Raw genomic sequence first — 57671 nt, 5'->3', positions numbered from 1 at the left:
CCGGCGGTACCATGCTTTTTCCAGAGCTTTTCCTTCTTTAACAAGATCGCGAAGATATTTGCATGTCTTTGCTAAACGGGTAATCTCGCGAAAACCCAAATAGCGAACAATCATAGATTTTTGTTCGTCGGGCAAACAGAAGAATAAAGATTCATTTTGGTGATAGACACTAACGTCCCTGCCTGCACTGACAGTCGTCGACGTTCCTTCCATTGGAGGTTGCTCAGGTATTGACGAGAATGGACCGTCATTGCTGGAATTGTTTTTCAAAGGGTTCATATCGGGTTACTCCAAAGCTCCACAGCCAGAATTTATGCTCGCTTGAAGAAGGCATTCAAGCTTGATTAGATTCTGTTGTAGTTAGAGTCGATTTTGTAATGGAAGTTCATAACATTAAGGTCAGTGAAACAATCAATCACCAATCATTCTTCTGTAGTTCAGTGATTCTTGCTTTGTTATCTCTGGAAACGGTCATCACAGTTCGGGCATCGGCGCTGAAGCTGGCTGAGACAACCTCCCCGTTGTGAGGAATGATGGTTTTTTCCCGCCATGATCCAGCAACCTGCAGGCCGCTGATTTTCGCCGTGTTATCATCGCTGGTGGTTACTACATGAAGGCAATCGGCGCTGAAGTTGGCAGAGTTGACCGCCCCGTTGTGGTGAATGCAGGCTTTTTCTTCCCATGATGCATTGAGCTTGTGGCTATAGATTTTCGCCGTGTTATCAGCACTGGCGGTCACCAGATGGCGGCCATCAGCGCTGAAGTTGGCTGCCCAGACCGCACCATCATGATGAATACTGGTTATTTCTTGCCATGATCCATCGGCTTGCAGGTCACAGATTTTTGCCGTGCTATCTAAACTGGCGGTCACCAGATGGCAGCTATCGGTGCTGAAGTTGACACAGGTGATTGTGCTCTTGTGTTGAAGCGGGGCTTTTTTTACCCATGATCCAGCGGCCCCCCGGGCATAAATTTTTAAAGTGTAATCTACACCGAGGATCACCAGGTGTCGGCCATCGGGACTGAGCCTGGCCGAAGTGACATAACGTTCATGAACAGTGTCCTCCAGTTTCCATGAGCTATCGTCCCACTGACTATGGGTCTTCACCGTTCTATCCCCACTGACGGTCACCACATGGCGGCCATCGGCACTGAAGTTGGCCAAATGAATCAATTTATCATGGGAAATGGTGGCTTTTACTTTCCATGATCCATCGTCCTCCAGACCATAGATCTTTGCTGTTTTATTGTGACTGGCGGTTAAGAGATGGCGGCCATCGGCGCTGAAGGTGGCTGAAATGACCCAATTATTATGGGTAATGGTGGTTTTTAATTCCCATGATCCATCGTTCTCCTGAACATATACTTTGACTGTTTTATCGGCACTGGCGGTCATCAGGTGGCGGCCATCGGCGCTGAAGTTGGCTGAAATGAGCAAATCTTCATGGGTAATGGTGGTTTTTGATTGCCATGATCCATCGTCTTGCTGAGCATAAATTTTCGCTGTTTTATCGGCACTGGCAGTCACCAGATGGCGGTCATCGGGGCTGAAGGTGGCCGTCTTGACTTTTCCAGCGTGGGTAATTTCGGTTTTATCCACAAACTTAAATTTTTCACACTGAGACATCAGTTTACTGTTAGTGAAAATTAACTGAGCAGGAAAATAAATACTCTTTTGTTGTTTTAAAAGTGACTCGACAGTGGCCCTGTCGGCAAACGGCTTTAACCAATTACGGAGTTGCTGCTCATCTTTTGTCCTGACAATGGTCTTTGGCTGATATTGGTAGGGTGAAGGAAACTGGCGATACCAGGCTCTTTCCAGAGCTTTATTGTTTTCAACAAGATCGCGAAGATATTTGCATACCTTTTTTAAACGGGTAATCTCGCGAAAGCCCAAATAGCGAATAATTATACGCTGTGTTAATTCGGGTAAATTCAGGAATGAACTTTGACTTTCCTCGTAGACAGTCACTTCCTTACCTGCACTGAAACCTGTTGGTGCTTCCTCCGGCTGAGGTTGCCCAGGTGTTGGTGAGAGTGAATTGTCAATGCAGGCATTGCTGTTTACTGGGTCCATGCCTGATTTCTCTTAAACTCCAAAGTCACAACTTATCCCTGCCTGGAAAGGACATTCGAAATTGATTCGATCTGTTTGACCCGGTTTTATAATGGAAGTTCAATAGGCTCATTCGATCATCAATCGTTCTTCCATAGTTCAGTGATTCTCACCTTGTCATCGTCACTAACGGTCACCACATGTCGGCTATCGGCGCTGAAGTTTGCTGAGGTGACTGCATAATCGTGTTGAATGATGGCTTTTTCCAGCCATGATCCACCCGGTTGCAGGCCACTGATTTTCGCTGTGTCATCATCACTGGCGGTCACAACATGGAGGCCATCGGTGCTGAATGTGGCTGAGTTGAGAATATCGTCATGAACAATTGTGGCTATTTCTTGCCATGATCCATCGGCCTGCAGGTTACAGATTTTCGCCGTGTTATCATGACTGGCGGTGACCAGATGGCGGCTATCGGCGCTGAAGGTGGCTGAGATAACAGATCGGTCATGATCAATTGTGACTATTTTCTTCCATGATCCATCGTCTTGCAGGCTAAAGATTTTTACTTTGCCATCCCCGCCGGCGGTCGCCAGGTGGCAGCTGTCGGCACTGAATTTGGCAGAGGCGGTGGTACTGTACACAAGGGAGTTTTTTTCTACCCATGACCCAGCAGCCCCCTGAACATAGATTTTTTGAACTGTATCTTCACCGAAGATCACCAGATGGCGGCCATTGGGGCTGAGATTGGCCGATCTGATAAATCTTTGATGAATAGTGTCCTCTACTTCCCATGATCCATCGTCCCCCTGGCTAAGGATTTTCACCTCATCACTTCCGGTGATCACCGCATGACGGCTATCAGCACTGAAGGAGGCTGAAAGGACCGGGATAGTATGGGTAATGGTGGTTTTTATTTCCCATGATCCATCCTCCTCCAGACCATAGATTTTCGCTGTTTTATCGTTACTGGCGGTGACCAGAAGACGGCCATCGTCGCTGAAGGTGGCTGTATTGATCTTGCAAGTGTGGGTAATGGTGGCTGTTATTTTCGATGTTTCATCGTCTTCCAGACCATAGATTCTTGCTGTTCTATCGACATTGACGGTCACCAGATGGTGGCCATCGTGGCTGACGTTGGCAGAGAGGACACTAGGATCATGGGAAATGGCGACTTTTGGTTCCCATGATCCATCGTCTTTCTGAACATAGATTTTCACTGTTCTATCGCGACGGTTCATCTGGTAGAAGTGATCGTGACCGGTGGTCACCAGATGGCGGTCATCGGGGCTGAAGGTGGCCGACTTGACTCTGTCTCTATAGGGGATTTCGGCTTTATCCACTAACTTGAATTTTTTACATTGAGACATCAGTTTACTGTTGATGAAAAGTAACTGAGCAGGAAAATAAAGACTCTTTTGTTGTTTTATGAGTGACTCGACAGTGCCCCTGTCCGCAAACGGCTGCAACCAATTACGGAGTTGTTGCTCATCTTTTGCCCTGAGGATGGACTTTAGTTGAAATTGGTACGGCGAAGGAATCTGGCGATACCAGGCTCTTTCCTGAGCTTTATCGTTTTCAACCAGATCGCGAAGCTGTTTGCACACCTGTTTTAAACGGGTAATCTCGCGAAAGCCCAGATAGCGAATAATTATACGCTGTGTTATTTCCGGTAAATTCAGGAATGAACTTTGATTTTCCTCGTAGACAGTCACTTCCTTACCTGCACTGAAACCTGTTGGTGCTTCCTCCGGCTGAGGTTGCCCAGGTGTTGGTGAGAGTGAATTGTCAATGCTGGCATTGCTGTTTACTGGGTCCATGCCTGATTTCTCTTAAACTCCAAAGTCACAACTTATCCCTGCCTGGAAAGGACATTCGAAATTGATTCGATCTGTTTGACCCGGTTTTATAATAGAAGTTCAAAAGAGTGAGCTATAAGTACCTAACCAGTTGGTTTCGCATATTCTGGACGGCGGCTTTTTCCATCCTTCTGCGTTCCAACTCTGGTTGCGTAGCTAAGGCTACGCGCGTTCTTCCATAGTTCAGTGATTCTCATTTTGCGATCGTTAGTGACGGTCACCACATGTCGGCTATCGGCGCTGAAGATGGCTGAGATGACTTCAATATTGTGTTGAATGATGGCCTTTACCCGCCATGATCCACCCCGTTGCAGGCCACTGATTTTTGCCGTTTTATCACAGCTGGTGGTCACAACATGGAGACCATCGTTGCTGAATGTGGCTGAGCGGACAGAGTCGTCATGAACAATTGTGGCTGTTTCTTTCCATGATCCATCGGCCTGCAGGTTACAGATTTTCGCCGTGTTATCATTGCTGGCGGTGATCAGATGGTGGCTATCGGCGCTGAATCTGGCTGAGCGGACAGAATCGTCATGAACCAATGTGGTTATTTCTTGCCATGATCCATCGTCCTGCAGGTTACAGATTTTCACTGTGCGATCAAAACTGGCGGTTGCCAGGTGACAGCTATCGGCACTGAAAATGCAACAAGTGATGCTACATCCGTGTTTGAGGCTGAGTTTTTCTACCCATGATCCAGCAGCCCCCTGACCATAGATTTTTAGAACAAAATTTACATATAAGATCATCAGATGACGGCCATCGGGGCTGAGCTTGGCCGTAATGATAGATATTGCATGACTTCGACGACCTGCATGAATAGTGTCCTCTAGTTCCCATGATCCATCGTTAACCTGACTTAGGATCTTTATCTTATTATCCCAGCCGATGGCCACCAGATGACGGCCATCAGCACTGAAGGTGGCTGAAAGGACATAGTGAGTATGAGGAATGGTGGCTTTTATTTCCCATGATCCATCCTCCTTCAGACCATAGATTTTCGCTGTTTTATCCTTACTGGCGGTGACCAGATGACGGCCATCGGCACTGAAGGTGGCTGTATTGATCTGGCGAGTATTGGTAAAGGTGGCTTTTACATTCGATGTTCCATCGTCCTCCAGACCATAGATTGTTAAAGTTTTATCGACATTAACGGTCACCAGATGGCGGCCATCGGGGCTGACCCTGGCCAAGAGGAAGCTGTGATCATGGGAAATGGCGACTTTGGGTTGCCATGATCCATCGTCTTTTTGAACGTAGATTTTCACTGTTTTATCGAAACTGGCAGTCACCAGATGGCGGCCATCGGGGCTGAAGGTGGGCATCATGACTTGGGATCTATGGGAGATTTCGGCTTTTTCCACTAACTTGAATCTCTCACATTGAGACATCAGTTTACTGTTGATGAAAACTAACTGAGCAGGAAAATAAAGACTCTTTTGTTGTTTTATGAGTGACTCGACAGTGCCTCTGTCCGCAAACGTTTGCAACCAATTACGGAGTTGTTGTTCATCCTTTGCCCTGATGAGAGTCTTCAGTGGATTTTGGTATGCTGAAGGAATCTGGCGATACCAGGCTCTTTCCTGAGCTTTATCATCTTCAACAAGGTCGCGAAGCTGTTTGCACACCTGTTTTAAACGGGTAATCTCGCGAAAGCCCAGATAGCGAATAATTATACGCTGTGTTATTTCCGGTAAATTCAGGAATGAACTTTGACTTTCCTCGTAGACAGTCACTTCCTTACCTGCACTGAAACCTGTTGGTGCTTGCTCCTGCTGAGGTTGCCCAGGTGTTGGCAAGAGTGAATTGTCAATGCTGGCGTTGCTGTTTACTGGGTCCATGTCTGATTTCTCTTTAGCTCCAAAGTCAGTAGTTATCCCTGCCTTGAAAGGACATTCGAAATTGATTCGATCTGTTTGACCCGGTTTTATAATGGAAGTTCAAAAGAGTGAGCTATAGGCTCATTCGATCATCAATCGTTCTTCCATAGTTCAGTGATTCTCACCTTGTCATCGTCACTAACGGTCACCACATGTCGGCTATCGGCGCTGAAGATGGCTGAGGCGACTGCATTATTATGTTGAATGATGGCTTTTACCCGCCATGATCCACCTGCTTGCAGGCCACTGATTTTCGCAGTGTTATCATTGCTGGTGGTGATCAGATGGAGACCATCGTTGCTGAATGTGGCCGAGCGGACAGAGTCGTCATGAACAATTGTGGCTGTTTCTTTCCATGATCCATTGGCCTGCAGGTTACAGATTTTCGCCGTGTTATCATCGCTGGCGGTGATTAGATGGTGGCTATCGGCGCTGAATGTGGCTGAGCGGACAGAGTCGGCATGAACCATTGTGGTTATTTCTTGCCATGATCCATCGTCCTGCAGGTTACAGATTTTCACTGTGCCATCAGAACTGGCGGTTACCAGGTGACAGCTATCGGGACTGAATTCGTAGCAAGTGAGGCGACTTCTGTGTTTAAGGCTGAGTTTTTCTACCCATGATCCAGCAGCCCCCTGACCATAGATTTTTAGAACAAAATTTACATATAAGATCATCAGATGACGGCCATCGGGGCTGAGCTTGGCCGTAATGATATATGTTGCATGACTTGGACGACCTACATGAATAGTGTCCTCTAGTTCCCATGATCCATCGTTAACCTGACTAAGGATTTTTATCCTATTATCCCAGCCGATGGCCACCAGATGTCGGCCATCAGCACTGAAGGTGGCTGAATGGACCCAGTCAGTATGGGGAATGGTGGCTTTTATTGCCCATGATCCATCCTCCTCCAGACCATAGATTTTCGCTGTTTTATCGTTGCTGGCGGTGACCAGATGACGGCCATCGGCACTGAAGGTGGCTGTTTTGATCTTGCGAGTATTGGTAAAGGTGGCTTTTACATTCGATGTTCCATCGTCTTCCAGACCATAGATTGTTAAAGTTTTATCGACACTGACGGTCACCAGATGGCGACCATCGCGGCTGACGTTGGCAAAGAGGACACTACGATCATGGGAAATGGCGACTTTGGGTTGCCATGATCCATCGTCCTTCTGAACATAGATTTTCACTGTTTTATCATAACTGGCAGTCACCAGATGGCGGCCATCGGGGCTGAAGGTGGGCATCATGAGTTGGAATCTATGGGAGATTTCGGCTTTATCCACTAACTTGAATCTCTCACATTGAGACATCAGTTTACTGTTGATGAAAAGTAACTGAGCAGGAAAATAAAGACTCTTTTGTTGTTTTATGAGTGACTCGACAGAGCCCCTGTCCGCAAACGGTTCCAACCAATTACGGAGTTGTTGCTCGTCTTTTGCCCTGAGGATGGCCTTTAGTTGAAATTGGAACGGCGAAGGAATCTGGCGATACCAGGCTCTTTCCTGAGCTTTATCATTTTCAACCAGATCGCGAAAATGTTTGCACACCTGTTTTAAACGGGTAATCTCGCGAAAGCCCAGATAGCGAATAATTATACGCTGTGTTATTTCCGGTAAATTCAGGAATGAACTTTGACTTTCCTCGCAGACAGTCACTTCCTTACCTGCACTGAAACCTGTTGGTGCTTGCTCCGTCTGAGGTTGCCCAAGTGTTGGCAAGAGTGAATTGTCAATGCTGGCATTGCTGTCTATTGGGTCCATGCCTGATTTCTCCTAAGCTCCAAAGTCAGCACTTATCCCTGTCTGGAAAGGACATTCGAAATTGATTTGATCTGTTTGACCCAGTTTCATGATGGTAGTTCAAAATAGCAAGGTCAGCGGAATGATTCGGTCATCAATCTTTCTTCCATATTTCAGTGATTCTCACCTTGTGATCGTCACTGACGGTCACCACATGTCGGTTATCCGCGCTGAAGATGGCTGAGGTGACTGGATTATTATGTTGAATGATGGCTTTTACCCGCCATGATCCACCCCGTTGCAGGCCACTGATTTTTGCCGTTTTATCACAGCTGGTGGTCACAACATGGAGACCATCGTTGCTGAATGTGGCTGAGCGGACAGAGTCGTCATGAACAATTGTGGCTGTTTCTTTCCATGATCCATCGGCCTGCAGGTTACAGATTTTCGCCGTATTATCATTGCTGGCGGTGATCAGACGGTGGCTATCGGCGCTGAATCTGGCTGAGCGGACAGAATCGTCATGAACCAATGTGGTTATTTCTTGCCATGATCCATCGTCCTGCAGGTTACAGATTTTCACTGTGCGATCAAAACTGGCGGTTGCCAGGTGACAGCTATCGGCACTGAAAATGCAACAAGTGATGCTACATCCGTGTTTGAGGCTGAGTTTTTCTACCCATGATCCAGCAGCCCCCTGACCATAGATTTTTAGAACAAATTGTTCATATAAGATCATCAGATGACGGCCATCGGGGCTGAGCTTGGCCGTAATGATAGATATTGCATGACTTGGACGACCTGCATGAATAGTGTCCTCTAGTTCCCATGATCCATCGTTAACCTGACTAAGGATTTTTATCTTATTATCCCAGCCGATGGCCACCAGATGACGGCCATCAGCACTGAAGGTGGCTGAAAGGACATAGTGAGTATGGGGAAAGGTGGCTTTTATTGCCCATGGTCCATCCTCCTCCAGACCGTAGATTTTCGCTGTTTTGTCCTTACTGGCGGTGACCAGATGACGGCCATCGGCACTGAAGGTGGCTGTATTGATCTGGCGAGTATTGGTAAAGGTGGCTTTTACATTCGATGTTCCATCGTCCTCCAGACCATAGATTGTTAAAGTTTTATCGACATTGACGGTCACCAGATGGCGGCCATCGGGGCTGACCCTGGCCAAGAGGAAGCTGTGATCATGGGAAATGGCGACTTTGGGTTGCCATGATCCATCGTCTTTTTGAACGTAGATTTTCACTGTTTTATCGAAACTGGCAGTCACCAGATGGCGGCCATCGGGGCTGAAGGTGGACATCATGACCTGGGATCTATGGGAGATTTCGGCTTTTTCCACTAACTTGAATCTCTCACATTGAGACATCAGTTTACTGTTGATGAAAACTAACTGAGCAGGAAAATAAAGACTCTTTTGTTGTTTTATGAGTGACTCGATAGTGCCCCTGTCCGCAAACGTTTGCAACCAATTACGGAGTTGTCGTTCATCCTTTGCCCTGAGGATCGCCTTTAGTTGAAATTGCCAGGGTGAAGGAATCTGGCGATACCAGGCTCTTTCCTGAGTTTTATCGTTTTCAACAAGATCGCGAAGCTGTTTGCACACCTGTTTTAAACGGGTAATCTCGCGAAAGCCCAGATAGCGAATAATTATACGCTGTGTTAATTCGGGCATATTCAGGAATGAACTTTGACTTTTCTCGTAGACAGTCACTTCCTTACCGGCACTGAAACCTGTTGCTGCTTCCTCCGGCTGAGGTTGCCCAAGTGTTGGCAAGAGTGAATTGTCAACGCTGGCATTGCTGTCTATTGGGTCCATGCCTGATTTCTCCTAAGCTTCAAAGTCAGTACTTATCCCTGCCTGGAAAGGACATTCGAAATTGATTTGATCTGTTAGACCCGGTTTTGTAATGGAAGTTCAAAAGAGTGTGGTCAGTGGAATGATTCGGTCATCAATCGTTCTTCCACAGTTCAGTGATTCTCACCTTGTAATCGCCACTGACGGTCACCACATGTCGGCTATCGGCGCTGAATATGGCTGAGGTGACTGGATTATCATGTTGAATGATGGCTTTTACCCGCCATGATCCACCCGCTTGCAGGCCACTGATTTTCGCCGTGTTATCAGCACTGGCGGTCACCACATGGAGGCTATCGGGGCTGAAGTTGGCTGAGTGGACAGAATCGTCATGAACAATTGTGGTCATTTCTTTCCATGATCCATCAGCCTGCAGGTTACAGATTTTCGCCGTGTTATCATCGCTGGCGGTGACCAGATGACGGCCATCGGCGCTGAAGGTGGCTAAACAAACGAGATCGTCATGAACCATTGTGGCTATTTCTTGCCATGATCCATCGTCCTGCAGGTTACAGATTTTCACTTTTCCGTCCCGGCCGGCGGTTGCCAGGTGGCGGCTATCGGCACTGAATTTGACTGAGGCAAAGCCCTCGTATTGAAGGGTGTTTTTTTCTACCCATGATCCGTTAGCCCCCTGACCATAGATTTTTAGAACAAAATGTTTAACGAAGATTACCAGATGAAGGCCATCGGGGCTGAGCTTGGCCAAAATGATAGAACTTTCACGAATAGTGTCCTCTACTTCCCATGATCCATCTTCCCCCTGACTAAGGATTTTCGCTTTATGATCCATACTAACGGTCACCAGATGGCGGCCATCAGCAGTGAAGTTGGCTGGAAGGACCCAGCAAGTATGGGTAACGGTGGTTTTTATTTCCCATGATCCATCCTCCTCCAGACCATAGATTTTCGCTGTTCTATCGTTACTGTTGGTTACCAGATGACGGCCGTCGGCGCTGAAGGCGGCTGAATTGACTCGGCGAGCATGGGTAATGGTGGCTTTTATTTTCGATGATCCATCGTCCTCCAGACCATAGATTCTTGCTGTTCTATCGACATTGGCGGTCACCAGATGGCGGCCATCGCGGCTGACGTTGGCGAAGAGGACACTGTGATCATGGGAAATGGCGACTTTTGGTTGCCATGATCCATCGTCCTCCTGAACATAGATTTTCACTGTTTTATCGAAACTGGCAGTTATCAGATGGCGGTCATCGGGGCTGAAGGTGGCCGTTTTGACTCTGTCTCTATGGGGGATTTCGGCTTTATCCACTAACTTGAATTTTTTACATTGAGACATCAGTTTACTGTTGATGAAAAGTAACTGAGCAGGAAAGTAAATACTTTTTTGTTGTTTTATGAGTGACTCGACAGTGCCCCTGTCCGCAAACGGTTCCAACCAATTACGGAGTTGCTGCTCGTCTTTTGCCCTGAGGATGGCCTTTAGTTGAAATTGGTAGGGTGAAGGAATCTGGCGATACCAGGCTCTTTCCTGAGCTTTATCGTTTTCAACAAGATCGCGAAGATATTTGCATACCTTTTTTAAACGGGTAATCTCGCGAAAGCCCAGATAGCGGATAATTATACGCTGTGTTAATTCGGGTAAATTCAGGAATGAACTTTGACTTTTCTCGTAGACAGCCACTTCTTTACCTGCACTGAAACCTGAGGCTGCTTCCTCTAGCTGAGGTTGCTCAGGTTTTGGCGAGAGTGAATTGTCAGTGCTGGCATTGCTGTTTATTGGGTCCATGCCTGAGTTCTCTTAAGCTCCAGAGTCACTACTTATCCCTGCCTGGAAAGGACATTCGAAATTAATTTGATCTGTTTGACCCGGTTTTATAATGGAAGTTCAAAAGAGTGGGGTCAGTGGAATGATTCGGTCATCAATCGTTCTTCCATAGTTCGGTGATTCTCACCTTGTGATCGTTACTGACGGTCACCACATGTCGGCTATCGGTGCTGAAGATGGCTGAGGTGACTGCACAATCATGTTGAACAATGACTTTTTCCAGCCAGAATCCACCGGCCTGCAGGCCAATGATTTTGGCCGTGTTATCTTCACTGGCAGTCACCACATGGAGACTATCGGGGCTGAATGTGGCTGAGTGGACAGAATCATCGTGAACAATTGTGGTCATTTCTTTCCATGATCCATCAGCCTGCAGGTTACAGATTTTCGCCGTGTTATCATCGCTTGCGGTGACCAGATGGCGGCCATCGGCGCTGAAAGTGGCTAAATAGACGGGATCGTCATGAACCATTGTGGCTATTTCTTGCCATGATCCATCGTCCTGCAGGTTACAGATTTTCACTTTGCCGTCCCAACCGGCGGTTGCCAGGTGGCGGCTATCGGCACTGAATTTGATAGAGGCAAAGCTCTCGTATCGAAGGGTGCTTTTTTCTACCCATGGTCCAGCAGCCCCCTGACCATAGATTTTTAGAACAAAATCTTTAACGAAGATCACCAGATGACGGCCATCGGGGCTGAGCCTGGCCAAAATGATAGAACTTTCACGAATAGTGTCCTCTACTTTCCATGATCCATCGTCCCCCTGACTAAGGATTTTCACCTTATGATCCCTACTGACGGTCACCAGATGGCGGCAATCAGCAGTGAAGTTGGCTGGAAGGACCCAGCAAGTATGGGTAATGGTGGTTTTTATTTCCCATGATCCATCCTCCTCCAGACCATAGATTTTCGCTGTTCTATCGTTACTGGTGGTGACCAGGTGTCGGCCATCGAGGCTGAAGATGGCTGAATTGACTCGGCGAGCATGGGTAATGGTGGCTTTTATTTTCGATGATCCATCGTCCTCCAGACCATAGATTCTTGCTGTTCTATCGACATTGGCGGTCACCAGATGACGGCCATCGCGGCTGACGTTGGTGAAGAGGACACTATGATCATGGGAAATGGCGACTTTCGGTTGCCATGATCCATCGTCCTTCTGAACATAGATTTTCACTGTTTTATCAAAACTGGCAGTTATCAGATGGCGACCATCGAGGCTGAAGGTGGCCGTTTTGACTCTGTCTCTGTGGAGGATTTCGGCTTTATCCACTAACTTGAATTTTTTACATTGAGACATCAGTTTACTGTTGATGAAAAGTAACTGAGCAGGAAAGTAAATACTTTTTTGTTGTTTCAGGAGTGACTCGACAGTGTCCCTGTCCACAAACGGCTTCAACCAATTACGGAGTTGTTGCTCATCTTTTGTCCTTACGATGGTCTTTGGCTGATATTGGTAGGGTGAAGGAAACTGGCGATACCAGGCTCTTTCCTGAGCTTTATCATTTTCAACAAGATCGCGAAGATATTTGCATACCTTTTTTAAATGGGTAATCTCGCGAAAGCCCAGATAGCGAATAATTATACGCTGTGTTAATTCGGGTAAATTCAGGAATGAACTTTGACTTTTCTCGTAGACAGTCACTTCCTTACCTGCACTGAAACCTGATGCTGCTTCCTCTAGCTGAGGTTGCTCAGGTTTTGGCGAGAGTGAATTGTCAATGCTGGCATTGCTGTTTATTGGGTCCATGCCTGATTTCTCTTAAGCTCCAGAGTCGCTATTTATCTCTGCCTGGAAAGGGCATTTAAAATTGATTCGATCTGTTTGACCCGGTTTTATAATGGAAGTTCAAAAGAGTGAGGTCAGTGGAATGATTCGATCATCAATCCTTCTTCCGCAGTTCAGTGATTCTCGCGATGCAATCTTCAGTGACGGTCACCACATGTCGGCTATCGGCGCTGAAGATGGCTGAGGTGACTGCACAATCATGTTGAACAATGACTTTTTCCAGCCAGAATCCACCGGCCTGCAGGCCAATGATTTTGGCCGTGTTATCTTCACTGGCGGTGACCACATGGAGGTCATCGGCGCTGAAGTTGGCTGAGTTGACCGCCCCCCTGTGGGTAATACAGGCTCGTTCTTTCCATGATCCATCGTCCTGCAGGCTGTAGATTTTGGCCGTGTTATCTTTACTGGCGGTCACAACATGGCGGCAATCGGCGCTGAAGTTGGCTGAGAAGACCCGATCGTCATGACAAATCTTGGTTATTTCTTTCCATGATCCATCGTCCTGCAGGTGACAGATTTTTACCGTGCGATCTAAACCGACGGTTACCAGATGGCAGCTGTCGGTGCTGAAGTCGGCAAAGTTGACTAGTCTCTTGTGCCGGAGAGTGCCTTTTTTTACCCATGATCCAGCGGACCCCTTACCATAGATTTTCACAACTTCATCTACATCGGAGATCACCAGATGATGGCCATCGGAGCTGAGCTTGGCCGAAGTGATTTTTCCATCATAAACACTGTCTTTTACTACCCATGAGCCATCATCCATCTGACTGGAGATTTTCACACTAGCCCCATCGAAGGTCACCAGATTGTATCCATCAGCGCTGAAGGTGGCTGAAAAGATCATCCAATCATGGGAAATGGTGTTTTTTATTTCCCATTGTCCGTCTCCGTTCAGACCATAGATTTTTGCTGTGTCACAATCACTCATGGTTATCAGATGTTGGCCATCGGGGCTGAAGTTGATTGCATTGCCAAAGCCAAAATGGGGAATGATGGTTTTTTCTTCCCATGACCCGTCGTCGGCCAGGCAACAGATTACCGCTATGTTGTTGTAACTCATGGTTACCAGATGGCGGCCATCGGGACTGAATTTGGCTGCAAGGACCTTGTCCCTGTGGAAAATGGTGGCTACTGGTTCCCATGATCCATTGTCTTGCTGAGCATAAATTTTCGCTGTTCTATCGTTACTGGCGGTTGCCAGATGGCGATCATCGGGGCTGAAATTGAGCATTCTGACTTCTCCGTAATGGATAATTTCGAGTTTTTCCACTAACTCGAATTTTTCGCATTGAGAGATCAGTTTACTGTTGATAAAAAGTAACTGAGCAGGAAAGTAAATACTTTTTTGTTGTTTTAAGAGTGACTCGACAGTGTCCCTGTCCACAAACGGCTTCAACCAATTACGGAGTTGTTGCTCATCTTTTGTCCTTACGATGGTCTTTGGCTGATATTGGTAGGGTGAAGGAAACTGGCGATACCAGGCTCTTTCCTGAGCTTTATCATTTTCAACAAGATCGCGAAGATATTTGCATACCTTTTTTAAATGGGTAATCTCGCGAAAGCCCAGATAGCGAATAATTATACGCTGTGTTAATTCGGGTAAATTCAGGAATGAACTTTGACTTTTCTCGTAGACAGTCACTTCCTTACCTGCACTGAAACCTGTGGGTACTTCCTCCTGCTGAGGTTGCCCAGGTGTTGGCGAGAGTGAATTGTCAATGCTGGCATTGCTGTTTATTGGGTCCATGCCTGATTTCTCTTAAGCTCCAGAGTCGCTATTTATCTCTGCCTGGAAAGGGCATTTAAAATTGATTCGATCTGTTTGACCCGGTTTTATAATGGAAGTTCAAAAGAGTGAGGTCAGTGGAATGATTCGATCATCAATCCTTCTTTCGCAGTTCAGTGATTCTCACCTTGTTATCTTTAGTGACGGTCACCAGATTTCGGCTATCGGTGCTGAAACTGGCTGAGGTAACTTTATTGTTGTGTTGAATGGTGGCTTTTTCCCGCCATGATCCATCGAGTTGCAGGCCACTGATTTTCACCATGTTGTCATCACTGGCAGTCACCACATGGAGGCAATCGGCACTGAAGTTAGATGAGTTGACCGCCCCTTTGTGGGTAATACAGGCTTGCTCTTTCCATGACCCATCGTCCTGCAGGCTATAGATTTTCGCCGTGTTATCTTTACTGGCGGTCACCACATGGCGGCAATCGGCGCTGAAGTTGGCTGCGAAGACCTCACTATCATGATGAATACTGGTTATTTCTTGCCATGATCCATCGTCCTGCAGGTGACAGATTTTCGCCGTGCGATCACTACTGGCGGTTACCAGATGGCAGCTGTCGGCGCTGAAGCTGGTAGAGTTGATCAGGCCCCTGTGACTAAAAGTGGCTTTTTTTACCCATGATCCAGCGGCCCCCTGACCATAGATTTTTACACCTGCAGCTAAACCGGAGATCACCAGATGACGGCCATCGGAGCTGAGCCTGGCCGAAGCGATATATCTTTCATGAATAGCGCCCTCTACTGCCCATGAGCCATCGTCCAACTGACTACTGACTTTCACGCTATCCACACTGACGGTCACCAGATTGCACCCATCAGCGCTGAAGGTGGCTGAAGTGATCATTCCTTCATGGGAAATAGTGTTTTTTACTCCCCATTGTTCATCTTCGTCCAGGCCATAGATTGTCGCTGTGTTATCGTCACTGGCGGTTACCAGATGTTGGCCATCGGGACTGAAGTTGACTGAATAGCTCCAGCCATAATGGCCAACGGTGGTTTTTTGTTGCCAGGATCCATCGTCTCCCAGACGATAGATTTTCGCTGTTTTATCGTAACTGACGGTTACCATATGGCGGTCATCGGGGCTGAATTTGGTTGAGGCGACAACACCCTTATGGGAAATGACGGCTTTTGGTTCCCATGATCCATCGGTTTTCTGGTGGTAGATTTTCGCTGTTTTATCGTCACTGGCGGTTGCCAGATGGCGTTCATCGTGGCTGAAGTTGACTGTCTGGACTTTTTTATCATGGATAATTTCGATTTTTTCCACTAACTTGAACGTTTTACATTGAGACATCAGTTTACTGTTGATGAAAAATAACTGAGCAGGAAAATAAATATTCTTTTGTTGTTCCATGAGTGACTCGACCGTGCTCATATCCGCAAACGCCTGCACCCAATTACGAAGTTGTTGCTCATCTTTTGTCCTGACGATGGTCTTTAGTTGAGATTGAAAGGGTGAAGGAAACTGGCGAATCCATGCTCTTTCCAGCGTTCTATTATTTTCAACAAGATCGTGAAAATATTTGCATACTCTTTTTAAACGGGTAATCTCGCGAAGACCCAAATAGCGAAAAATCAGGGACTTTTCTAAATCGGGCAGATCAAAGAATGGAGATTTACTTTTCTCATAGACAATCACTTCCCTGCCGATACTGAAACCTGCAGGTGCTTCCTCCCGCTGTGGTTGCTGAGGTGTTGAACTGTCATTGCCGGAATTGATGTTTAAAGGGTTCATATCGGGCTCCTCCAAAGCGCCTGAGTCAGTTTTAATCCTTGCTCAGAAAGGGTAATCAAAATTTGTTCAATTCTGATGGAGTTGGAGTCGGTTTTATAATGGAGGTTCATAACATTAAGGCCAGCGAAACTGACAAAAAAAACAGAGTCCTGATTCGTGAAAATGATAGAAAGGTATTTTTTTATTAAGATCGTGAAAATATTTGCATACCCTTAGGCTTTCAAATGGTCTGTTTATATTTTTTACCTGAATGCCCGTATTCATGACTTGGGTGCAATTCCGTACATTAAAAATGCCGCACTTTCCCGGGAACATTTTATTTTCTGCCATGTCTAAATTACGTGTCCTGAATTATCCAGCTTTCGAAGGTGAAAAATTGAAAAAGACATGGAAACCATCCGGTATAAGAAAATATCTGGTGGGTTCGCTGTTCTGCTTTGTTTCAAGCGCTATTGCCAGTTCTGAACCGAGTATTGACGCTGTGCTTGCGGAATTGAATTCAAGGACAGAACCTGTGAACTATCAAAAAGTCAGGCGTCTGGCTGGCGGGCGCGGCCCCATTTACTCCATTGATCAGTACCCTGGTTATATTCTGAAAATCGACCGGGGAAATTTAGGTCGAGTGCTCTCTGCCAGGTCATTTTTTGAGGCTTTTGGCTTGAAACACCTGTTTGTTCCACAAATGCTCCCAATGATCGTAGGTGGTCAGCCGATGTTGCTTACAGAGCGGGTCAACATACCAACAGATAGTTTTGCAAACTATATGGAGTACAGTCTGAACCGCAAAGGTTATAGTGATGCTATTAAGGATCTGACGGCGCTGGCCTGCATGAGGGGTATTCCTGACTTTACCATTAATGGAATGCTGACAGGAGAGCGTATTCGTTACGATAATATTCCTCCTTTTCAAACAGTGGATAACAATGGCAATACTCAATACAAGGTCGCTATGATTGACCTTGATTATTACGATGACACTGTACCCGTCCGCCGCCCCCCTGCATTAGAGACTGTTCGCGAAGTTGCGGAAGCTTTTCCCTGGGCTTTGGACGATATTCTGGAAATCGCTTCCTATCATCAAAGCTGCTTACTGACAGGTGATGAGATCCGTTGGTTGCGTGATTTCGCTTATCAGCAGTCAATCAGAAGGTACACAATGTATGAAGAATATCATGATTATCTGTTAGCCAAAGGCATTAATCCGATGTCAGCTTCCGTGCACCTGGATACACTCTATCAGGAACCCGGGGCGTTCAAACTGACATTGAGGCACGACTATGATCCAGAGGTTTTTAATCTGGCAGAGGCTGTTTACAATACAGCGAAAGAGAAAATGCGAGTTAAGAAAAAACAGAATGTTAAAGGCTATGCTGCCCGTATCAGCTACGTGAACAGTTGTGCCCTTGAATACCTGAGATATATTCAACAGCAGTATATAGATGCCTATATGGATTACAATAAGGGTATTGAACAAGGTAATGAATTATTGTTGAAAGCAGTTGCTTTATTAGAAGAAAACAAACTGATTTACAGAGCATCTGTTGATCGGAATCGAATGGATATGCTGATTTATTTTTGAGTCGGTTTTATAACGGAGGTTCATAACATTAAGGCCAGCGAAACTGACGAAAAAACAGATTCCAGATTCGTGAAAATGATAGAAAGGTATTTTTTCATTAAGATCGTGAAAATATTTGCATACCCTCAGGGTTTCAAATCGTCTATTTATATTTTTTACCTGAATGCCCGTATTCATGACTTGGGTGCAATTCCGTACATTAAAAATGCCGCACTTTCCCGGGAATATTTTATTTTCTGCCATGTCTAGTCTGCGTGTCCTGAACTATCTTTGTCCTGAATTATCCTTTCTGAATTATCCAGCTTTCGAAGGTGAAAAATTGAAAAAGACATGGAAACCATCCGGTATAAGAAAATATCTGGTCGGCTCGCTGTTCTGCTTTGTTTCAAGCGCTATTGCCAGTTCTGAACCAAGTATTGACGCTGTGCTTGCGGAATTGAACTCAAGGACAGAACCTGTGAACTATCAAAAAGACAGGCGCAAGGTTGGCGGATACGACCTCATTTACTCCATTGATCAGTACCCTGGTTATATTCTGAAAACCGACCAGAGAAATTCAGGTCGAGTGCTCTCTGCCCGGACATTTTTTGAGGCTTTTGGCCTGGAACACCTGTTTGTTCCAAAAATGCTCCCAGTGATCATAGGTGGTCTGGCGATGTTGCTTACAGAGCGGGTCAATATACCAACAGATTGGTTTGCACACTATATGGAGTACAGCCTGAATCGCAAAGGTTATCGTGATGCTATTAAAGATCTGACGACGCTGGCCTGCCTGAGGGGAATTCCTGACTTTACCATTGGTGGAACGCTGACAGGAGAGCGTATTCGTTACGATAATATTCCTCCCTTTCAAGCAGTGGATAACAATGGCAATACTCAATACAAGGTCGGTATGATTGACCTTGATCATTACTCTGACACTGTACCCGACCACCGCACTGCATTAGAGATTGTTCGCGATGTCGTACAAGCTTTTCCCTGGGCTTTGGACGATATTCTGGACATCGCTTCCTATCATCGAAGCTGCTTTCTGACAGGTGATAATATCAGTTGGTTGCGTGATTTCGCTTATCAGCAGTCAATCAGAAGGTACAAAATGTATGAAGGATATCATGATTATCTGTTAGCCAAAGGCATTAATCCGATGTCAGCTTCCGTGCACCCGGATACACTCTATCAGGAACCCGGGGGGTTCAAACTGACATTGAGATACGACTATGATCCAGTGGTTCCTAATCTGGCAGAGGTTATTTACAACACAGCGAAAGACAAAATGCGAGTTAAGAAAAAACAGAATGTTAAAGGCTATGCTGCCCGTATCAGCTACGTGGATAGTTATGACCTTGATTACCTGACACATATTAAGCAGCAGTATTTAAATACACATATGGATATTAAAAAGGCTGTTGAACAAGGTCATGCATTATTCTTGAAAGCTGTTGCTTTATTAGAGGAAAACAAACTGATTTACAGAGCATCTATTGATCGGGATCGAATGGATATCCTTATTTATTTTTGAGTGTAAACTCTCGGCGACCAGCAATTGAATATTTACTTTTCTCATAGACAGTCACTCCCTGCCTGCACTGAAACCCGCAGGTGCTTTCTCCAGCTGAGGTTGCTGAGTTGTTGGCGAGAGTGAACTGTCATTGCTGGAATTGTCATCGTTTTCAGCAAAGAGGGTTTTCCGGATAATCGATTCTGCTTTTTCCCGGATAAATGATTCGGTTTGATTGTTCTTTTTTAACCAATCCGTGAAGTCACGTTCGAACGCTTGCCATTGCGAGCCAAGCAGTTGTTGCAACGAGACTCTGCTGGCCAGGCTTTTCGTGAGAGAACTTTTCCTGGGGTTATAAGCTAAGCTCGCACAAGCCGTTCTCCAAGGGCCCATCAAAGAACCATATTGCTCATTTCCCGGAATTGCACAAAACTTTTTCACTGCATTCAACATTCCCCAAAATAGATCCTCTTTTTTATAGGGCTCAGCGATTGGGATTTTTCCTTTGGCAAGAACATCGGAGAGACTGATATCACCGGAACTCCAATTGATTACAGAACCTTGTTGTAAAAGATCAAAGTCACTATTTACTATTCGACCAGGGGTAATAATGTGTATATTTTTTTCCTGCTCACCATCGGGATTTTGGAAAGTCATGATCACATCTTTTTTATCATCACTGTTGATTTTGAATACCTTAACAGACTTATAGGGAAAAAAGTCCGGCTGCTGTTCAGAGAAATACTCGCTGACGTGGCCCGGATTAAGCTGCTGAGAGCTGACTAACACCACATCTCTGTCGTTGTTTGCTTCCATCAGCACCAGAATTCTCAGCGCCTGAGCAAGAAAATATTTAGCATGACCATAGACAAAATAAAATACGCTCTGGTCATTCCCATCACTGCTTTTGCTCAGTGGATTAGCGCAATACTTACGCAGTAAATCGTCCTTGAATACAGTGTCAGGGTATGTATTTTCCATCAGGTATAAACGCTGACAGCTAAAGCCCATATCAATCTCTTCTATTCCATGACGGCCTTTTTTACTATATTCTCCGCTTTTGAGTTCATATTCACTAACACCCACAGTTTTGCTGGCAAATTCACCATGGCTGTTTGCCAAGGGCGCTATCAAACCACTCGGGCCATGCAAGATAAAATCGGCCTCATGCAGCAATTGACGGACTTCCTCTTCCTGATGCACTTTGTCTAACTGCTGCTGTTCAGGTGGCCGGTATATTTGTCGACGGCGACCATCCAGAATGAAGGTTTTAACGTCGTCAAAGGTGGCGATGGATCTTAATCGATTCAGCTCATCAATGTCAGCGGCATGGTGTTCAAAGACAAATGAGCAAGTTGCTTCAGGAAAGAGTTTCCTGACATATCCCAACTCCCTTACCCCGGATGCAATATCACCATACCCCCTCTCTAAAATGGTATCGCTCATGTACTGCCGGGTAGCAACCACAATTTTGATGGTTCTGTTCTTAAAGCTTGGGCTACCTTTTGATTCAGGCTCATTTAAAAACCTTGTCAGGTCTTTACTAAAAAGTTCTGAATTAAGCTCTGTAACATTCATGTTTTTTCTTGGCTCCTCAATATTTGTATTTTTCTTAGCAGGGCATAACAAAAAATGTATCCAAACCTTTTCAGAAACATCACTCTTTTAACTTGGATTAATAATAAAAATAAATCCCTGACATAAATGACAGCTACAGTGACAATGCTTTAGGCGATTAAGAGGTTACAGGCGTTGCCGAGTTCCAGATGAGATGTTGAACGATTAAGTGATTGCTGCTAGCCGACGACGAACATTCGATCATCAAACGTCCTTCTGTAGTTCAGTGATTCTTGCCGAGTAATCACTGAAGGTCACCACATGTCGGCCATCGACACCGAAGGCGGCTGAGCCGAGACCGATAACACCCCTGTGGGAAATAATAGCTTTTTGAAGCCATGATCCATCGGCCCCAAGACCATAAATTTGCGCCGTTGCGTCCTTACTGGCGGTCACTACAAGACAACCATCGGTACTGAAGGTGGCTGAATAGATCCTGTCTTTGTGAGAAATGGTGGCTTTTTCTACCCATGATCCATCGGTCTCCAGACGATAGATTTTTGCCGTGTTGTTAGTAATGGTGGTCAACAAATGGCGACTATCGGCGCTGAAGATGGCTGAGTGGACCGGGCTCTCGTGAGGAATGATGGCTTTATTTACCCATGATCCGGCCAGCAGACCATAGATTTTCGTCGTTTTATCTTCACTGGCGGTCACCACCTGAGTGCCATCGGTGCTGAACTTGGCTGAATAGACACTGCCATCATGCTGAATCTCGTCTGTTTTTTTCCATGACCCATCGTCCTGCAGGCCATATATTTTTGCCTTGCCATCCCTGCTGGCAGTTACCACATAGCCGCCATCGGCGCTGAATTGGGCCGTCATCACCCAACCATTATGGTTAATGGTGCCTTTTTCGTTCCAGGAGTCATTGGCCTGCTTACCGTAGATTGTCACAGAGTATGTAGAGTAGATCATCAAATGACGGCCATCGATGCTGAAGCTGGCCAGACCGGCGGCTTCAGCATTATGGTTAATAGTGGCTTTTGCTTGCCATGATCCATCGTTCTCCAGTCCATAGATTTTCAACTTTTTATCCAAACCGGAGGTCAACACATGATGGCCATCTGCAGAGAAGGTGGCTGAGCAGACCCCATCTTCATGGGAAATTGTGAATTTTAGTTTCCATGATCCATCTTCCTCCATACCATAGATGACCGCATTAACGCGACTGGCGGTTAGCAGATGGCGGCTATCGGGACTGAAGGTGGCTGATGTGACGTTATGGGAAATGTTGGCTTTAACTTTCCATGATCCATCGTTCTCACGGCTGGAGATTTTCAATATATTATCCAAACAGGCGGTCACCAGGTGGCGGCTATCGGGGCTTAAAGTGGCTTTGTGGATCCAGCTGGAATGGATGATTTCGGTTTTTGTCTCCAGGTTGAATTTTTCACATAGAGACATCAATTTACTATTGGTGAATAGGAACAGAGCAGGGAAATAAGCATTATCTCGTCGTTCTACAAGTGACTCGATAGTTTCATTATTCGCAAACGGTCTCAACCAATCGCGGAGTTCTTGATTCGTTTTTGCCTTAAAGATGGTCTTCAGTTGATCTCTGTGTTGTGAAGGAAATCGACGATACCATGCTCTTTCCAGGGCTTTAGAGTTTTCAACAAAATCGCCAAGATATTTGCATGTCCTCGCCAAACGGGCAATCTCGCGAAGGCTCAGATAGCGAATAATCACAGATTTTGGTTCGTCGGGCAAACGGAGGAATGAAGATTGATTTTGGGTATACAGAGTAACGTCCCTGCCTGCAGTGACACCCGTTGGCACTGCTTCCAGTCGAGGTCGCTTGGGTGTTGGCGAGACTGTACCGTCATCGCTGGAATTGTTGTTCAAAGGGTTCATATCGGGCGGGTTCCTCCAAAGCCCCAAAAATGCAGTAAGTACCTAACCAGTTGGTTTCGCATATTCTGGACGGCGGCTTTTTCCATCCTTCTGCGTTCCAACTCTGGTTGCGTAGCTAAGGCTACGCGCCCGTCGTTGCGCCTTGAAGGATGAGAAAATCCACTCGCCAGAATATGCGAAACCAACTGGCCAGGTACTTATTTATTTCCGTTTTGGAAAGCGCGTTCGAAATTAAATCGATCTCTTAGACTCGGTTTTATAATGGAAGTTCAAAATAATTAAGAGAAAGAAGAGCCCTGATTCGGGTAAAGAATGGAAAGAAATTTTTTCATTGAGAGCCAAGTGCAAAAATTGCCATTGTGCTCTCGATATAACCCAGAACTGAGGGCAGCGTAGCTTTCCCCGTCAAGTGAGTTGTTAGGTGGCGTGGTTATTGGCGGGAGAGTAAGGCTTGGAGCATTTCTTTGATAGCAGCAATATCAGAACCTTGCTGGTCGAGGCGCTTATCTTGCTGCTCAAGGCGCTTATCTTGCTGGTCAAACCGTTCGCTGATTTCTTTGCTCTGCTGGTCAAACCGTTCGCTGATTTCTTTGCTCTGCTGGTCAAGGCGCTTATCTTGCTGGTCAAACCGTTTGCTGATTTCTTTGCTCTGCTGGTCAAGGCGCTTATCTTGCTGGTCAAACCGTTTGCTGATTTCTTTGCTCTGCTGGTCAAACCGTTCGCTGATTTCTTTGCTCTGCTGGTCAAGGCGCTTATCTTGCTGGTCAAATCTCTGGTGCATCTCACCACGGGTTTGACCGAGGCCGTCAACTACGTCAGCCAGAGTGTTACGAATATGATTAATCTCTGTCGACTGAGGTTTGGGTTTCGCACTCATGGGTTACTCCTTGATAAAATGTCAAAGAGGAACAGCATAGCAGAGACTGGCACAAAGACACCTGACACTGTTTTTTAATCGGTTCTAAGCAAAAATACGCTTATTCGATCATCAATCCTTCTTGCGTAGTTCGGTGATTCTTACGCTGATATCTTTACTGACCGTCACCAGGTTTCGGCCATCGGTACTGAATTTGGCTGAGGTGACTGCTTTCTTGTGCCTGATGATGGCTTTTTCCAACCATGATCCATCGGCCTGCAGGCCAAGGACTTTCGCTGTGTTATCATCACTGGTGGTCACCACATGAAGGCAATCGGCGCTGAATTTGGCTGAGTTGACCACCTTCTTATGGGTAATGCAGGCTGTTTCTTCCCATAATCCAGGGGCCTTCCGGGTGTATATTTTTGCGGTCTTATCATCACTGGCAGTCACCACATGGAGGCTATTGGCGCTGAATTCGGCTGAGCGAACGTTACAATCATGAGGAATCGTGGCTATTTCTTTCCACGATCCATCGGTTTGCAGGTCAAAGATTTTTGCCGTGTCATCTAAACTGACGGTTACCAGATGACAGCTATCGGCGCTGAAGTTGGCAGATGTGATTGTGCTCCTGTGTTGAAGGGGGGCTTTTTTTACCCATGATCCATCGTCCCCCCGACCATAAATTTTTAGAGCGTAATCAACACAGATGATCGCCAGATGACGGTCATCGGGACTGAGCCTGGCTAAATAGACATAACTTTCATGAATAGTGTCCTCTACTTCCCATAATCCATCGTCCCCCTGACTACGGATCCTCACCGTGTGATCAAAGCCGACGCTCATCATATGCTGACTATCAGCGCTGAAGGTGGCTGAAAGAATCATATGATCATGGAAAATGATGGTTTTTACCTCCCATGATCCATCGTCCCCCTGACCGTAGATTTTCGCTGTGTGATCATGACTGGCGGTTAGCAGATGGCGGCCATCTGGGCTGAAGGTGGCTGATGCAACCCAATTATCGTGGGTAAAGGTGGCTTTTGGTGCCCATGATTCATCGTCCTGCTGAACATAGATTCTTGCTGTATTATCGTGACTGGCAGTTACCAGATAGCGGCCGTCGGGGCTGAAGTTGGCTAAAACAGCCCTGTGATTGTGGAAAAAGGTGGCTTTTGGTTCCCATGATCCATCGGTCTTCTGGCTGCAGATTTTCACTGTTTTATCTTCACTGACGGATGCCAGATGGCGATCATCGGGGCTGAAATTGACCGCTCTGACTTTTTTATCATGGGTCATTTCGATTTTTTCCACTAACTTGAATTTTTTACATTGAGACATCAGTTTACTGTTGATGAAAAGTAACTGAGCAGAAAAATAAATACTCTTTTGTTGTTTTAAGAGTGACTCGACAGTGCCCATATCCGCAAACGCCTCCAACCAATGACGGAGTTGTTGCTCATCTTTTGTCCTGACGATGGTCTTTGGTTGATAATGGTAGGGCGAAGGAAACTTGCGAATCCACGCTCTTTCCAGAACTTTATCCTCTTCAACAAGTATGCAAAGAAATTTGCATACCAGTTTTAAACGGGTAACCTCGCGAAAACCCAAATAGCGAATAATCATCGATTTTGTTTCGTAGGGTAAACAGAGCAATGGCGATTGATTTTGCTTGTATACACTAACCTCTCTGCCTTCACTGACAGCCGTTGATGCTTTCTCAAGTTGAGGTTGTCCATGTGTTGGCGAGGGTAAGTCAATGCCCGAATTGCTGTTAACAGGGTTCATGCCTGTCTCCTTCTAAGCTCCAGAGTTGGTATTTATCTTTATATGAAAAAGACATTCAAAATGGATTCGACTCGGTTTCAGGATGAAAGTTCAAAATATTGGGGTCAGTGAAATCAGGAAAAAGCAGAGCTCTGATCCGGGAAAATTTTTCAAGGTCATGGATCAAAAGAGGAGACAACTAGCCTCAGGCAGTTGCTGGGTTGTGCTCATTCGATCATCATCGTCCTTCCGCAGCTCAGTGATTCTCGCACTGTAATCATTACTGACGGTCACCACATGTCGGTTATCGGGACTGAAGTCGGCTGAGATGAATCCTTTCTCGTGTCGGATGGTGGCTTTTTCCAGCCATGCGCCGTCGTTCTGCAGACCAAAAACTTTCGCCGTACCATCCACACTGGCGGTGACCACAAGACGACCATCGGCACTGAAGGTGGCTGAGAAGACTCTGTGCCTATGGGGAATGCTGGCTTCTTCCTGCCATGATCCGTCGGCCTGGAGACCACTGATTTTTGCCGTATTATCGTCACTGGTGGTCACCACATGGAGGCAATCGGCACTGAAGGTGGCTGAGACGACTCTATTAGTGTGGGAGATACAGGCTTTTTCCTGCCATGATGCGGAGGCCTTCTGGCTATAGATTTTTGCCTTGCCGTCCCAACTGGCGGTCACCACATGGCAGCTATCGGAGCTGAAGGTGGCTGTGATGAGCAAATCATCATGACAAATTGAGGCTGCTTTTTTCCATGATCCATCGGCCTGCAGGTCATAGATATTTGCCGTGCGACCTAAACTGTAGGCTAACAGGTGGCAGCTATCGGCGCTGAAATTGGCGATTTCTGCGATGCCTTGAAGGGTGGCTTTTTCTACCCATGATCCATCGGCCCCCTTGCCATAGATTGTAACAACGTAATTTATATCGAGGATCGCCAGAAGACTCTCATCGACACTGAACCTGACCGAATGAACCAGACTGGAATGATAAACAGTCTCCTCTAATTCCCACGATCCGATGTCCCCCTGACCAAAGAATTTCACCGTGTGATCTGGACCGACAGTCAGCAAACGGCGGCCATCAGCATTGAAGGTGACTGAATTGACATTGAGAACATGAGGAATGGAGGCTTTTGCTTCCCAGGATCCATTGTCTGCCTGACCGTAGATATTGAATGTATGATGGTAACCGTAGGCTATCACGGCTAACACATGACGGCCATCAGAGCTAAAGCTGGCCGACATGACTGCATCGTTATGGGTAATAGTGTTTTTTTCTTCCCAGGTTCCACCATTCTCCTGGCCATAGATTTTCAACTTATGATCCACACTGGCGGTCAACACATGGCGGCTGTCGGCGCTGAAGGTGGCTGCGCTGATACGGTTAGAATGGTTGATTTCGGTTTTTTCCACCAGACTGAATGTTTTACATTGAGACATCAGTTTACTGTTGGTGAAAAGGAGCTGAGCAGGAAAGTAAGTACTTTCTCGTTGTTTTAAAAGTGACTCGACAGTGTCCTCATCCGCAAACGGCGCCAGCCAGTCACGAAGTTGTTGCCCATCTTTTCTCGTTATCATGGCCTTCAGTTGATATTGATGTTGTGAAGGAAATCGGCGAAACCAGGCTCTTTCCAGAGCTTTATCGTTTTCAACAAGATCGCGAAGATGCCTGCATACCTTGGCTAAACGGGTAATCTCGCGAAAACCCAAATAGCAAATAATCATTGACTTTGTTTCATAGGGTAAACAGAGCAATGGCGATTGATTTTGGATGTATACACTGACCTCCCTGCCTGCACTGACAACCGTTGATGCTTCCTCAAGTTGAGGTTGTCCAGGTGTTGGCGAGTCAATGCCCGAATTGCTGTTAACAGGGCCCATGCCTGGCTCCTTCAAAACTCCAAAGTTAGTATTTATCCTTTTTGTATGAAAAAGACATTCAAAATGGATTCAACAGGTTGGACCTGGTTTTAGTATGAAAGTTCACAATATTGGGGTCAGTGAAACCAGGAAAAAGCAGAGCCCTGATCCGGAAAAATTTTTCAAGGAGATGGATCAAAAGAGGAGACAACCAACCTGAGGCGGGCGTCGGGTTACACTCATTCGATCATCATCGTCCTTCCACAGCTCAGTGATTCTCGCAATGTAATTATCACTGATGGTCACCACATATCGGTCATCGGGACTGAAGTCGGCTGAGAGGACTCCTTTCTTGTGTCGGATGGTAGCTTTTTCCAGCCATGCGCCATCGGTCTGCAGAGCAAAAACCTTCGCCGTACCATCCGCACTGGCGGTGACCACAAGACGACCATCGGCACTGAAGGTGGCTGAGAGGACGCTGTTCTTATGGCTAATGTTGGCTTCTTCTTGCCATGATCCATTGGCCTGCAGGCCATTGATTTTTGCCGTGTTATCATTACTGGCGATCACTACATGGAGGCAATCGGCACTAAAGTTGGCTGAGGTGAGCCATCTGGCGTGGGATATACAGGCTGTTTCCTGCCATGATGCAGAGGTCTTCTGGCTATAGATTTTTGTACTGCCATCCCAACTGGTGGTCACCACATGGCAGTTATCGGCGCTGATATCGGCAATTGCGATCTGGATGCCTTGAAGGGTGGCTTTTTCCACCCATGATCCACTGGCCACCTTGCCGTAGATTGTAACAACGGCATTTATATCGTGGATCGCCAGAAGACTCTCATCGACGCTGAACCTGACCGAATTGACCTGACTGGTATGGTAAATGGTTTCCTCTAATTCCCATGATCCATTGTCCCCCTGACCAAAGAATTTCACCCTGTGATCTGGATCGACAGTCATCAAACGGCGGCCATCAGCGCTAAAGGTAGCTGAAGTGACCTGTTCAATATGGGGAATGATGGCTTTTTCTTTCCATGATCCATCATCCTCCTGACCATAGATTTTCGCCGTGTGATCCAGACTGGCAGTCACCACATGGCGGCCATCGGGACTGAAGCTGGCTGATGTGACCCAATTATTATGGGAAATGGTGCCTTGTAATTCCCATGATCCATTGGCCTTCTGGCCGAAGATTTTCGCTGTTGTATCACTGGCCGTTACCAGATGGCGGCCATCGATGCTGAAGGTAGCTGCGTTGACTCGTTCAAGGTGGGTAATTTCAGTTTTTTTCACTAACTTGAATTTTTTACATTGAGACTTCAGTTTACTGTTGGTGAAAAGGAGCTGAGCAGGAAAGTAAGTACTTTCTCGTTGTTTTAAAAGTGACTCGACAGTGTCCTTATCCGCAAACGGCGCCAGCCAGTCACGAAGTTGTTGCTCATCTTTTCTCGTTATCATGGCCTTTAGTTGATATTGGTGTGGTGAAGGAAACCGGCGAAACCATGCTCTTTCCAGAGCTTTATCGTTTTCAACAAGATCGCGAAGATGCCTGCATACCTTGGCTAAACGGGTAATCTCGCGAAAACCCAAATAGCGAATAATCATCGACTTTGTGTCATAGGGTAAACAGAGGAATGGCGATTGATTTTGCATGTATACACTAACTTCCCTGCCTGCACTGACAACCGTTGATGCTTCCTCAAGTTGAGGTTGTCCAGGGGTTGGCGAGTCAATACCCGAATTTCTGTTAACAGGGCCCATGCCTGGCTCCTTTAAAACTCCAAAGTTGGTATTTATCTTTGTATGAAAAATATGAAAAAGACATTCAAAATAGATTCGACTCGGTTTTATGATGAAAGTTCAAAATATTGGGGTCAGTGAAACCAGGAAAAAGCAGAGCCCTGATCCGGGAAAATTTTTCAAGGTCATGGATCAAAAGAGGATGCATTCAACCTGAGGCAGGAGGTGGGTCAGGCTCATTCGATCATCATCGGCCTTCGATAGTTCAGTGATTCTCGCACTGCAATCATAACTGACGGTCAGCACATGTCGGTCGTCGGGACTGAATTTGGCTGAGATGAGTTCTTTCTCGTGTCGGACGGTGGCTTTTTCCAGCCATGACCCATCGGTCTGCAGACCAAAAACTTTCGCCGTACCATCCATACTGACGGTAACCACAAGACGAGCATCTGCACTGAAGGTGGCTGAGAGGACGAAGTGCTTATGGCTAATGTTGGCTTCTTCTTGCCATGATCCATTGGCCTGCAGGCCATTGATTTTTGCCGTGCTATCACAACTGGTGGTCACCACATGAAGGCAATCGGCACTGAAGGTGGCCGAGGTGAGATGTTCATTGTGGGTAATGCAGGCTTTTTCTTGCCATGACGAATCAGCCCTCTGGCTGTAGATTTTCGCCTTACAATCAAAACTGGCGGTCACCACATGGCAGCTATCGGCGCTGAAGCTGGCTGAGTGGAGTACATCATCATGATAAATCGTGGCTGCTTTTTTCCATGATCCATCGGCCTGCAGGTCATAGATATTTGCCGTGCGATCTGAACTGTAGGTTAACAGGTGGCAGTTATCGGCGCTGATATTGGCAATTACGCTCGGGGTGTCTTGAAGGGTGGCTTTTTCCACCCATGATCCATCGGCCCCATTGCCATAGATTGTAACAACGAGTTCTGTATCCTGGATCGCCAGAAGACTCTCATCGACACTGAACCTGGCCGAATTTACTGGACTGGTATGGTAAATAGTATCCTTTAATTCCCATGATCCATTGTCCCCCTGACCAAAGAATTTCACCGTGTGATCTGGACCGACAGTCATCAAACGGCGGCCATCAGCAGTGAAGGTGACAGAACTGACACTATGAACGGGAATGCTGGCTTTTGCTTCCCAGGATCCATTGTCCGCCTGACTGTAGATAGTGACTGTCTTATCATTAGCGGAACCGGTGGCTAACACATGACGGCCATCAGGGCTAAAGCTGGCCGACCCGACTGCACCACTATAGGTAATAGTGTTTTTTTCTTCCCAGGTTCCATCATTCTCCTGGCCATAGATTTTCAGCTTATGATTCCAACTGACGGTCACTACACGACGGCTGTCGGCACTGAAGTTGGCTGTGATGATACCGTCAGGATGGGGAATTTTGGCTTTTTCTACCAGCTTGAATTTTTTACATTGAGACATCAGTTTACTGTTGGTGAAAAGGAGTTGAGCAGGAAAGTAAGTACTTTCTCGTTGTTTTAAAAGTGACTCGACAGTGTCCTCATCCGCAAACGGCGCCAGCCAGTCACGAAGTTGTTGCTCATCTTTTCTCGTTATCATGGCCTTTAGTTGATATTGGTGTTGTGAAGGAAATCGGCGAAACCAGGCTCTTTCCAGAGCTTTATCGTTTTCAACAAGATCGCGAAGATGCCTGCATACCTTGGCTAAACGGGTAATCTCGCGAAAACCCAGATAGCGAATAATCATTGACTTTGTTTCATAGGGTAAACAGAGCAATGGCGATTGATTTTGGATGTATACACTGACCTCCCTGCCTGCACTGACAACCGTTGATGCTTCCTCAAGTTGAGGCTGTACAGGTGTTGGCGAGTCAATGCCCGAATTGCTGTTAACAGGGCTCATGCCTGGCTCCTTCAAAACGCCAAAGTGAGTATTTATCCTTTTGGTATTAAAAAGACATTCAAAATGGATTCAACAGGTTGGACCTGGTTTTAGTATGAAAGTTCACAATATTGGGGTCAGTGAAACCAGGAAAAAGCAGAGCCCTGATCCGGGAAAATTTTTCAAGGACATGGATCAAAAGAGGAGACAACCAACCTGAGGCGGGCGTCGGGTTACACTCATTCGATCATCATCGTCCTTCCACAGCTCAGTGATTCTCGCAATGTAATTATCACTGATGGTCACCACATATCGGTCATCGGGACTGAAGTCGGCTGAGAGGACTCCATTCTTGTGTCGGATGGTAGCTTTTTCCAGCCATGCGCCATCGGTCTGCAGACCAAAAACCTTCGCCGTACCATCCTCACTGGCGGTCACCACAAAACGACCATCGGCACTGAAGGTGACTGAGACGACTCTGCCCTTATGGGGAATACTGGCTTCTTCCTGCCATGATCCGTCAGCCTGGAGACCACTGATTTTTGCCGTATTATCGTCACTGGTGATCACCACATGGAGGCAATCGGCACTAAAGTTGGCTGAGGTGAGCCATCTAAAGTGGGATATACAGGCTGTTTCCTGCCATGATGCAGAGGCCTTCTGGCTATAGATTTTTGCACTGCCATCCCAACTGCTGGTCACCACATGGCAGTTATCGCCGCTGATATCGGCAATTGCGATCTGGAGGTCTTGAATGGCGGCTTTTCCCACCCATGATCCATCGGCCCCCTTGCCGTAGATTGTAATAACGGCATATATATCTTGGATCGCCAGAAGACTCTCATCGACACTGAACCTGGCCGAATTGACCGGACTGGTATGGTAAATAGTATCCTCTAATTCCCATGATCCATTGTCCCCCTGACCAAAGAATTTTACCGTGTGATCTGGACCGACAGTCATCAAACGGCAGCCATCAGCAATGAAGGTGACTGATTTGACATTATTAACATCAGGAATGGTGGCTTTTGCTTCCCAGGATCCATTGTCCGCCTGACTGTAGATAGTGACTGTCTTATCATAACCGGTGGCTAACACATGAAGGCCATCAGAGCTAAAGCTGGCCGACTTGACTGCACCACTATGGGTAATAGTGTTTTTTTCTTCCCAGGTTCCACCATTCTCCTGGCCATAGATTTTCAACTTATGATCCCAACTGGCGGTCACCACATGGCGGCTGTCGGCGCTGAAGGTGGCTGTGCTGATACGGTTAGAATGGTTAATTTCGGCTTTTTCCACCAGGCTGAATGTTTTACATTGAGACATCAGTTTACTGTTGGTGAAAAGGAGCTGAGCAGGAAAGTAAGTACTTTCTCGTTGTTTTAAAAGTAACTCGACAGTGTCCTCATCCGCAAACGGCGCCAGCCAGTCACGGAGTTGTTGCTCATCTTTTCTCGTTATCATGGCCTTTAGTTGATATTGGTGTGGTGAAGGAAACCGGCGAAACCAGGCTCTTTCCAGAGCTTTATCGTTTTCAACAAGATCGCGAAGATGCCTGCATACCTTGGCTAAACGGGTAATCTCGCGAAAACCCAAATAGCGAATAATCATCGACTTTGTGTCATAGGGTAAACAGAGCAATGGCGACTGATTTTTTACGTATACACTGACCTCCCTGCCTGCACTGACAACCGTTGATGCTTCCTCAAGTTGAGGTTGTACAGGTGTTGGCGAGTCAATGCCCGAATTGCTGTTAACAGGGCTCATGCCTGGCTCCTTCAAAACTCCAAAGTTAGTATTTATCCTTTTGTATGAAAAAGGCATTCAAAATGGATTCAACAGGTTGGACTCGGCTATAGAATGAAAGTTCACAATATTGAGGTCAGTGAAACCAGGAAAAAGCAGAACCCTGATCCGGGGAAATTGTTCAAGGTCATGGATCAAACGAAGAGACAACCAACCTCAGGCAGGCGTTGGGTTACGCTCATTCGATCATCATCGTCCTTCCACAGTCCAGTGATTTTCACACTGCAATCAAAACTGATGGTCACCATATGTCGGTCATCGGGACTGAAGATGGCTGACATGACTCCTTTCTCGTGTCGGACGGTGGCTTTTTCCAGCCATAACCCATCGGTCTGCAGACCAAAAACTTTCGCCGTACCATCCCAACTGGGGGTAACCACAAGACGACCATCGGCACTGAAGGTGGCTGGGGGTACCCTGTTCTTATGGCTAATGTTGGCTTCTTCTCGCCATGATCCATTGGCCTGCAGGCCATAGATTTTTGCCGTGTTATCTCTACTGGTGGTCACCACATGGAGGCAATCGGCACTGAAGGTGGCTGAGGTGAGCTCGTCATTGTGGGTAATACAGGCTTTTTCTTGCCATGATGAATCAGCCCTCTTGCTGTAGATTTTCGCCTGATGATCCTTACTGGCAGTGACCACATGGCAGCTATCGGCGCTGAAGGTGGCTGTGTTAACTATAAAATTATGAGAAATCGTGTCTGCTTCTTTCCATGATCCGTCGGCCTGCAGGTTAAAAATATTTACCCTGAAACCTGCTCTGGTTAACAGGTGGCAGTTATTGGCGCTGATATCGAGAATTGCGTACTGGGTGCGTTGAATGGTGGCTTTTTCCACCCATGATCCAGCGGCCCCCTTGCCATAGATTGTAACAACGGAATTTATATCGCGGATCGCCAGAAGACTCTCATCGACACTGAGCCTGGCCGAACTGACTGAACTGGTATGGTAAATAGTATCCTTTAATTCCCATGATCCATTGTCCCTCTGACCAAAGAATTTCACCGTGTGATCTGGACCGACAGTCATCAAACGGCGGCCATCAGCAGTGAAGGTGACTGATCCGATATTATGAACATTGGGAATGGTGGCTTTTGCTTCCCAGTATCCATTGTCCGCCTGACTGTAGATAGTGACTGTCTTATCATAACCGGAACTGGTGGCTAACACATGAAAGCCATCAGAGCTAAAGCTGGCCGACCTGACTGCACCGCTGTGGGTAATAGTGTTTTTTTCTTCCCAGGTTCCACCATTCTCCTGGCCATAGATTTTCAACTTATGATCCCAACTGGCGGTCACTACACGGCGGCTGTCGGCGCTGAAGGTGGCTGTGGTGATAAAGTTAGCATGGGGAATTTTGGCTTTTTCTACCAGCCTGAATTTTTTACATTGAGACATCAGTTTACTGTTGGTGAAAAGGAGTTGAGCAGGAAAGTAAGTACTTTCTCGTTGTTTTAAAAGTGACTCGATAGTTTCCTCATCCGCAAACGGCGCCAGCCAGTCACGAAGTTGTTGCTCATCTTTTCTCGTTATCATGGCCTTTAGTTGATATTGGTGTCGTAGAGGAAACCGGCGAAACCAGGCTCTTTCCAGAGCTTTATCGTTTTCAACAAGATCGCGAAGATGCCTGCATACCTTGGCTAAACGGGTAATCTCGCGAAAACCCAAATAGCGAATAATCATTGACTTTGTTTCATAGGGTAAACAGAGCAATGGCGATTGATTTTGGTGGTATACACTAACTTCCCTGCCTGCACTGACAACCGTTGATGCTTCCTCAAGTTGAGGTTGTACAGGTGTTGGCGAGTCAATGCCCGAATTGCTGTTAACAGGGCTCATGCCTGGCTCCTTCAAAACGCCAAAGTGAGTATTTATCCTTTTTGTATTAAAAAGACATTCAAAATGGATTCAGCAGGTTGGACTCGGTTTCAGGATGAAAGTTCACAATATTGAGGTCAGTGAAGCCAGGAAAAAACAGAGCCCTGGTCCGGGAAATTTTTTTTCAAGGTCATAGATCAAAAGAGGATGCATTCAGCCTGAGACAGGAGGTGGGTTAAGCACATTCGATCATCATCGGCCTTCGATAGTTCAGTGATTCTCGCACTGGCATCAAAACTGACGGTCACCACATGTCGGTCATCGGGACTGAAGTTGGCTGAGATGACTCCTTTATCGTGTCGGATGATGGCTTTTTTCAGCCATGACCCATCGGTCTGCAGACCAAAAACTTTCGCCGTACCATCCGTACTGGCGGTTACCATATGACAACCATCGGCACTGAGGGTGGCTGAGTGGACGCTGTTATTATGGCTAATGCAGGCTTTTTCTTGCCATGATCCATCGGCCTGAAGACTACTGATTCTTGCCGTGTTATCTCTACTGGTGGTCACCACATGAAGGCAATCGGCAGTGAAGGTGGCTGAGGTGATCTCGTTACTGTGGGTGATGCAGCCTTTTTCCTGCCATGATGAATCAGCCCTCTGGCTGTGGATTTTCGCCTTGTGATCCCAACCGGTGGTCACCATATGGCAGCTATCGGCGCTGAAGGTGGCCAGGATGATTATATCATCATGGGAGATCGTGGCTGATTTTTTCCATGATCCATCGGCCTGCAGGTTAAAGATAATTGCCTTGTGATCTGAATCTTTGGTTAACAGGTGGCAGCTATCGGCGCTGATATTGACAATTATGATCGGGTTTTCTTCAATGGTGGCTTTTTCCACCCATGATCCAGAGGCCTCCTTGCCGTAGATTGAAACAACTAATTCTGTATCCTGGATCACCAGAAGACTCTCATTGGCGCTGAACCTGGCCGATTCGATCGGACTGGTATGGCAAATGGTTTCCTCTAATTCCCATGATCCATTGTCTCCCTGAGCAAAGATTTTCACTGTGTGATCTCGACCAACAGTCATCAAACGGCAGCCATCAGCAGTGAAGGTGGCTGATCTGACATTAATAACATCTGGAATGGTGGCTTTTGCTTGCCAGGATCCATTGTCCGCCTGACTGTAGATAGTGAATGCCCTTTCATAACCGGCGGCTAACACATGACGGCCATCAGAGCTAAAGCAGGCCGACCTGACAGGACCATTATGGGTAATAGTGTTTTTTTCTTCCCAGGTTCCATCATTCTCCTGGCCATAGATTTTCAACTTATAATCCCAACTGGCGGTCACCACACGGCGGCTGTCGGCACTGAAGGTGGCTGTCCTGATATAGTCAGCATGGGGAATTTCGGTTTTTTCTACCAGCTTGAATTTTTTACATTGAGACATCAGTTTACTGTTGGTGAAAAGGAGCTGAGCAGGAAAGTAAGTACTTTCTCGTTGTTTTAAAAGTGACTCGATAGTTTCCTCATCCGCAAACGGCGCCAGCCAGTCACGAAGTTGTTGCTCATCTTTTCTCGCTATCATGGCCTTTAGTTGATATTGGTGTTGTGAAGGAAATCGGCGAAACCAGGCTCTTTCCAGAGCTTTATCGTTTTCAACAAGATCGCGAAGATGCCTGCATACCTTGGCTAAACGGGTAATCTCGCGAAAACCCAAATAGCGAATAATCATCGATTTTGTTTCGAAGGGTAAACAGAGCAATGGCGATTGATTTTGCATGTATACACTAACCTCCCTGCCTGCACTGAAAACCGTTGATGCTTCCTCAAGTTGAGGTTGTCCATGAGTTGGCGAGTCAATACCCGAATTGCTGTTAACAGGGCTCATGCTTGGCTCCTTCAAAACTCCAAAGTGGGAATTTATCTTTGTATGAAAAAGACATTCAAAATGGATTCGACTCGGCTTCAGGATGAAAGTTCAAAATATTGGGGTCAGTGAAATCAGGAAAAAGCAGAGCTCTGATCCGGGAAAATTTTTCAAGGTCATGGCTCAAAAGAGGAGACAATCAGCTTCAGGCGGGTGCTGGATTGTGCTCATTTGATCATCATCGTCCTTCCACAGCTCAGTGATTCTCGCAATGTAATTATCAGTGGTGGTCATCACGTGTCGGTCATCGGGACTGAAGTTGACTGACATGAGTCCTCTCTCGTGTCGGATGGTGGCTTTTTCCAGCCATGCGCCATCGGTCTGCAGACCAAAAACTTTCGCCGTACCGTCGGCACTGGCGGTTACCACAAGACGACCATCGGCACTGAAGGTGGCTGAGTAGACGCTGTTCTTATGGCTAATGTTGGCTTCTTCTTGCCATGATCCATTGGCCTGCAGGCCAATGATTTTTGCCGTACCATCCTCACTGGTGGTCACCACATGGAGGCAATCGGCACTGAAGTTGGCTGAGGTGAGTTCGTCCTTGTGGGTAATGCAGGCTGTTTCTTGCCATGATGAATCAGCCCTCCGGCTATAGATTTTCGCCTTGTGATCCCTACTGGCGGCGGTGACCACATGGTAGCTATCGGCGCTGAAGGTGGCTGTGGTGGGTATAAAATCATGAGGAATCGTGTCTGCTTTTTTCCATGATCCATCGGCCTGCAGGTTAAAAATATTTATCTTGACACCTGTTCTGGTTAACAGGTGGCAGTTATCGGCGCTGATATCTTTAATTGCTTCCTGGGTGCCTTGAAGGGTGGCTTTTTCCACCCATGATCCACCGGCACCCTTGCCATAGATTGTAACAACGGCATTTATATCGTGGATCGCCAGAAGACTCTCATCGACACTGAACCTGGCCGAATTGACCGGACTGGTATGGTAAATAATGTCCTCTAATTCCCATGATCCATTGTCCCCCTGACCAAAGAATTTCACCGTGTGATCTGGAGCGACAGTCATCAAACGGCGGCCATCAGCAGTGAAGGTGGCTGATCTGAAATTAAGAACATTTGGAATGGTGGCTTTTGCTTCCCAGGATCCATTGTCCGCCTGACTGAAGATAGTGAGTGTCTTATCATAACCGGCGGCTAACACATGACGTCCCTCAGAGCTAAATGAGGCCGACCTGATTGCACCATTATGGGTAATAATGTTTTTTTCTTCCCAGGTTCCATCATTCTCCTGGCCATAGATTTTCAACTTATGATCCCAACTGGCGGTCACCACACGCCGACTGTCGGCACTGAAGTTGGCTGTGTTGATAAAGTTAGCATGGGGAATTTCGGCTTTTTCTACCAGCTTGAAATTTTTACATTGAGACATCAGTTTACTGTTGGTGAAAAGGAGCTGAGCAGGAAAGTAAGTACTTTCTCGTTGTTTTAAAAGTGACTCGACAGTGTCTTCATCCGCAAACGGCGCCAACCAGTCGCGGAGTTGTTGCTCATCTTTTTTCGCTATCATGGCCTTTAGTTGATATTGATGTTGTGAAGGAAACCGGCGAAACCATGCTCTTTCCAGAGCTTTATTGTTTTCAACAAGATCGCGAAGATGCCTGCATACCTTGGCTAAACGGGTAATCTCGCGAACACCCAGATAGCGAATAATCAACGATTTTGTTTCGTAGGGTAAACAGAGGAATGGCGATTGATTTTGGTTGTATACACTAACCTCCCTGCCTGCACTGACAGCCTTTGGCGTTTCCTCAAGTTGAACTTGTCCATGTGTTGGCGGGTCAATACCCGAATTGCTGTTAACAGGGCTCATGTCTTACTCCTTCAAAACTCCAAAGTTGGTATTTATCTTTGTATGAAAAAGACATTCAAAATGCATTTGATTCGGTTTTAGGATGAAAGTTCACAATATCGAGGTCAGTGAAACCAGGAAAAACAGAGCCCTGATCCGGGAAAATTTTTCAAGGTCACGGATCAAAAGAGGAGACAACTAACCTCAGGCAGACGTTAGGTTACACTCATTCGTTCATCATCGTCCTTCCACAGTTCAGTGATTCTCGCACTGTAATCAACACTGACGGTCAGCACGTATCGATCATCGGGACTTAAATTGGCTGAGGTGACTCCTCTTGCGTGCTGGATGGTGGCTTTTTCCAGCCATGACCCATCTGCCTGCAGACCACAAAATTTCGCCGTACCATCCGCACTGGCGGTTAACACATGACAACCATCGGCGCTGAAGCAGGCTGAGGTGACATTGCGCTTATGGATAATGCTGGCTTCTTCCTGCCATGATCCATCGGCCTGAAGACCACTGATTTTTGCCGTATTATCGTGACTGGTGGTCACCACATGGAGGCAATCGGCACTGAAGGTGGCTGAGCTGATGTTTCTAGCGTGGGATATACAGGCTTTTTCCTGCCATGATGAATCGGCCCTACGGCTATAGATTTTCGCCTTGTGATCCCAACTGGCGGTCACCACATGGCAGCTATCGGCGCTGAAGGTGGCTGTGATGATCAAATTATCATGATAAATTGAGGCTGCTTTTTTCCATGATCCATCGGCCTGCAGGTTAAAGATATCTGCCTTGTGACCTGGACTGAAGGTTAACAGATGGCAGCTATCGGCGCTGAAATTGGCGATTTCGGTCTGGGGGCCTTGAAGGGTGGCTTTTTCCACCCATGATCCAGCGGTCCCCTTGCCATAGATTGTAACAACGAGATGTATATCGTGGATCGCCAGAAGACTCTCATCGTCGTTGAACCTGGCCGAATCGATCGCACTGGTATGGTAAATAGTCTCCTCTAATTCCCATGATCCGTTGTCTCTCTTAACAAAGAATTTCACCGTCTGATCTGGACCGCCAGTCACCAAGCGGCGGCCATCAGCGGTGAAGGTGGCTGAACTGGCATTAAGTACATGGGGAATGGTGGCTTTTGCTTCCCATGATCCATTGTCTGCCTGACCATAGATAGTGAATGTATTATCATAACCGGTAGCCAATACATGACGGCCATCAGAGCTAAAGCTGGCCGACTTGGCTGGACGATCATGGATAATAGTGTTTATTTCTTCCCAGGTTCCACCATTCTTTTGGCCATAGATTTTCAACTTATGATCCAAACTGGCGGTCACCACGCGGAGGCTGTCGGCGCTGAAGGTGGCTGTGTTGAGAGCGTATGCAAGGGGGATTTCCGCTTTTTCTACCAGCTTGAATTTTTTACATTGAGACATCAGTTTACTGTTGGTGAAAAGGAGCTGAGCAGGAAAGTAAGTACTTTCTCGTTGTTTTAAAAGTGACTCGACAGTGTCCTCATCCGCAAACGGCGCCAACCAGTCACGAAGTTGTTGCTCATCTTTTCTCGTTATCATGGCCTTTAGTTGATATTGGTGTTGTGAAGGAAACCGCCGAAACCAGGCTCTTTCCAGACCTTTATCGTTTTCAACAAGATCGCGAAGATGCCTGCATACCTTGGCTAAACGGGTAATCTCGCGAAAACCCAAATAGCAAATAATCATTGACTTTGTTTCGTGGGGTAAACAGAGGAATGGCGATTGATTTTGGTGGTATACACTAACTTCCCTGCCTGCACTGACAACCGTTGATGCTTCCTCAAGTTGAGGTTGTCCATGTGTTGGCGAGTCAATACCCGAATTGCTGTTAACAGGGCTCATGCCTTACTCCTTCAAAACTCCAAAGGTGGTATTTATCCTTGTATGAAAAAGACATTCAAAATGGATTCGACTCGGTTTTATGCTGAAAGTTCACACTATTGAGGTCAGTGAAACCAGGAAAAACAGAGCCCTGATCCGGGAAAATTTTTCAAGGTAATGGATCAAAAGAGGAGGCAACTAGCCTCAGACAAGAGGTGGGTTATGCTCATTCGATCATCATCGTCCTTCCGCAGCTCAGTGATTATCGCATTGTTATCAAGACCGAGGGTCATCACATATCGATCATCGGGACTGAATTTGGCTAAGGTGACTCCTCTCTCGTGTCGGATGGTGGCTTTTTCCAACCATGATCCATCGGCCTCCTGACCATAAATTTTCACCGTACGATCCGTACCGGTGGTTATTACATGACAACCATCTGCACTGAAGGTGGCTGAGATGACGCTGCTCTCATGGCTAATGTTGGCTTCTTCTCGCCATGATCCATTGGCTTGCAGGCCATGGATTTTTGCCGTGTTATCATTACTGGTGGTCGCCACATGGAGGCAATCGGCACTGAAGGTGGCTGAGCAGACTTCTTTCTTGTGGGTAATGCAGGCTTTTTCTTGCCATGATGAGTCGGCTCTCCGGCTATAGATTTTCGCCTTGTAATCCCAGCTGGAAGTTACCACATGGCAACTATCGGCGCTGAAGGTGGCTGAGATGGGTTCATAATCATGAGAAATCGTGGCCGCTTTTTTCCATGATCCATCGGCCTGCAGGTTAAAAATATTTATCTCGACACCTGTTCTGGTTAACAGGTGGCAGTTATCGGCGCTGATATCTTTAATTGCTTTCTGGGTGCCTTGAAGGGTGGCTTTTTCCACCCATGATCCAGCGGCCCCCTTGCCGTAGATTGTAACAACGGAATTTATATCACGGATCGCCAGAATACTCTCATCGACGCTGAACCTGGCCGAAATGACCGGACTGATATGGTAAATAATGTCCTTTAATTCCCAAGATCCATTATCCCCCTGACCAAAGAATTTCACCGTGTGATCTGGACCGAAAGTCATCAAACGTCGGCCATCAGCAGTGAAGGTGAATGATTCGACATTGAGAACATGGGGAATGCTGGCTGTCGCTTCCCAAGATCCATTGTCTGCCTGACTGTAGATAGTGACTGTCTTATCATAACCGGTGGCTAAAACATGACGGCCATCAGAGCTAAAGCAGGCCGACCTGACTGGACCATTATGGGTAATAGTATTTTTTTCTTCCCAGGTTCCACCATTCTCCTGGCCATAGATTTTCAACGTATGATCCACTCTGGCGACCAACACACGACGGCTGACGGCGCTGAAGGTGGCTGTGTTGGTACCTTTAGCAAGGGGAATTTTGGTTTTTTCTACAAGCTTGAATTTTTTACATTGAGACATCAGTTTACTGTTGGTGAAAAGCAGCTGAGCAGGAAAGTAAGTACTTTCTCGTTGTTTTAAAAGTGGTTCGACAGTGTCCTTATCTGCAAACGGGGCCAACCAGTCGCGAAGTTGTTGCTCATCTTTTTCCGTTATCGTGGCCTTTAGTTGATATTGGTGTCGTGGAGGAAACCGGCGATACCAGGCTCTTTCCAGAGCTTTATCGTTTTCAACAAGGTCGCGAAGATGTCTGCATACCCTGGCTAAACGGGTAATCTCGCGAAAACCCAAATAGCGAATAATCATCGACTTTGTTTCGTAGGGTAAACAGAGGAATGGAGATTGATTTTGGTGGTATACACTAACTTCCCTGCCTGCACTGACAACTGTTGATGCTTCCTCAAGTTGAGGTTGTCCATGTGTTGGCGAGTCAATACCCGAATTGCTGTTAACAGGGCCCATGCCTGGCTCCTTCAAAACTCCAGAGTTGGTATTTATCTTTGTATGAAAAAGACATTCAAAATGAATTCGACTCGGTTTTATGATGAAAGTTCACAATATTGAGGTCAGTGAAACCAGGAAAAAAACAGAGCCCTGATCCGTTAAATTTTTCAAGGTCATGGGTCAAAAGAGGAGACAACCAGCCTCAAGCAGGTGCTGGGTTGTGCTCATTCGATCATCATCGTCCTTCCGCAGCTCAGTGATTCTTGCACTGTAATCATTACTGATGGTCACCACATATCGGTCATCGGGACTGAAGTCGGCTAAGGTGATTAGTCTCTCGTGTCGGATGGTGGCTTTTTCCAGCCATGACCCATCGGCCTCCTGGCCATAAATTTTCGCCGTACCATCCACACTGGTGGTTATTACATGACAACCATCTGCACTGAAGGTGGCTGAGGAGACGCTGCTCTTATGGCTAATGTTGGCTTCTTCTCGCCATGATCCATTGGCCTGCAGGCCATGGATTTTTGCCGTCTTATCAACACTGGTGGTCGCCACATGGAGGCAATCGGCACTGAAGGTGGCTGAGAAGAGTTCGTCATTGTGGGTAATGCAGGCTTTTTCCTGCCACGATGAACCGGCTCTCCGGCTATAGATTTTCGCCTTGTAATACTTACTGGCGGTTACCACGTGGCAGCTATCGGCGCTGAAGGTGGCTGAGATGGGTTCATAATCATGAGAAATCGTGGCCGCTTTTTTCCATGATCCATCGGCCTGCAGGTTAAAAATATTTATCTCCAAACCTGTTCTGGTTAACAGGTGGCAGTTATCGGCGCTGATATCTTTAATTGCTTCCTGGGTGCCTTGAAGGGTGGCTTTTTCCAGCCATGATCCAGCGGCCCCCTTGCCGTAGATTGTAACAACGGAATTTATATCGCGGATCGCCAGAAGACTCTCATCGACGCTGAACCTGGCCGAAATGACCGGACTGGTATGGTAAATAATGTCCTTTAATTCCCATGATCCATCGTCCCCCTGACCAAAGAATTTCACCGTGTGATCTGGAGCGACAGTCATCAAACGTCGGCCATCAGCAGTGAAGGTGATGGATCTGACATTGAGAACATGGGGAATGCTGGCTGTTGCTTCCCAGGATCCGTTGTCCGCCTGACTGTAGATAGTGACTGTCGCATCATAACCGGCGGCTAAAACATGACGGCCATCAGAGCTCAAGCTGGCCGACATGACTGCACCATTATGGGTAATAGTGTTTTTTTCTTCCCAGGTTCCACCATTCTCCTGGTCATAGATTTTCAACTTATGATCCTCACTGGCGGCCACCACACGGCGGCCGACGCCACTGAAGGTGTCTTTGCTGATGCCAGCATGGGGAATTTTGGCTTTTTCTACCAGCTTGAATTTTTTACATTGAGACATCAGTTTACTCCGGGTGAAAAGGAGCTGAGCAGGAAAGTAAGTACTTTCTCGTTGTTTTAAAAGTGACTCGACAGTGTCCTTATTTGCAAACGGCGCCAACCAGTCACGAAGTTGTTGCTCATCTTTTTCCGTTATCATGGCCTTTAGTTGATATTGGTGTCGTGGAGGAAACCGGCGATACCAGGCTCTTTCCAGAGCTTTATCGTTTTCAACAAGATCGCGAAGATGCCTGCATACCTTTGCCAAACGGGTAATCTCGCGAAAACCCAAACAGCGAATAATCATCGATTTGGTTTCGTAGGGTAAACAGAGGAATGGCGATTGATTTTGCATGTATACACTAACCTCCCTGCCTGCACTGACAACTGTTGATGCTTCCCCAAGTTGAGGTTGTCGAGGTGTCGGCGAGTCAATGCCCGAGTTGCTGTTAACAGGGCCCATTTCTGGCTCCTTCAAAACTACAATGTGAGTATTTATCTTTTTTGTATGAAAAAGACATTCAAAATGAATTCGACGACTTAGACTCAGTTTTAGGATGAAAGTTCACAATATTGGGGTCAGAGAAACGAGGAAAAAAAAAGCCCTGATCCGGGAAAATTTTTCAAGGTAATGGATCAAAAGAGGAGGCAACTAGCCTCAGACAAGAGGTGGGTTATGCTCATTTGATCATCATCGTCCTTCCGCAGCTCAGTGATTCTTGCACTGTAATCATTACTGATGGTCACCACATATCGGTCATCGGGACTGAAGTCGGCTGAGAGGACTCCTCTCTCGTGTCGGATGGTGGCTTTTTCCAGCCACTTCCCTTCGGTCTGCAGACCAAAAACTCTCGCCGTACCATCTGCACTGGCGGTCACCACAAGACGACCATCGGCACTGAAGGTGGCTGAGAGGATTTTTTCCTTATGGGTAATGCTGGCTTGTTTTCGCCATGATCCATCGGCCTGCAGGCCACTGATTTTTGCCTTGTTATCTTTACTGATAGTCACCACATGAAGGCAATCGGCACTGAAGGTGGCTGAGATGACTTCGTACTTGTGGGTAATGCAGGCTTTTTCTTGCCATGATGAATCGGCTCTGCGGCTATAGATTTTCGCCTTGTAATCCCAACTGGCGGTCACCACATGGCAGCTATCGGCGCTGAAGGTGGCTGTTTCGAGTATATAATCATGGGAAATCGTGACCGCTTTTTTCCATGATCCATCGGCCTGCAGGTTAAAGATACTTGCCTTGTAACCTGAATCTTTGGTTAACAGGTGACAGCTATCGGCGCTGATATCGGCAAGTGCGATATGGGTGCCTTGAAGGGTGGCTTTCTCCACCCATTTTCCAGCGGCCCCCTTGCCATAGGTTGTAACAACGAAATGTGTATCGTGGATCGCCAGAAGACTCTCATCGACGCTGAACCTGGCCGATTCGATCGGAGTGGTATGGTCAATGGTGTCCTCTAATTCCCATGATCCATTGTTTCCCTGGCCAAAGATTTTTACCGTGTGATCTGTACCGGCAGTCACCAAACGGCGACCATCAGCAGTGAAGGTGACTGATTTGGCAGTGGGAACATGGGGAATGGTGGCTTTTGCTTCCCAGGATCCATTGTCCGCCTGACTGTAGATAATGAATGTCTTATCACAACCGGTGGCTGACACATGATGGCCATCAGTGCTAAAGCTGGCCGACATGACTGAACCATCATGGGTAATAGTGTTTTTTTCTTCCCAGGTTCCACCATTCTCCTGGCCATAGATTTTCAACTTATGATCCACACTGGCGGTCATCACACGGCGGCTGTCGGCGCTGAAGGTGGCTGTGGTGACATAAGAAGCGTGGGTAATTTTGGCTTTTTCTGCCAGCTTGAATTTTTTACATTGAGACATCAGTTTACTGTTGGTGAAAAGGAGCTGAACAGGAAAGTAAGTACTTCCTCGTTGTTTGAAAAGTGACTCGACAGTGTCCTTATCCGCAAACGGTGCCAGCCAGTCACAGAGTTGTTGCTCATCTTTTCTCTTTATCGTGGTCTTTAGTTGATATTGGTGTTGAGAAGGAAACCGGCGAAACCAGGCTCTTTCCAGAGCTTTATCGTTATCAACAAGATCACGAAGATGCCTGCATACCTTTGCTAAACGGGTAATCTCGCGAAAACCCAAACAGCGAATAATCATCGATTTTGTTTCGTAGGGTAAACAGAGGAATGGCGATTGATTTTGGTGATATACATTAACGTCTCTGCCTGCACAGACACCTGTTGCCGCTTCCTCCAGTCGAGGTCGCCTGGGTGCTGGCGGGAGTAAATCGTCACGGCCGGAATTGTTGTTCAAAGGGTTCATGTCTGGCTCCTCTTGTGTTCAAAAGTCATTACTTACCCCTGCCTGGAAAAGACATCTAAAGTTGATTTGATCTGTTAGAGTCATTTTCACGACGGAAGTTCAAAATATTGAGGTCAGTGGAAATAAGAAAAAGAAGCGCCCTGATCCGGGAAAAATAGCTCAGTGATTTTCGCTGCGTACTCGGTGACGGTTACCACATGTCGGCTATCGGCACTGAAGGTGGCCCATTGGACTGCACCTTCATCCTCGTGTTGGAGGGTGGCTTTTTCCAGCCATGATCCGTCGGCCTCCTGGCCACAAATTTTCGCTGTACCATCTGCACTGGCAGTGACCAAATGACAACCATCGGCACTGAAAGTGGCTGAGATGACACACTCCTTATGGATAATGCTGTCTTCTTCTTGCCATGATCCATCGGCCTGCAGGCCACTGATTTTTGCCGTGTTGTCACCACCGGCGGTCACCACATGGAGGCAATCGCTGCTGAAGTTGGCTGAGTTGATCCCTCCGTTGTGGGAAATGCAGGCTTTTTGTTGCCATGATGCAGCGGCCTTCTGGCTATAGAGTTTCGCCTTGCCATCCATGCTGGCAGTGACCACATGACGGCAATTGGCGCTGAAGGTGGCTGAGCCGATCACGTCACTATGATGAATCACCTTTATTTCTTGCCATGATCCATCAGCCTGCAGACCACAGATTCTCGCCGTGCAATCAAAACTGGCGGTTACCAGATGGCAGCTATCGGCGCTGAAGTTGGCTGAGCTGATTGCTTTCTTGTGTTGAAAAGTGGCTTTTTCCAACCATGATCCAGCGACCCCCTGGGCGTAGATTTTTACAACATAATCTTCATCGAAGATCACCAGATGATGGCCATTGGCGCTGAGCATGGCCGAACAGACCGGACTACTATGGTCAATAATGCCCTCCGGTTGCCATGATCCATCGCCCCCCTGACCAAAGATCTTCACCGTATGACCCAGACTGGCAGTCACTACACGGCGCCCATCAGCACTGAAGCTGGCTGAACTGACATGATCAATATGGTGAATAATGGCTTTTTCTTCCCATGATCCATCATCCTTCAGACCACAGATTTTCGCTGTGCCATCGTGACAGGCAGTGACCAGATAACGGCCATCGGGGCTGAAGCTGACTGACATGACCATACTACTATGGGTAATAGTGGCTTTTTCTTCCCATAATCTATTGGCCTCCAGGCGGTAGATTTTTGCTGTGTTATCAAAACTGGCGGTTGCCAGGAAGTGGCCATCGGGACTGAAAGTGGCTTCGGAGACAGGACCAGCATGAGTAATCCTGATTTTTTCCACTAGCTTGAATTTTTTACATAGAGACATCAATTTACTGTTGGTGAAAAGTAACTCAACAGGGAAATGAATATTCTTTCGGTGTTCAATGAGCGACTCGGTAGTGTCCTTATTAGCAAAAGGCGCCAACCAATCACGGAGTTGTTGCTCATCTTTTTTCGTTATCGTGGCTTTTAGTTGATATTGGTGTTGTGAAGGAAACCGGCGACCCCATGCTCTTTCCTGTGCTTTATCGTTTTCAACAAGATCGCGAAGATACCTGCATACCTTTGCCAAACGGGTAATCTCGCGAAAACCCAAATAGCGAATAATCATCGATTTTGTTTCGTAGGGTAAACGGAGCAATGGCGATTGGTTTTGGTTGTATACACTAATCTCCCTGCCTGCACTGACAACCGTTGGCACTTCCTCAAGGTAAGCTTGTCCATGTGTTGGCGAGTCAATACCCGAATTGCTGTTAACAGGGCCCATGCCCGACTCCTTCAAAACTTCAAAGTGGGTATTTATCCTTGTAGGAAAAAAACATTCAAAATGGATTCGACAGCTTAGACTCAGTTTTATGATGAAAGTTCACAATATTGGGGTCAGTGAAACCAGGAAAAAAACAGAGCCCTGATCCAGAAAAATTTTTCAAAGTCATGGATCAAAAGAGGAGACAACTAACCTCAGGCTGAGGTTGGGTCAGACCCATTGGATCATCATCGTCCTTGCATAGTTCAGTGATTTTTGCCGCGTAAGAAGTAACCGTCACCACAAGTCGGCTATCGGCGCTGAAAGCGGCTGATTTGACCTGACTTTCGTGTTGAATGGTGGCTTTTTCCTGCCATGACCCGTCGGCCTCCTGGCCACATATTTTCGCTGTACCATCCAGGCTGGTAGTTACCATATGACAGCCATCGGCACTGAAGGTAGCTGAGGTGACGCTGTTCTGATGGATAATGATGATGGCCTCTTCTTGCCATGATCCATCAGCCTGCAGGGTACTGATTTTTACCGTGTTATCCTTGCTGCCGGTCACCAGATGGCGGCAATCGGCACTGAAGTTGGCTGAGGTGATCTCTCCGGTGTGGGAAATGCAGGCTTTTTCTTGCCATGATGAATCGGCCGTCTTGCTGTGGATTTTCGCCTTGCCGCCCCGACTGGCGGCCACCAGATGGCAGCTATCGGCGCTGAAGGTGACTGAGAAGCGCCAATGATTATGATAAATCGTGGCTGCTTTTTTCCATGATCCATCGGCCTGTAGGCCACTGATTATTGCCGTTCTGTCATCACTGACGGTCACCACATGGAGGCTATCGGCGCTGAAGTTGGCGGATTTGATTTTGAAACTGTGCTGAATGCTGGCTTTTTCTACCCATGATCCTGCGGGCCCCTGAGCGTAGATTTTTACAGAGCAATCTTTACTGCAGAGCGCCAGATGATGGCCATTGCAGCTGATTACGGACGAAGAGACCGAACTACCACGTTCAATAGTACTCTCTAATGCCCAAGATCCATCGTCCCCCTGACTAAAGATTTTCGTCCTATGAGCATTGGCAGTCACCATACGGCGGTCATCAGCACTGAAAGTGACTGAATAGACCGGACCAATATGAGGAAGGATGGCTTTCTCTTTCCATGATCCATCATCCTCCTGGCCATATATTTTCGCCTGGCAATCCGAACTGACGGTCGCCAAATGACGACCATTGGGACTGAAGCTGGCTGAGTAGACGTTATCACTTTGGGAAATGATGCCTTTTAGCTCCCATGATCCATCAGTCTTCTGGCCGAAGATTTTCACTGTTTTATCCTCACCGACGATGACTAGATGGCGGCCATCGGCGCTGAAGGTGGCTGTGTTGAAATGGAAGGAATGGGTAATTTTGGCTTTTTCCGCTAACTTGAATTTTTTACATTCAGACATCAGTTTACTGTTGCTGAAAAGTAACTGAACAGGAAAATAAGAGCTCTTTCGTTGTTTTATGAGTGAATCGATAGTTTCTGAATTCGCAAACGTCTGCAACCAATCACGGAGCTGTTGCTCGTCTTTTGTCTTAATTGCGGCCTTTAGTTGATATAGGTGTGGTGAAGGAAACCGGCGATCCCACGCTCTTTCCAGAGCTCTGTTTTGTTTAACAAAATCGCGAAAATATCGGCATACCTTTGCTAAACGGATAATCTCTCGAAAACCCAGACAGCGAATAATCTTTAACTGTGTTAATTCGGGCAAAGCTAAAATCGGAGAGTTATTGTTGTGATATAAAGCAACGTCCCTACCTGCACTGACACCCGTTGATGCTTCCTCAAGCTGAGGTTGCAAAGGTCTTGGTGAAAGTGATTTGTGTATCTCTGAATTGCTGGTGATAGGGTTCATCCCTGATTGCTCCGTAGCTCCAAAATCAGTCTTTATCCTCGCCTGGAAAGGATATTTTAAATGGATTCTATCTGTTCGACTCAGTTTTATAGTGGTAGTTCAAAAAAGATTGAGGTCAGTGGAGCCAAGCAAAAATACGCTCATTCGATCATTGATCGTTCTTCAATAGTTCAGTAATTTTCGCTGTGTACTCGGTGACGGTTACCACATGTCGGCTATCGGCACTGAAAGTGGCCTGGTGGACTGCATCTTCATCCTCGTGTTGGAGGGTGGCTTTTTCCAGCCATGATCCGTCGGCCTGCTGGCCACAAATTTTCGCTGTGCGATCCAAACTGGCGGTTACCATATGACAACCATCGGCACTGAAGTCGGCTGAGAAGACACTCCCGCTATGGGTGATACAGGCTTCTTCCTGCCATGATCCATCGGCCTGCAGGCCATTGATTTTTGCCGTGTTGTCATTACTGGCGGTCGCCACTTGGAGGCAATCGGCGCTGAAGTTGGCTGAGTTGACTTCCCTGGTGTGAAAAATGCGGGCTTTTTCTTGCCATGATGAATCGACATTCTGGCTATAGATTTTTGCACTGCCATCCCAACTGGCGGTCACCACATGACGGCAATCGGCGCTGAAGTTGGCTGAGCAGATCACGTCGCCATGATGAATCGCAGTTATTTCTTTCCATGATCCATCGGCCTGCAGGCCACAGATTCTTGCCGTGCAATCAAAACTGGAGGTTACCAGATAGCAGCTATCGGCGCTGAAGTCTGCTGAGGAGATTGCTTTCTTGTGTTGAATGGTGGCTTTTTCTACCCATGATCCAGCGACCCCCTGAGCGTAGATTTTTACAGCATAATCTGCATCGCAAATCACTAGATGATGGCCATTGGCGCTGAGCATGGCCGAACAGACCTGACTACTGTGGTCAATAATGCCCTCCGGTTGCCATGATCCATCGCTCCCCTGAGCAAAGATTTTCACCGTATGATCCAGACTGGCAGTCACCACGCGGCGCCCATCAGTACTGAAGCTGGCTGAACTGATCTGATCAATATGGGTAATAATGACTTTTTCTTCCCATGATCCATCATCCTGCTGACCAAAGATTTTCGCCGTGTGATCTTTACTGGCAGTCACCACATGACGGCCATCGAGACTGAAGCTGGCTGATGTGACCCAATTATTATGGGAGATGGTGCCTTTTGATTCCCATGATCCATGGGTCTCCAGGCCGAAGATTTTTGCTGTTCCATCATAACTGGCGGTTACCAGGTGACGGCCATCGGTGCTGAAGGTGGCGGTGCAGACATTGCTGGAATGGGCAATTTCGAGTTTTTCCACTGGGCTGAATAGTTTACATTGAGACATCAGTTTGCTGTTGATGAAAAGGAGCTGAACAGGAAAGTAAGTACTTTCTCGTTGTTTTAAAAGTGACTCGACAGTGTCCTTATCCACAAACGGCTTTAACCAGGCACGGAGTTGTTGCTCATTTTTTTTCGTTATCGTGGCCTTTAGTTGATCTTGGTGAGGTGAAGGAAACCGTTGATACCACCCTCTTTCCAGTGCTTTATCGGTTTCAACAAAATCGCGAAGGTACCTGCATACCCTTGCCAAACGGGTAATCTCGCGAAGACCCAAATAGCGAATAATCATCGATTTTGTTTCGTAGGGTAAACAAAGCAATGGCGATTGGTTTTGGTAATATACATTAATGTCTCTGCCGACACAGACACTCGTTGCTGTTTCCTCCAGTCTAGGTCGCTTGGGTTCTGGCGGGAGTAAATCGTCATGGCCGGAATTGTTGTTCAAAGGGTTCATGTCTGGCCCCTCCTGAGTTCAAAAGTCAGTACTTACCCGTGCCTTAAAAAGACATCTAAAGTTGATTTGATCTGTTAGAGTCGGTTTTGTAATGGAAGTTCAAAATATTGGGGTCAGTGAAACCAGGAAAAAAACAGAGCCCTGATCCGTGAAATTTTTTCAAGGTCATGGATCAAGCAAGTGAACAAAGACTTGTTCCCTTGCGACAAAGACGGAGCTCAGCTGGCCGTGGTGCAGAACCGCCCTGATACCTATTCGCAGGTGACTAATTTTAACTGTCAGGCCAAGGCAAGGCAGAGTGTACCCATTGAAGCCTAACGGTTAATGGATATCATCGACAACGAAAATACCGGCAGATCGGTCACTAAAACTACCCGTGAGTCACTGGATTCATTAATAGCCAACTGGTCTGTCACCACCGGAACGAATGTGGAACGGTTTATCTACGACGAGAAAAGCCCCGGCGTGTTTTACGTCTACCCAGTGCCAGCGGCCAATCACATCATCAATATTATGATCAACCGAACACCGGTTCCGGTCACCATTACCGACTTTGGAAACGATCCTACCGACATGGAACTGGATACCGTCTGGCTGAACCCGGTAATCAATTACTTGATGTTCCGTGCCTACATTTCGGACGGAGAAACGGAAGAAAATCTGATGCAGGCACAAAGCTATCTGAAAATGTTCGCTAATGACCCGCAACGGAAATGGAATGTGGACCTGATTTTCAGGCAGCAGCTTCAGGGGGATGTGGTTCAGGGTTAATGCTTTTTGTTTTCATGCTTGATCCAGATAATGACCGGTATGGCAATAATGACCACAAAAAGGGTCATGAGCAGATACATATCGCTGGGTGTCATAACTTTTCTCCCTTGGAGCGATCTAAGAACCCTCGCCCGATAGGGCGGGGAGTGTCAGAAAGCCAACATAAACAAAGAAAATAATCAGCGCAGCACCGAACAGTTCTATTTCCCAAAACAGGTCACTTTCTGATACCAAAGGACCCAGGATACACAGAGCTAAGGGCACCTTGACCAGATCAAACCACATCTTAGACAAACAATCACGCTGATTTTTATTCATTGATTTCACCTTTTCATTTCTTGAAAGGACATCATAGACTATGGAACTGGACTACCTGCCGCGCATACGCCCCTACATCAAAAGAGGAGACAACTAACCTCAGGCTGAGGTTGGGTCAGACCCATTGGATCATCATCGTCCTTGCATAGTTCAGTGATTTTTGCTGTGTAAAGAGTAACCGTCACCACAAGTCGGCTATCGGCGCTGAAAGCGGCTGACTTGACCTGACTTTCGTGTTGAATGGTGGCTTTTTCCTGCCATGACCCGTCGGCCTCCTGGCCACATATTTTCGCTGTACCATCCAGGCTGGTAGTTACCATATGACAGCCATCGGCACTGAAGGTAGCTGAGGTGACGCTGTTCTGATGGATAATGATGATGGCCTCTTCTTGCCATGATCCATCGGCCTGCAGGGTACTGATTTTTACCGTGTTATCCCTGCTGCTGGTCACCAGATGGCGGCAATCGGCACTGAAGTTGGCTTTGGTGATCTCTTCGGTGTGGGAAATGCAGGCTTTTTCTTGCCATGATGAATCGGCCGTCTTGCTATGGATTTTCGCCTTGCCGCCCCGACTGGCGGTCACCAGATGGCAGCTATCGGCGCTGAAGGTGGCTGAGACCCGATGATTATGATAAATCGTGGCTGCTGTTTTCCATAATCCATCGGCCTGCAGGCCACTGATTTTTGCCGTACTGTCCCTACTGACGGTCACCACATGGAGGCTATTGGCGCTGAAGTTGGCGGATTTGATTCCGGAACTGTGCTGAATGCTGGCTTTTTCTACCCATGATCCAGCGGGCCCCCGAGCATAGATTTTTACAGAGTAATCTTGACTGCAGAGCGCCAGATGATGGCCATTGGAGCTGATTACGGTCGAAGAGACCGTACTACCACGTTCAATAGTACTCTCTAATGCCCATGATCCATCGTCCCCCTGAATAAAGATTTTCGTCCTGTAAGCACTGGCAGTCACCACACGGCGGCCATCAGCACTGAAGGTGGCTGAATAGGCCGGACCAATATGGGAAAGGATGGCTTTCTCTTTCCATGATCCATCATCCTCCTGACCATATATTTTCGCCTGGCCATCCCAACCGGCGGTCACCAAATGACGACCATTGGGACTGAAGCGGGCTGAGTAGAGGTAATCACTGTGGGAAATGATGCCTTTTGGTTCCCATGATCCATCGGTCTTCTGGCCGAAGATTTTCGCCCTTTTATCCCCACCGACGGTGACCAGATGGCAACCATCGGCGCTGAAGGTGGTTGTTTTGACATAGAAGGAATGAGTAATTTTGGCTTTTTCCACTAACTTGAATTTTTTACATTCAGACATCAGTTTACTGTTGCTGAAAAGTAACTGAACAGGAAAATAAGAACTCTTTCTTTGTTTAATGAGTGACTCGATAGTTTCTGAATTTGCAAACGTCTGCAACCAATCACGGAGCTGTTGCTCGTCTTTTGTCTTAATTGCGGCCTTTAGTTGATAAAGATGTGGTGAAGGAAACCGGCGATCCCATGCACTTTCCAGAGCTCTGTTTTGTTTAACAAAATCGCGAAAATATCGGCATACCTTGGCTAAACGGGTAATCTCTCGAAAATCCAGGCATCGAATAATCTTTAACTGTGTTAATTCGGGCAAAGCTAAAATCGGAGAGTTATTGTTGTGATATAGAGTAACGTCCCTACCTGCACTGACACCCGTTGGTGCTTCCTCCAGTTGATGCTGCACAGGTGTTGGCGGGAGTGATTCGTGTATCCCGGAATGGCTGTTAATTGGGTTCATCCCTCATTACTCCGTAGCTCCAAAGTCGGTCTTTATTCTCGCCTGGAAAGGTTATTTAAAAAGCATTCAATCTGTTGGAGTCGCTTTTATAGTGGAAGTTCAAAAAAGATTGAGGTCAGTGGAACTAATACCCATCATTCGATCATCAATTCTTCTTCCGAAGTTCAGTGATTCTTACCTTTTTATAATCACCCAGGGTCATCACATTCCGGCTATCGGGGCTGAAACTGGCTGCGGTGAGTTCTGTCCCTTTTTGAATGACGGCTTTTTGCAGCCATGACTCACTAATCTCCAGACCATAAATTTTCACTACACCATCGATACTGGCGGTCAACACATGGCAAGCATCGGCACTGAAGGTGGCTGAGACGACCTCATCCTGATGGACAATGCGGGCTTTTAGTGCCCATGATCCATCGGCCTGCAGGCTGCTGATTTTCGCCATGGCATCACTGGTGGTCACCACATGCTGGCAATCGGCACTGAAGCTCGCTGAGATGACCTCCTCAGAGTGTTCAACGCGGGCTTTTTCTCCCCATGATCCAGCGTTCTGGCTATGGATTTTCACCATACCACCTTTATAGACGGTCAACACATGGCGGCAGTCGGCGCTGAAGTTGGCTGATTTGATCAACTCATCATGTTTTATCGTGTCCATTTCTTTCCACGATCCATCAGCCTGCAGGTTAAAGATTATTGCCGCGTGATTACTATAAGTGCTGAGGACCAGATGGCAGCTATCGGCGCTGAAGTTGGCCTGGAAAGCATTGGCCTCTGGTTGAATAATGGATGTTACTACCCATAATCCCTCGGCCAGCTGGCCATGAATTTCTACAACATTATCCATAATATGAAGAATTGCCATGTGACGGCCATCGGGGCTGAGCTTGGGCGAATAGATTTGATTTCCATGACAAAACTCCTTTACTTCCCATGATCCATTGTCCCTCCGAGCAATGATTTTCACCGTGTTATAGGAACTGTGGGTCACCACACGGCGGCTATCAGCACTGAAAGTGGCTGAATTGAGGTAATTCTTATGGGAAATGCAGGCCTTTTCTTCCCAGGATCCGTTGTCCTCCAGACCATAGATTTTCGCTGTGCCATCCTGACAGACAGAGACCAGATAGTGGCCATCGGGGCTGAAGCTGGCTGACAAGACCAAACGATCATGGGTAATGGTGGCTTTTTCTTGCCATGATCCATTGGCCTCCCAGCAGTAGATTTTCGCTGTGTGATCGCTACTGGCGGTTACCAGATGCCGGCCATCGGGGCTGAAACTGGCTTCATTGACTCCAGCACCATGGGTAATTTCGAGCGTTTCCACTAACTCAAATTCTCTGCACAGAGACATTAATTGACTGTTGGTGAAAAGTAACTGAACAGGGAAATGAATATTCTTTCGGTGTTCAATGAGCGACTCGACAGTGCCCTTATTAGCAAAAGGCGCCAACCAATCACGGAGCTGTTGCTCATCTTTTGTCTTAATGGCAGCCTTTAGTTGATCTAGATGTGGTGAAGGAAACCGGCGATTCCATGCTCTTCCCAAAGCGTTATTTTGTTTAACAAGATTTCGAAAATATCGGCATACTTTTGCTAAACGGGTAATCTCTCGCAAACCCAAACAGCGGATAATCTTTAACTGTATTAATTCCGGCAAATCTAAAAGCGGAGAGTTAGTGTTGTAATAAGGCGTAACGTCCCTACCGGTACAGACAACCGTTGCAGCTTCCTTCAGTCGATTTCGCTTGGGTGTTGGCGGGAGTGGTTCCTGTATCCCGGAATGGCTGTTAATTGGGATCATCCCTGATTGCTCCTTAGCTCCAAAGTCAGTCTTTCTCCACAGTTAAAAGCGACATTTAAAATGGATTTAATCCGTTGGACTCGGTTCTACAATGAAAGTTCAAAACATTGCAGTCACTTGGACTAAGCAAAAATACGCTCATTCGATCATCAATCTTTCTTCCATAGTTCAGTGATTCTCAGCGGGCATTCATGACTGATGGCCACCACATTTCGGCTATCGGCGCTGAAGCTGGCTTTGGTGAATCGTATTCTGTTGCGAACGGCTGTTTTTTGCAGCCATGATCCATTGGCCTGCTGGCCAAGAATTCTCACCATACCATCGTCACTGGTGGTCACCAGATGGCAAGCGTCGGGACTGAAGGCAGTTGAGAGGATCTTATTCTGATGGACGATGTTGGCTTTCGGTTGCCATGAGCCATCGGTTTGCAGGCTATGGATTTTCGCTGTGGCATCAGCACCGATGGTCAACCAATGCTGGCAATCGGCACGGCGGTGTTTGTCTAACAAGATCGTGAAAATATCGGCATACCTTTGCTAAACGGGTAATCTCTCGAAAACCCAAATAGCGAATAATCAACGATTTTGTTTCGTAGGGTAAACGGAGGAATGGCGATTGGTTATAGACATTGACGTCCCTGCTTGCACAGACGCCCGTTGCGCCTTCCTCCAGTGAGCTCCCTTGGGTGGTGGCGGGAGTGAACCCTCATTGTTGTAATTGTTGTTCAGAGGGTTCACGCCTGACTCATTCAAAACCCCAAAGTTAGCAAAATCGCCGTAAACCCTTGCCTGACAGAGGGTGTCGCAAAAGGGTATGGTCAGCAGGATATATCAAGATCGTCGTTCCCGCGCAGGCGGGAACCCACCACGAGCAGTGGATCTCCGCCTTCGCGGAGATGACGGTTTGAAGCTTGAAGCGTTTTAATTGACCTTTTGCGACACCCTCGACAGGGCTGGGAGTGTCACAGTGAAATCTTTACCGCAGAGCGCCAATAGATCAAAGAGCTGATTTCACGAATTTGGAAAGAAAATTTCGGGGCCGATCCGTTAAAATCTGATCAAAACAACCAGGTAGAGGTCTCCTGCTTGAATGCTTAATGCCACCAAGTGAAATCATGTCCATGAGAATAATACTTGAGTAATTGCATTCCAACGAGACTGTGTGCTTCTCTGTAATATGGGTCTGGATTAGCACATTTACCATCTGGCTTTTCATGGAGGTCTATAACGCTGACTCTCTTTGAAGCGCCCCTATAAAAAACGTCTTTAGAATGATCTGCTACAAAAAAACAACTATTATCACCTTTCCAGGAAACTCCTTTGTCAATGCGTAATAGATAATTGAATTTAGATGAAATATGTGCAATCTGATTTGATAGATGTTTAAAATTAGATTCTGCTTCACCACTTAAAATATAGTCAAATAGATTTTTCGCTTTGT

General features: G+C 46.8%; 37 protein-coding genes (2 of these 37 only partly in view). 3 read left to right on the top strand and 34 right to left on the bottom strand.

All coding sequences use genetic code 11. The features are described from left to right. From ACO6VG_RS05370 to ACO6VG_RS05325, 10 genes are all read right to left on the bottom strand, one after another. On the bottom strand, positions 1 to 279 hold the 5' portion of the coding sequence (locus ACO6VG_RS05370) for an F-box/WD repeat-containing protein (protein WP_422473043.1). It extends 1392 nt beyond the left edge of the window; 279 of the gene's 1671 nt are visible here — the first part of the coding sequence; it begins with the start codon at positions 277 to 279; its stop codon lies beyond the left edge, outside the window. A 136-nt stretch (positions 280 to 415) separates the two neighbouring features. Next, positions 416 to 2077, bottom strand: a complete 1662-nt coding sequence (locus ACO6VG_RS05365) for an F-box/WD repeat-containing protein (protein WP_422473041.1) — start codon at positions 2075 to 2077, stop codon at positions 416 to 418. 119 nt (positions 2078 to 2196) lie between these two features. Then, positions 2197 to 3876, bottom strand: coding sequence for an F-box/WD repeat-containing protein (locus ACO6VG_RS05360; protein WP_422473039.1), 1680 nt, complete (start codon positions 3874 to 3876; stop codon positions 2197 to 2199). Between the two features lie 122 nt (positions 3877 to 3998). Beyond that, complete coding sequence (locus ACO6VG_RS05355) at positions 3999 to 5756, bottom strand: F-box/WD repeat-containing protein (RefSeq protein ID WP_422473037.1); 1758 nt, start codon at positions 5754 to 5756, stop codon at positions 3999 to 4001. 131 nt (positions 5757 to 5887) lie between these two features. After that, on the bottom strand, positions 5888 to 7564 hold the full coding sequence (locus tag ACO6VG_RS05350) for an F-box/WD repeat-containing protein (RefSeq protein ID WP_422473035.1): 1677 nt from the start codon (positions 7562 to 7564) through the stop codon (positions 5888 to 5890). Positions 7565 to 7697: 133 nt separating this feature from the next. Then, positions 7698 to 9374, bottom strand: coding sequence for an F-box/WD repeat-containing protein (locus tag ACO6VG_RS05345; protein ID WP_422473033.1), 1677 nt, complete (start codon positions 9372 to 9374; stop codon positions 7698 to 7700). A gap of 133 nt (positions 9375 to 9507) precedes the next feature. Then, positions 9508 to 11163 carry an F-box/WD repeat-containing protein gene (locus ACO6VG_RS05340; protein ID WP_422473031.1) on the bottom strand — a complete coding sequence of 552 codons (1656 nt, stop codon included), beginning with the start codon at positions 11161 to 11163 and terminating at the stop codon, positions 9508 to 9510. Positions 11164 to 11296: 133 nt separating this feature from the next. After that, entirely contained in the window at positions 11297 to 12952 is a 1656-nt protein-coding gene (locus ACO6VG_RS05335) for an F-box/WD repeat-containing protein (protein ID WP_422473029.1), read from the bottom strand. A gap of 133 nt (positions 12953 to 13085) precedes the next feature. Further along, positions 13086 to 14741, bottom strand: coding sequence for an F-box/WD repeat-containing protein (locus tag ACO6VG_RS05330; protein WP_422473027.1), 1656 nt, complete (start codon positions 14739 to 14741; stop codon positions 13086 to 13088). 133 nt (positions 14742 to 14874) lie between these two features. After that, entirely contained in the window at positions 14875 to 16521 is a 1647-nt protein-coding gene (locus ACO6VG_RS05325; RefSeq protein WP_422473025.1) for an F-box/WD repeat-containing protein, read from the bottom strand. A 376-nt stretch (positions 16522 to 16897) separates the two neighbouring features. On the opposite strand from ACO6VG_RS05325, the gene ACO6VG_RS05320 reads away from it, so the two are divergent. Together ACO6VG_RS05320 and ACO6VG_RS05315 are read left to right on the top strand one after the other, a co-directional pair. After that, a complete protein-coding gene (locus ACO6VG_RS05320) occupies positions 16898 to 18100 on the top strand; it encodes a hypothetical protein (protein WP_422135950.1) in 1203 nt (400 codons plus the stop codon). A 319-nt stretch (positions 18101 to 18419) separates the two neighbouring features. Continuing rightward, a complete protein-coding gene (locus ACO6VG_RS05315) occupies positions 18420 to 19619 on the top strand; it encodes a hypothetical protein (RefSeq protein WP_422135949.1) in 1200 nt (399 codons plus the stop codon). Between the two features lie 51 nt (positions 19620 to 19670). On the opposite strand, the gene ACO6VG_RS05310 is transcribed toward ACO6VG_RS05315, so the two are convergent. The 18 genes from ACO6VG_RS05310 to ACO6VG_RS05225 form a co-directional block, all read right to left on the bottom strand. Next, complete coding sequence (locus ACO6VG_RS05310) at positions 19671 to 21176, bottom strand: hypothetical protein (protein ID WP_422473023.1); 1506 nt, start codon at positions 21174 to 21176, stop codon at positions 19671 to 19673. Between the two features lie 243 nt (positions 21177 to 21419). Continuing rightward, a complete protein-coding gene (locus ACO6VG_RS05305; RefSeq protein WP_422473021.1) occupies positions 21420 to 23072 on the bottom strand; it encodes an F-box/WD repeat-containing protein in 1653 nt (550 codons plus the stop codon). 430 nt (positions 23073 to 23502) lie between these two features. Further along, a complete protein-coding gene (locus tag ACO6VG_RS05300) occupies positions 23503 to 23949 on the bottom strand; it encodes a hypothetical protein (protein WP_422473019.1) in 447 nt (148 codons plus the stop codon). 111 nt (positions 23950 to 24060) lie between these two features. Continuing rightward, a complete protein-coding gene (locus ACO6VG_RS05295; RefSeq protein WP_422139319.1) occupies positions 24061 to 25716 on the bottom strand; it encodes an F-box/WD repeat-containing protein in 1656 nt (551 codons plus the stop codon). Positions 25717 to 25878: 162 nt separating this feature from the next. Further along, entirely contained in the window at positions 25879 to 27588 is a 1710-nt protein-coding gene (locus tag ACO6VG_RS05290; protein ID WP_422473017.1) for an F-box/WD repeat-containing protein, read from the bottom strand. A 174-nt stretch (positions 27589 to 27762) separates the two neighbouring features. Continuing rightward, positions 27763 to 29331: an F-box/WD repeat-containing protein gene (locus ACO6VG_RS05285; RefSeq protein ID WP_422473015.1), complete on the bottom strand. Its 1569-nt coding sequence runs from the start codon at positions 29329 to 29331 to the stop codon at positions 27763 to 27765. A 171-nt stretch (positions 29332 to 29502) separates the two neighbouring features. After that, positions 29503 to 31209 carry an F-box/WD repeat-containing protein gene (locus tag ACO6VG_RS05280; protein WP_422473013.1) on the bottom strand — a complete coding sequence of 569 codons (1707 nt, stop codon included), beginning with the start codon at positions 31207 to 31209 and terminating at the stop codon, positions 29503 to 29505. Positions 31210 to 31383: 174 nt separating this feature from the next. Further along, positions 31384 to 32955, bottom strand: a complete 1572-nt coding sequence (locus ACO6VG_RS05275; RefSeq protein ID WP_422473011.1) for an F-box/WD repeat-containing protein — start codon at positions 32953 to 32955, stop codon at positions 31384 to 31386. Positions 32956 to 33128: 173 nt separating this feature from the next. Then, positions 33129 to 34835, bottom strand: coding sequence for an F-box/WD repeat-containing protein (locus ACO6VG_RS05270; protein ID WP_422135942.1), 1707 nt, complete (start codon positions 34833 to 34835; stop codon positions 33129 to 33131). Positions 34836 to 35011: 176 nt separating this feature from the next. Further along, positions 35012 to 36715 carry an F-box/WD repeat-containing protein gene (locus ACO6VG_RS05265; RefSeq protein ID WP_422409866.1) on the bottom strand — a complete coding sequence of 568 codons (1704 nt, stop codon included), beginning with the start codon at positions 36713 to 36715 and terminating at the stop codon, positions 35012 to 35014. A 162-nt stretch (positions 36716 to 36877) separates the two neighbouring features. Continuing rightward, positions 36878 to 38581: an F-box protein gene (locus ACO6VG_RS05260; protein WP_422473009.1), complete on the bottom strand. Its 1704-nt coding sequence runs from the start codon at positions 38579 to 38581 to the stop codon at positions 36878 to 36880. Positions 38582 to 38775: 194 nt separating this feature from the next. Beyond that, positions 38776 to 40446, bottom strand: coding sequence for an F-box/WD repeat-containing protein (locus ACO6VG_RS05255; protein ID WP_422473007.1), 1671 nt, complete (start codon positions 40444 to 40446; stop codon positions 38776 to 38778). A gap of 161 nt (positions 40447 to 40607) precedes the next feature. Then, positions 40608 to 42308, bottom strand: coding sequence for an F-box/WD repeat-containing protein (locus tag ACO6VG_RS05250; protein ID WP_422135934.1), 1701 nt, complete (start codon positions 42306 to 42308; stop codon positions 40608 to 40610). Between the two features lie 162 nt (positions 42309 to 42470). Continuing rightward, positions 42471 to 44168 carry an F-box/WD repeat-containing protein gene (locus tag ACO6VG_RS05245; RefSeq protein WP_422473005.1) on the bottom strand — a complete coding sequence of 566 codons (1698 nt, stop codon included), beginning with the start codon at positions 44166 to 44168 and terminating at the stop codon, positions 42471 to 42473. A gap of 173 nt (positions 44169 to 44341) precedes the next feature. After that, positions 44342 to 46054: an F-box/WD repeat-containing protein gene (locus ACO6VG_RS05240; RefSeq protein ID WP_422473003.1), complete on the bottom strand. Its 1713-nt coding sequence runs from the start codon at positions 46052 to 46054 to the stop codon at positions 44342 to 44344. A 113-nt stretch (positions 46055 to 46167) separates the two neighbouring features. After that, positions 46168 to 47850 (bottom strand): F-box/WD repeat-containing protein, encoded by a 1683-nt coding sequence (locus tag ACO6VG_RS05235; RefSeq protein ID WP_422473001.1) that lies wholly within the window; start codon positions 47848 to 47850, stop codon positions 46168 to 46170. 172 nt (positions 47851 to 48022) lie between these two features. Beyond that, complete coding sequence (locus ACO6VG_RS05230) at positions 48023 to 49735, bottom strand: F-box protein (RefSeq protein WP_422472999.1); 1713 nt, start codon at positions 49733 to 49735, stop codon at positions 48023 to 48025. Between the two features lie 148 nt (positions 49736 to 49883). Further along, positions 49884 to 51551: an F-box/WD repeat-containing protein gene (locus ACO6VG_RS05225; RefSeq protein ID WP_422413466.1), complete on the bottom strand. Its 1668-nt coding sequence runs from the start codon at positions 51549 to 51551 to the stop codon at positions 49884 to 49886. Between the two features lie 324 nt (positions 51552 to 51875). On the opposite strand from ACO6VG_RS05225, the gene ACO6VG_RS05220 reads away from it, so the two are divergent. Next, positions 51876 to 52322: a DUF6682 family protein gene (locus ACO6VG_RS05220; RefSeq protein ID WP_422413464.1), complete on the top strand. Its 447-nt coding sequence runs from the start codon at positions 51876 to 51878 to the stop codon at positions 52320 to 52322. 117 nt (positions 52323 to 52439) lie between these two features. On the opposite strand, the gene ACO6VG_RS05215 is transcribed toward ACO6VG_RS05220, so the two are convergent. The 6 genes from ACO6VG_RS05215 to ACO6VG_RS05190 form a co-directional block, all read right to left on the bottom strand. Beyond that, positions 52440 to 52640: a hypothetical protein gene (locus ACO6VG_RS05215; RefSeq protein ID WP_422135927.1), complete on the bottom strand. Its 201-nt coding sequence runs from the start codon at positions 52638 to 52640 to the stop codon at positions 52440 to 52442. Between the two features lie 77 nt (positions 52641 to 52717). Continuing rightward, positions 52718 to 54427: an F-box protein gene (locus tag ACO6VG_RS05210; RefSeq protein ID WP_422472997.1), complete on the bottom strand. Its 1710-nt coding sequence runs from the start codon at positions 54425 to 54427 to the stop codon at positions 52718 to 52720. A 145-nt stretch (positions 54428 to 54572) separates the two neighbouring features. Continuing rightward, positions 54573 to 56231, bottom strand: a complete 1659-nt coding sequence (locus tag ACO6VG_RS05205; protein ID WP_422472995.1) for an F-box/WD repeat-containing protein — start codon at positions 56229 to 56231, stop codon at positions 54573 to 54575. A 149-nt stretch (positions 56232 to 56380) separates the two neighbouring features. Beyond that, on the bottom strand, positions 56381 to 56740 hold the full coding sequence (locus tag ACO6VG_RS05200; RefSeq protein ID WP_422135924.1) for a hypothetical protein: 360 nt from the start codon (positions 56738 to 56740) through the stop codon (positions 56381 to 56383). Further along, positions 56685 to 56810, bottom strand: coding sequence for an F-box-like domain-containing protein (locus ACO6VG_RS05195; RefSeq protein ID WP_422135923.1), 126 nt, complete (start codon positions 56808 to 56810; stop codon positions 56685 to 56687). The genes ACO6VG_RS05200 and ACO6VG_RS05195 overlap by 56 nt, the downstream gene beginning before the upstream one ends. 514 nt (positions 56811 to 57324) lie before the next feature. Continuing rightward, positions 57325 to 57671, bottom strand: the end of a protein-coding gene (locus tag ACO6VG_RS05190; RefSeq protein WP_422135922.1) for a hypothetical protein. 1033 nt of this gene lie beyond the right edge of the window; only the last 347 of its 1380 coding nucleotides appear in the window; the start codon falls outside the window, past its right edge; its stop codon occupies positions 57325 to 57327.

It is taken from the genome of Endozoicomonas sp. ALB032, assembly GCF_049310125.1.
GTDB lineage: Bacteria > Pseudomonadota > Gammaproteobacteria > Pseudomonadales > Endozoicomonadaceae > Endozoicomonas_A.
The sequence above is the reverse complement of the archived record's forward strand: the minus strand, read 5'-3'. Positions and strand labels throughout refer to the sequence as shown.

Coding starts and splice junctions, on each gene's coding strand:
- ACO6VG_RS05215 (WP_422135927.1), bottom strand. CDS start 52,640: ATGAATAAAAATCAGCGTGATTGTTTGTCTAAGATGTGGTTTGATCTG.
- ACO6VG_RS05325 (WP_422473025.1), bottom strand. CDS start 16,521: ATGAACCCTTTAAACATCAATTCCGGCAATGACAGTTCAACACCTCAG.
- ACO6VG_RS05285 (WP_422473015.1), bottom strand. CDS start 29,331: ATGGGCCCTGTTAACAGAAATTCGGGTATTGACTCGCCAACCCCTGGA.
- ACO6VG_RS05265 (WP_422409866.1), bottom strand. CDS start 36,715: ATGAGCCCTGTTAACAGCAATTCGGGTATTGACTCGCCAACTCATGGA.
- ACO6VG_RS05260 (WP_422473009.1), bottom strand. CDS start 38,581: ATGAGCCCTGTTAACAGCAATTCGGGTATTGACCCGCCAACACATGGA.
- ACO6VG_RS05355 (WP_422473037.1), bottom strand. CDS start 5,756: ATGGACCCAGTAAACAGCAACGCCAGCATTGACAATTCACTCTTGCCA.
- ACO6VG_RS05350 (WP_422473035.1), bottom strand. CDS start 7,564: ATGGACCCAATAGACAGCAATGCCAGCATTGACAATTCACTCTTGCCA.
- ACO6VG_RS05345 (WP_422473033.1), bottom strand. CDS start 9,374: ATGGACCCAATAGACAGCAATGCCAGCGTTGACAATTCACTCTTGCCA.
- ACO6VG_RS05365 (WP_422473041.1), bottom strand. CDS start 2,077: ATGGACCCAGTAAACAGCAATGCCTGCATTGACAATTCACTCTCACCA.
- ACO6VG_RS05295 (WP_422139319.1), bottom strand. CDS start 25,716: ATGAACCCTGTTAACAGCAATTCGGGCATTGACTTACCCTCGCCAACA.
- ACO6VG_RS05205 (WP_422472995.1), bottom strand. CDS start 56,231: ATGATCCCAATTAACAGCCATTCCGGGATACAGGAACCACTCCCGCCA.
- ACO6VG_RS05335 (WP_422473029.1), bottom strand. CDS start 12,952: ATGGACCCAATAAACAGCAATGCCAGCATTGACAATTCACTCTCGCCA.
- ACO6VG_RS05235 (WP_422473001.1), bottom strand. CDS start 47,850: ATGGGCCCTGTTAACAGCAATTCGGGTATTGACTCGCCAACACATGGA.
- ACO6VG_RS05230 (WP_422472999.1), bottom strand. CDS start 49,735: ATGAACCCTATCACCAGCAATTCAGAGATACACAAATCACTTTCACCA.
- ACO6VG_RS05220 (WP_422413464.1), top strand. CDS start 51,876: ATGGATATCATCGACAACGAAAATACCGGCAGATCGGTCACTAAAACT.
- ACO6VG_RS05290 (WP_422473017.1), bottom strand. CDS start 27,588: ATGGGCCCTGTTAACAGCAATTCGGGCATTGACTCGCCAACACCTGGA.
- ACO6VG_RS05210 (WP_422472997.1), bottom strand. CDS start 54,427: ATGAACCCAATTAACAGCCATTCCGGGATACACGAATCACTCCCGCCA.
- ACO6VG_RS05360 (WP_422473039.1), bottom strand. CDS start 3,876: ATGGACCCAGTAAACAGCAATGCCAGCATTGACAATTCACTCTCACCA.
- ACO6VG_RS05330 (WP_422473027.1), bottom strand. CDS start 14,741: ATGGACCCAATAAACAGCAATGCCAGCATTGACAATTCACTCTCGCCA.
- ACO6VG_RS05280 (WP_422473013.1), bottom strand. CDS start 31,209: ATGAGCCCTGTTAACAGCAATTCGGGCATTGACTCGCCAACACCTGTA.
- ACO6VG_RS05300 (WP_422473019.1), bottom strand. CDS start 23,949: ATGAGTGCGAAACCCAAACCTCAGTCGACAGAGATTAATCATATTCGT.
- ACO6VG_RS05275 (WP_422473011.1), bottom strand. CDS start 32,955: ATGAGCCCTGTTAACAGCAATTCGGGCATTGACTCGCCAACACCTGTA.
- ACO6VG_RS05245 (WP_422473005.1), bottom strand. CDS start 44,168: ATGGGCCCTGTTAACAGCAACTCGGGCATTGACTCGCCGACACCTCGA.
- ACO6VG_RS05305 (WP_422473021.1), bottom strand. CDS start 23,072: ATGAACCCTTTGAACAACAATTCCAGCGATGACGGTACAGTCTCGCCA.
- ACO6VG_RS05310 (WP_422473023.1), bottom strand. CDS start 21,176: ATGAATGTTACAGAGCTTAATTCAGAACTTTTTAGTAAAGACCTGACA.
- ACO6VG_RS05340 (WP_422473031.1), bottom strand. CDS start 11,163: ATGGACCCAATAAACAGCAATGCCAGCACTGACAATTCACTCTCGCCA.
- ACO6VG_RS05255 (WP_422473007.1), bottom strand. CDS start 40,446: ATGAGCCCTGTTAACAGCAATTCGGGTATTGACTCGCCAACACATGGA.
- ACO6VG_RS05250 (WP_422135934.1), bottom strand. CDS start 42,308: ATGGGCCCTGTTAACAGCAATTCGGGTATTGACTCGCCAACACATGGA.
- ACO6VG_RS05270 (WP_422135942.1), bottom strand. CDS start 34,835: ATGAGCCCTGTTAACAGCAATTCGGGCATTGACTCGCCAACACCTGTA.
- ACO6VG_RS05240 (WP_422473003.1), bottom strand. CDS start 46,054: ATGAACCCTTTGAACAACAATTCCGGCCGTGACGATTTACTCCCGCCA.
- ACO6VG_RS05225 (WP_422413466.1), bottom strand. CDS start 51,551: ATGAACCCTTTGAACAACAATTCCGGCCATGACGATTTACTCCCGCCA.